This window comes from Corallococcus sp. AB030 (assembly GCF_003668965.1).
GTDB classification, from domain to species: domain Bacteria; phylum Myxococcota; class Myxococcia; order Myxococcales; family Myxococcaceae; genus Corallococcus; species Corallococcus exiguus.
Genome location: NZ_RAWQ01000004.1, coordinates 1 through 54,726 on the forward strand (window position 1 = coordinate 1; position 54,726 = coordinate 54,726).

General features: G+C 68.2%; 51 protein-coding genes and 1 pseudogene. 31 read left to right on the plus strand and 21 right to left on the minus strand.

What is annotated here, in order from left to right; genetic code table 11:
* The 6 genes and pseudogenes from D7Y15_RS45485 to D7Y15_RS01510 form a co-directional block, all read left to right on the plus strand.
* Nucleotides 1-359, plus strand: a pseudogene (locus tag D7Y15_RS45485) (hypothetical protein); the annotation flags it as partial.
* Nucleotides 360-495: 136 nt separating this feature from the next.
* The gene (locus tag D7Y15_RS01490) at nt 496-783 is read left to right on the plus strand and encodes a hypothetical protein (RefSeq protein WP_121751481.1); all 288 of its coding nucleotides are present in this window, start codon (nt 496-498) and stop codon (nt 781-783) included.
* Entirely contained in the window at nt 780-1,019 is a 240-nt protein-coding gene (locus D7Y15_RS01495; protein WP_120575324.1) for a hypothetical protein, read from the plus strand. The genes D7Y15_RS01490 and D7Y15_RS01495 overlap by 4 nt, the downstream gene beginning before the upstream one ends.
* A 9-nt stretch (nt 1,020-1,028) precedes the next feature.
* Nucleotides 1,029-1,622 (plus strand): HMA2 domain-containing protein, encoded by a 594-nt coding sequence (locus tag D7Y15_RS01500; protein ID WP_121751482.1) that lies wholly within the window; start codon nt 1,029-1,031, stop codon nt 1,620-1,622.
* Nucleotides 1,623-1,735: 113 nt separating this feature from the next.
* On the plus strand, nt 1,736-2,572 hold the full coding sequence (locus D7Y15_RS01505) for a DUF2092 domain-containing protein (protein ID WP_158624343.1): 837 nt from the start codon (nt 1,736-1,738) through the stop codon (nt 2,570-2,572).
* Nucleotides 2,569-2,907 carry a hypothetical protein gene (locus D7Y15_RS01510; RefSeq protein WP_120575327.1) on the plus strand — a complete coding sequence of 113 codons (339 nt, stop codon included), beginning with the start codon at nt 2,569-2,571 and terminating at the stop codon, nt 2,905-2,907. Before D7Y15_RS01505 ends, D7Y15_RS01510 begins: the two co-directional genes overlap by 4 nt.
* 11 nt (nt 2,908-2,918) lie before the next feature.
* Here D7Y15_RS01510 and rph read toward each other — a convergent pair whose 3' ends face one another.
* Nucleotides 2,919-5,513 (minus strand): rifamycin-inactivating phosphotransferase, encoded by a 2,595-nt coding sequence (gene rph / locus D7Y15_RS01515; RefSeq protein ID WP_121751483.1) that lies wholly within the window; start codon nt 5,511-5,513, stop codon nt 2,919-2,921.
* A 156-nt stretch (nt 5,514-5,669) separates the two neighbouring features.
* Between rph and D7Y15_RS01520 the strand changes: the two genes are divergently transcribed.
* The 5 genes from D7Y15_RS01520 to D7Y15_RS01540 all read left to right on the plus strand — a co-directional run bounded on the left by D7Y15_RS01520 (nt 5,670) and on the right by D7Y15_RS01540 (nt 9,587).
* Complete coding sequence (locus D7Y15_RS01520; RefSeq protein WP_126935410.1) at nt 5,670-6,524, plus strand: hypothetical protein; 855 nt, start codon at nt 5,670-5,672, stop codon at nt 6,522-6,524.
* 149 nt (nt 6,525-6,673) lie between these two features.
* Nucleotides 6,674-7,099: a peptidoglycan-binding protein gene (locus tag D7Y15_RS46700; RefSeq protein WP_121751485.1), complete on the plus strand. Its 426-nt coding sequence runs from the start codon at nt 6,674-6,676 to the stop codon at nt 7,097-7,099.
* Complete coding sequence (locus D7Y15_RS01530) at nt 7,017-8,522, plus strand: SH3 domain-containing protein (RefSeq protein ID WP_148712674.1); 1,506 nt, start codon at nt 7,017-7,019, stop codon at nt 8,520-8,522. The genes D7Y15_RS46700 and D7Y15_RS01530 overlap by 83 nt, the downstream gene beginning before the upstream one ends.
* Before the next feature lie 39 nt (nt 8,523-8,561).
* On the plus strand, nt 8,562-9,062 hold the full coding sequence (locus tag D7Y15_RS01535) for a hypothetical protein (RefSeq protein WP_139919297.1): 501 nt from the start codon (nt 8,562-8,564) through the stop codon (nt 9,060-9,062).
* A gap of 42 nt (nt 9,063-9,104) precedes the next feature.
* Nucleotides 9,105-9,587 carry a tyrosine-protein phosphatase gene (locus D7Y15_RS01540; RefSeq protein WP_121751488.1) on the plus strand — a complete coding sequence of 161 codons (483 nt, stop codon included), beginning with the start codon at nt 9,105-9,107 and terminating at the stop codon, nt 9,585-9,587.
* 47 nt (nt 9,588-9,634) lie between these two features.
* Here D7Y15_RS01540 and D7Y15_RS01545 read toward each other — a convergent pair whose 3' ends face one another.
* On the minus strand, nt 9,635-10,045 hold the full coding sequence (locus D7Y15_RS01545) for a hypothetical protein (protein WP_233596720.1): 411 nt from the start codon (nt 10,043-10,045) through the stop codon (nt 9,635-9,637).
* A 322-nt stretch (nt 10,046-10,367) separates the two neighbouring features.
* A complete protein-coding gene (locus D7Y15_RS01550) occupies nt 10,368-10,691 on the minus strand; it encodes a hypothetical protein (RefSeq protein ID WP_121751489.1) in 324 nt (107 codons plus the stop codon).
* Between the two features lie 472 nt (nt 10,692-11,163).
* Here D7Y15_RS01550 and D7Y15_RS44575 point away from each other — a divergent pair, with 472 nt between their 5' ends.
* The gene (locus D7Y15_RS44575; RefSeq protein ID WP_158624346.1) at nt 11,164-11,316 is read left to right on the plus strand and encodes a hypothetical protein; all 153 of its coding nucleotides are present in this window, start codon (nt 11,164-11,166) and stop codon (nt 11,314-11,316) included.
* Here D7Y15_RS44575 and D7Y15_RS01555 read toward each other — a convergent pair.
* Both D7Y15_RS01555 and D7Y15_RS01560 read right to left on the minus strand, forming a co-directional pair.
* On the minus strand, nt 11,313-13,964 hold the full coding sequence (locus tag D7Y15_RS01555; protein ID WP_121751490.1) for a pentapeptide repeat-containing protein: 2,652 nt from the start codon (nt 13,962-13,964) through the stop codon (nt 11,313-11,315). The genes D7Y15_RS44575 and D7Y15_RS01555 overlap by 4 nt on opposite strands.
* A gap of 72 nt (nt 13,965-14,036) precedes the next feature.
* The gene (locus D7Y15_RS01560) at nt 14,037-14,972 is read right to left on the minus strand and encodes a DMT family transporter (RefSeq protein WP_120575334.1); all 936 of its coding nucleotides are present in this window, start codon (nt 14,970-14,972) and stop codon (nt 14,037-14,039) included.
* Between the two features lie 70 nt (nt 14,973-15,042).
* Between D7Y15_RS01560 and D7Y15_RS01565 the strand changes: the two genes are divergently transcribed.
* Nucleotides 15,043-15,828, plus strand: coding sequence for a helix-turn-helix domain-containing protein (locus tag D7Y15_RS01565; RefSeq protein ID WP_121751491.1), 786 nt, complete (start codon nt 15,043-15,045; stop codon nt 15,826-15,828).
* Between the two features lie 16 nt (nt 15,829-15,844).
* Here the strand turns inward: D7Y15_RS01565 and D7Y15_RS01570 are convergent, their stop codons facing one another.
* The 3 genes from D7Y15_RS01570 to D7Y15_RS01580 all read right to left on the minus strand — a co-directional run bounded on the left by D7Y15_RS01570 (nt 15,845) and on the right by D7Y15_RS01580 (nt 20,094).
* Nucleotides 15,845-18,130: a kelch repeat-containing protein gene (locus tag D7Y15_RS01570; protein ID WP_121751553.1), complete on the minus strand. Its 2,286-nt coding sequence runs from the start codon at nt 18,128-18,130 to the stop codon at nt 15,845-15,847.
* A 150-nt stretch (nt 18,131-18,280) separates the two neighbouring features.
* Entirely contained in the window at nt 18,281-19,171 is an 891-nt protein-coding gene (locus D7Y15_RS01575) for a hypothetical protein (RefSeq protein WP_121751492.1), read from the minus strand.
* A 41-nt stretch (nt 19,172-19,212) separates the two neighbouring features.
* Nucleotides 19,213-20,094 (minus strand): hypothetical protein, encoded by an 882-nt coding sequence (locus tag D7Y15_RS01580; protein ID WP_121759408.1) that lies wholly within the window; start codon nt 20,092-20,094, stop codon nt 19,213-19,215.
* Between the two features lie 134 nt (nt 20,095-20,228).
* Between D7Y15_RS01580 and D7Y15_RS01585 the strand changes: the two genes are divergently transcribed.
* Together D7Y15_RS01585 and D7Y15_RS01590 are read left to right on the plus strand one after the other, a co-directional pair.
* Complete coding sequence (locus D7Y15_RS01585; protein ID WP_121751494.1) at nt 20,229-21,107, plus strand: hypothetical protein; 879 nt, start codon at nt 20,229-20,231, stop codon at nt 21,105-21,107.
* A gap of 9 nt (nt 21,108-21,116) precedes the next feature.
* Entirely contained in the window at nt 21,117-21,377 is a 261-nt protein-coding gene (locus D7Y15_RS01590; RefSeq protein ID WP_121751495.1) for a hypothetical protein, read from the plus strand.
* On the opposite strand, the gene D7Y15_RS01595 is transcribed toward D7Y15_RS01590, so the two are convergent.
* Nucleotides 21,374-24,088, minus strand: a complete 2,715-nt coding sequence (locus D7Y15_RS01595) for a LuxR C-terminal-related transcriptional regulator (protein ID WP_121751496.1) — start codon at nt 24,086-24,088, stop codon at nt 21,374-21,376. The genes D7Y15_RS01590 and D7Y15_RS01595 overlap by 4 nt on opposite strands.
* A 236-nt stretch (nt 24,089-24,324) precedes the next feature.
* Here D7Y15_RS01595 and D7Y15_RS01600 point away from each other — a divergent pair, with 236 nt between their 5' ends.
* Both D7Y15_RS01600 and D7Y15_RS01605 read left to right on the plus strand, forming a co-directional pair.
* Nucleotides 24,325-27,210: a YncE family protein gene (locus D7Y15_RS01600; protein ID WP_121751497.1), complete on the plus strand. Its 2,886-nt coding sequence runs from the start codon at nt 24,325-24,327 to the stop codon at nt 27,208-27,210.
* A 190-nt stretch (nt 27,211-27,400) separates the two neighbouring features.
* A complete protein-coding gene (locus D7Y15_RS01605; protein WP_147451995.1) occupies nt 27,401-27,814 on the plus strand; it encodes an immunoglobulin-like domain-containing protein in 414 nt (137 codons plus the stop codon).
* Nucleotides 27,815-27,832: 18 nt separating this feature from the next.
* Here the strand turns inward: D7Y15_RS01605 and D7Y15_RS01610 are convergent, their stop codons facing one another.
* Nucleotides 27,833-28,738: a LysR family transcriptional regulator gene (locus tag D7Y15_RS01610; RefSeq protein WP_121751498.1), complete on the minus strand. Its 906-nt coding sequence runs from the start codon at nt 28,736-28,738 to the stop codon at nt 27,833-27,835.
* 104 nt (nt 28,739-28,842) lie between these two features.
* Here D7Y15_RS01610 and D7Y15_RS01615 point away from each other — a divergent pair, with 104 nt between their 5' ends.
* Nucleotides 28,843-29,247 (plus strand): RidA family protein, encoded by a 405-nt coding sequence (locus D7Y15_RS01615; protein WP_121751499.1) that lies wholly within the window; start codon nt 28,843-28,845, stop codon nt 29,245-29,247.
* A gap of 20 nt (nt 29,248-29,267) precedes the next feature.
* Here D7Y15_RS01615 and D7Y15_RS01620 read toward each other — a convergent pair whose 3' ends face one another.
* Entirely contained in the window at nt 29,268-30,257 is a 990-nt protein-coding gene (locus D7Y15_RS01620; RefSeq protein WP_121751500.1) for a hypothetical protein, read from the minus strand.
* A 65-nt stretch (nt 30,258-30,322) separates the two neighbouring features.
* On the opposite strand from D7Y15_RS01620, the gene D7Y15_RS01625 reads away from it, so the two are divergent.
* Nucleotides 30,323-31,714, plus strand: coding sequence for an APC family permease (locus tag D7Y15_RS01625; protein ID WP_121751501.1), 1,392 nt, complete (start codon nt 30,323-30,325; stop codon nt 31,712-31,714).
* Nucleotides 31,715-31,769: 55 nt separating this feature from the next.
* On the opposite strand, the gene D7Y15_RS01630 is transcribed toward D7Y15_RS01625, so the two are convergent.
* Entirely contained in the window at nt 31,770-32,084 is a 315-nt protein-coding gene (locus D7Y15_RS01630) for a hypothetical protein (protein WP_121751502.1), read from the minus strand.
* Between the two features lie 388 nt (nt 32,085-32,472).
* Here D7Y15_RS01630 and D7Y15_RS01635 point away from each other — a divergent pair, with 388 nt between their 5' ends.
* Both D7Y15_RS01635 and D7Y15_RS01640 read left to right on the plus strand, forming a co-directional pair.
* The gene (locus tag D7Y15_RS01635; RefSeq protein ID WP_121751503.1) at nt 32,473-33,027 is read left to right on the plus strand and encodes a hypothetical protein; all 555 of its coding nucleotides are present in this window, start codon (nt 32,473-32,475) and stop codon (nt 33,025-33,027) included.
* A gap of 724 nt (nt 33,028-33,751) precedes the next feature.
* Complete coding sequence (locus D7Y15_RS01640) at nt 33,752-34,828, plus strand: LuxR C-terminal-related transcriptional regulator (protein ID WP_233596721.1); 1,077 nt, start codon at nt 33,752-33,754, stop codon at nt 34,826-34,828.
* Between the two features lie 81 nt (nt 34,829-34,909).
* On the opposite strand, the gene D7Y15_RS01645 is transcribed toward D7Y15_RS01640, so the two are convergent.
* Nucleotides 34,910-35,620: an iron-containing redox enzyme family protein gene (locus D7Y15_RS01645; protein ID WP_121751504.1), complete on the minus strand. Its 711-nt coding sequence runs from the start codon at nt 35,618-35,620 to the stop codon at nt 34,910-34,912.
* 79 nt (nt 35,621-35,699) lie between these two features.
* On the minus strand, nt 35,700-36,512 hold the full coding sequence (locus tag D7Y15_RS01650; RefSeq protein ID WP_121751505.1) for a GNAT family N-acyltransferase: 813 nt from the start codon (nt 36,510-36,512) through the stop codon (nt 35,700-35,702).
* 153 nt (nt 36,513-36,665) lie between these two features.
* Between D7Y15_RS01650 and D7Y15_RS01655 the strand changes: the two genes are divergently transcribed.
* Nucleotides 36,666-37,796 (plus strand): hypothetical protein, encoded by a 1,131-nt coding sequence (locus D7Y15_RS01655; protein WP_126933963.1) that lies wholly within the window; start codon nt 36,666-36,668, stop codon nt 37,794-37,796.
* 3 nt (nt 37,797-37,799) lie between these two features.
* Here the strand turns inward: D7Y15_RS01655 and D7Y15_RS01660 are convergent, their stop codons facing one another.
* Entirely contained in the window at nt 37,800-38,663 is an 864-nt protein-coding gene (locus D7Y15_RS01660) for an SDR family oxidoreductase (protein WP_121751507.1), read from the minus strand.
* Between the two features lie 124 nt (nt 38,664-38,787).
* Between D7Y15_RS01660 and D7Y15_RS01665 the strand changes: the two genes are divergently transcribed.
* Nucleotides 38,788-39,510 carry a TetR/AcrR family transcriptional regulator gene (locus D7Y15_RS01665; RefSeq protein WP_121751508.1) on the plus strand — a complete coding sequence of 241 codons (723 nt, stop codon included), beginning with the start codon at nt 38,788-38,790 and terminating at the stop codon, nt 39,508-39,510.
* Nucleotides 39,511-39,568: 58 nt separating this feature from the next.
* On the opposite strand, the gene D7Y15_RS01670 is transcribed toward D7Y15_RS01665, so the two are convergent.
* Complete coding sequence (locus D7Y15_RS01670; protein WP_121751509.1) at nt 39,569-41,002, minus strand: glycoside hydrolase family 43 protein; 1,434 nt, start codon at nt 41,000-41,002, stop codon at nt 39,569-39,571.
* A gap of 97 nt (nt 41,003-41,099) precedes the next feature.
* Nucleotides 41,100-42,671, minus strand: coding sequence for a PKD domain-containing protein (locus D7Y15_RS01675; RefSeq protein ID WP_120575355.1), 1,572 nt, complete (start codon nt 42,669-42,671; stop codon nt 41,100-41,102).
* 168 nt (nt 42,672-42,839) lie between these two features.
* Here D7Y15_RS01675 and D7Y15_RS01680 point away from each other — a divergent pair, with 168 nt between their 5' ends.
* Genes D7Y15_RS01680 through D7Y15_RS01690 form a run of 3 tightly spaced genes read left to right on the plus strand, consistent with a single transcriptional unit; the run spans nt 42,840 to nt 44,714 of the window.
* Complete coding sequence (locus D7Y15_RS01680) at nt 42,840-43,250, plus strand: CHAT domain-containing protein (protein ID WP_158628988.1); 411 nt, start codon at nt 42,840-42,842, stop codon at nt 43,248-43,250.
* Nucleotides 43,251-43,294: 44 nt separating this feature from the next.
* Nucleotides 43,295-44,152 (plus strand): SIR2 family protein, encoded by an 858-nt coding sequence (locus D7Y15_RS01685; RefSeq protein WP_121751511.1) that lies wholly within the window; start codon nt 43,295-43,297, stop codon nt 44,150-44,152.
* 7 nt (nt 44,153-44,159) lie between these two features.
* Nucleotides 44,160-44,714 (plus strand): non-canonical purine NTP pyrophosphatase, encoded by a 555-nt coding sequence (locus D7Y15_RS01690; RefSeq protein ID WP_121751512.1) that lies wholly within the window; start codon nt 44,160-44,162, stop codon nt 44,712-44,714.
* 37 nt (nt 44,715-44,751) lie between these two features.
* Here D7Y15_RS01690 and D7Y15_RS01695 read toward each other — a convergent pair whose 3' ends face one another.
* The gene (locus D7Y15_RS01695) at nt 44,752-45,324 is read right to left on the minus strand and encodes a hypothetical protein (protein ID WP_121751513.1); all 573 of its coding nucleotides are present in this window, start codon (nt 45,322-45,324) and stop codon (nt 44,752-44,754) included.
* Between the two features lie 92 nt (nt 45,325-45,416).
* Between D7Y15_RS01695 and D7Y15_RS01700 the strand changes: the two genes are divergently transcribed.
* On the plus strand, nt 45,417-46,682 hold the full coding sequence (locus D7Y15_RS01700; RefSeq protein WP_148712675.1) for an amidohydrolase family protein: 1,266 nt from the start codon (nt 45,417-45,419) through the stop codon (nt 46,680-46,682).
* 73 nt (nt 46,683-46,755) lie between these two features.
* On the plus strand, nt 46,756-47,046 hold the full coding sequence (locus D7Y15_RS01705) for a hypothetical protein (protein WP_121751515.1): 291 nt from the start codon (nt 46,756-46,758) through the stop codon (nt 47,044-47,046).
* 57 nt (nt 47,047-47,103) lie between these two features.
* On the opposite strand, the gene D7Y15_RS01710 is transcribed toward D7Y15_RS01705, so the two are convergent.
* A complete protein-coding gene (locus D7Y15_RS01710) occupies nt 47,104-49,059 on the minus strand; it encodes a DUF4185 domain-containing protein (protein ID WP_121751516.1) in 1,956 nt (651 codons plus the stop codon).
* A 104-nt stretch (nt 49,060-49,163) separates the two neighbouring features.
* Here D7Y15_RS01710 and D7Y15_RS01715 point away from each other — a divergent pair, with 104 nt between their 5' ends.
* Nucleotides 49,164-49,682: an endonuclease V gene (locus tag D7Y15_RS01715; protein WP_233604803.1), complete on the plus strand. Its 519-nt coding sequence runs from the start codon at nt 49,164-49,166 to the stop codon at nt 49,680-49,682.
* Nucleotides 49,683-49,700: 18 nt separating this feature from the next.
* Nucleotides 49,701-50,831, plus strand: a complete 1,131-nt coding sequence (locus D7Y15_RS01720) for a class I SAM-dependent methyltransferase (protein ID WP_121751517.1) — start codon at nt 49,701-49,703, stop codon at nt 50,829-50,831.
* Between the two features lie 8 nt (nt 50,832-50,839).
* Here D7Y15_RS01720 and D7Y15_RS01725 read toward each other — a convergent pair whose 3' ends face one another.
* Complete coding sequence (locus tag D7Y15_RS01725) at nt 50,840-51,820, minus strand: LysR family transcriptional regulator (protein ID WP_233604804.1); 981 nt, start codon at nt 51,818-51,820, stop codon at nt 50,840-50,842.
* Nucleotides 51,821-51,923: 103 nt separating this feature from the next.
* Between D7Y15_RS01725 and D7Y15_RS01730 the strand changes: the two genes are divergently transcribed.
* Complete coding sequence (locus D7Y15_RS01730; RefSeq protein ID WP_121751518.1) at nt 51,924-53,165, plus strand: MFS transporter; 1,242 nt, start codon at nt 51,924-51,926, stop codon at nt 53,163-53,165.
* 55 nt (nt 53,166-53,220) lie between these two features.
* Here the strand turns inward: D7Y15_RS01730 and D7Y15_RS01735 are convergent, their stop codons facing one another.
* Nucleotides 53,221-54,324: a hypothetical protein gene (locus tag D7Y15_RS01735; protein ID WP_233604805.1), complete on the minus strand. Its 1,104-nt coding sequence runs from the start codon at nt 54,322-54,324 to the stop codon at nt 53,221-53,223.
* Nucleotides 54,325-54,726: the final 402 nt, after the last annotated feature.

The following is a 54,726-nucleotide window of genomic DNA, read 5'->3' on the forward strand; positions in this document are numbered from 1 at the left end:
GGCCTCGAAGGCTTCCGCGATGCGCGCCCACTCCGGCTTCTCCACCTGCTTCGCCATGCCCGGAAGCGTCCGCCGCGAACCGCTCCCCCGGCAATCCCTCACGGCACATCGTTGGCCGGACGGTTACCGGTGCGAAGCTTCAGCGGCTGCGCATCACCGGGGAGCGACTCCAGCTGCGAATCCGGCTGGAGGAGTCCTGGCTTCCCTTTGTCCCGAAGGACGCGCCGGCTGAAGCAGCCCCTGCCCCGGACGCGTCCCGCGCGGTGACGATGATGCTGCTGAGCCTCTACCAGATGCTCCACTTCGCCCGGACGACGGAGACCCCCAAGGCCGTCAAGCGCCGCCGCTCCTCCGGTTGACCCTGCCCTCAACGCGGGCCACTCCGCCCTGAGGGTGGACCAGGTGTCACCCCCACGGCCTTCGCTGGCCCACCGGGCCGTGTTGTTCCGGAGGGCCGCCATCCCCACGTTCGGAACCCCGGGTGGGGGGTCGCGAATGATGGTGTTCCTCATGGATGGGCAGTGCGCGACCGCGAGGGTGGTGCGCCACTCGACCGCGGCGCGCAGGCTGCGCCTGGAGGTCCCCGACCTGCGGGGCCATCCTCGACCGGCCTCCGGCGCCACCGGGGATGCCGCTGCTCACGAGCAGACGGGCGGTACGGCGGGTGGCGCGGGGCTGTTCCTACAGGCCCTGGTGGGCGCGACGCCCGCGTGGGGCGCTCGGGTGGTGCGACGAGCGCGGCGGGTCACAAACACAACCTCTTCCCTGGAGACACCTTCATGAAGTTCGACCTTCCCTCCTTTCTCATGGGCTACGGCGCGGGCGCGAGCACCGTGCTGATGACCAAGCATCTGCGGCCGCTCCTCGTGGAGGTGGCCACCTCGGCCTACCACTTCGTCGACCTGGTGCTCGCGCGCGTCGCGATGAAGCACGAGGACGTCGAGGACCTGATGGCGGAGGCGAAAGCGAGGGCTCGCGGAGGCGGCCGCACGCGGCCCACGGACGAGGCCAGGGCCTAGGGAGCGCACATGACGAAGAGCATCCACGTCATCCACACGTCACCGGGACGCACCCGCCTGCGGCTGCCGTGGTTGCGGCGCGACGGGAAGGAGGCTGCGTCGCTGGCGGATGACCTGCTGCGGGTGGAGGGCATCAACGAAGTGCAGGTGCGGCCCTTCACCGGCAGCGTGCTGTGCATGCACGACCCCGAGGAAATGGGCGTCGAGCGCCTGATAGAGGAGGTGTGCCGGAGCACCGGAGTGGACACGGTGGTGCGCCCTGGAGAGGAACTGCCCGACGGGGACGCCCTGCTGCGGTCCCTCGAGAAGGGCAGCGGCGTGGCGCGAGCGGCCACCTTGTTCATCAAGGGACTCAACGTGGAGGTGCTACGCGCCACCGAGGGCCACGTGGACCTGGGCGCGCTGGCGGCGCTGGGCTTCGCGGCGGCGGGCGCGGTGAATATCGCCGTCAAAGGAAAGGTCGACTCCCCTCCGTGGTTCAGTCTGGGCTGGTGGGCCTTCCGCACCTTCGCCACCATGGAGGAGTTGGCCATCCGGAACACCTCGGCCCAAGTGCGCCACCACAACGGCGACGCGCCCCCGCCTGGCAAGGTCGCCCACTGATGTCGGTCCGCGGTGGCGGCCTTTTGCAAGGCACCAGACAGCGCGGCGGTTGAACCGGTGAGCCTTTGAGCCCCACGGCCATGTCCCCAACGTCCTGGGGACTGGAGGGGTTCATGACAGACACAGGTAGCAGCGCGAGGTTGAGGAAGAGGTGGTGCGGGCCCCTGCTCGCCCTGCTCCTGGGGACAACACCCCTGCTCGCGGGCGCACAGCAGGAGCAGGCAACCGCCGAGCGCACCGAGTCCGATGCCAGGATCGATCCCCAGGCCCAGCGCATCCTGCGCCAGATGAGCGACTTCCTGGCCGAGCAGCGCGAGTTCTCCGTCCGCACCGAGGGGACGCTCGATGAAGTGCTCGACTCGGGGCAGAAAGTCCAACTGCAGCGCGCGGGCGACGTGCGCCTGCAGCGGCCCAACCGGCTCCGCGTGGACCGCGCTGGAGACCTGGCCAGACTCCACCTCTTCTATGACGGCCAGCGGCTCACGGTTCAAGGCGAGCAGGCCAACGTCTATGCGACGACGCCCGCCCCTTCCACCCTGGATGCCACGTTGGACATGGCTTCGCAGAAGCTCGGGTTGGATGCGCCCGGGGGTGACCTGCTCGTCAGCAATCCCTACACCGCGCTCACCGAGGACGTGCGCTCGGGGAAATACCTCGGCTGCGCCAAGGTGAACGGCGTGCCCGTGCACCACCTGGCGTTCCGCAACCGCGACGGCGTGGACTGGGAACTGTGGGTCGAGGACGGCCCGCGGCCCCTGCCGCTCAAGTACGTCATCACCTCGCGGGACCTGCCGGGAGCACCGCAGTACTCGGTGACCCTGTCCGAGTGGAACCTGTCGCCCAAGCTCACCCCGGACCAGTTCCAGTTCACGCCCCCACGTGATGCCGCGCGCGTGTCGTTCCTCGCACCGGACTCGAAGGGCGGATCGCAGCAAGGAGGCTCGAAATGACGACGCACACGCGCAAGCCCCGCCAGCGGGCGGCGGCGATGTTGCTGGGGCTCTTCTTCCTGGGAGAGGTGCTCCCGGAGGTGGCCCTGGCCCAGAACTACGGCACGTCGCGCCGGGTGGCGCGGCGCACCTCGCGACGCACGGCCACCCGGCAGGACGCCTACTCCGGCAACAACACGGCCGTGGTGGCGGCGCCGGTGGGCGCGCAAACCGTCACGTCGCTCCCCGCGGGCTGCGCGGCCTCGACGGTGGGCGGCGTCGCCTACCAGCAGTGCGGCGGCGTCCGCTACCGTCCCTTCTACCAGGGGGACACCCTCGTGTACGTCGCCGAGTAGTCCCTGTCTGGCTATGACAGGAGCTCGACGTAGCCGTCCGTCCCATGCACACGGATCCGCTGCCCGTCCCGGATGAGCCGGGTGGCCTGCTGCACGCCCACGACGGCTGGCAAGCCGTACTCCCGTGCGATCACCGCGCCGTGGGTCATCAGGCCGCCGACCTCCGTCACCAGGCCCTTGATGGACACGAACAAGGGCGTCCAGCTCGGGTCCGTGAAGGAGGTGACCAGGATGTCGCCCGCTTCGAGCCTGGCCTCCGCCATGTCCAGGATGACGCGGGCCCGCCCCTCGATGGTCCCGGCGGAAACCGCAAGGCCAACCAGCGCGCCGGCCGGCAGGTCGTCGCGGCGGTATGCCCCGGCGATGACCTCGCCCTCCGACGTGAGCACCCGGGGCGGTGTGAGTGATTGATACGACCTGAACGCGTCCTTGCGCTGACGGATGAGCAGCTCATCCGCCTGGCTAGTGCGCACGACGTCGTGGAGTTCCTGGAGCGTGAGGTAGAAGATGTCTTCCTTCTCGCGAAGCACCTGGGCCTTCACGAGGCGCTCGGCTTCTTCCAGCAGGGCCTGCTTGTAGACGAGGTATCGGTTGACGATGCCGTACTTCGGATACTCCCGGTACCCCATGAAGGTCCGGACCCGGTCGATCATCCGCTTTGTCTCTTCGGCCTTCCCCTCTCCGTCCGGCAAGGCCCGCAGGCGCTCCAGCACCTCCTGCTCCTTCTTCCAGGCCTCCTGACGTCCCTGCTCGAAGCGCCGCGCGCCGGCACCCGGCTCGAAGTTCTGGATGTTGCCCAGGAGAATGGGCACGAGCGTGGAAGGCCGTTCGCTCCAGCGCGGCTTCGTGATGTCGATCTCGCCGGCGCAGCGCATGCCGTACTTGTCGAGCCAGGCGCGGATGGCGTCTCGCGCTTCCCGGCCGCCAGCGAGCGTGTCCATCGCGTCCAGGAATCCCTCGTCCTCGACCTGGCGCAGGAAGGCCACCACGTCCGGATGCGGGCGGATCACGTCCGCGACTTCCAGGAGCGCCAACCCCATCTCCGACGTAACGTTGTTGGGGACGGACTGAGTGAGCGTGTCGGCGGCGTTCTTCTCGCCCAGCCACTCATGGAGCCGCGCGTTGAGCCACTCGGAGGCATCGATCCCGGCCATGATGACCTGATGGCTTCTCGGCTCGAACAAGAGCCGCTTCAGCTCCTGGATGTCCGTCAGGATGAAGTCGATCAGCGCCGCCCCGGACTTCGTCTGGATGTCGCGCTTCAAGGCGGCGATGGATGCCTGATTGCGGCCAATCAGTTCGTCGACGATGGCCGGATCGGTTTCAATCGGGGCGGGTGCGCCGCCAGCAGGAGGCCTGACGGGACTCGCGTCCGGGAGCGGCCGGATGAAGTCGCTGCGTCCGAGGAGGGTCTGCAGCGCATCCCTGATCAACGGATCGGATTTCCCCAGGCCCTCCACGAGGACCGCGCGGCCCGCTGGCGAGGCCAGGAGCTGGGTGACGTCGACGAACAACCTCCCGCCGGCCTCGAACATCGGCCGCAAGGCCGTCAGCTGGAACAGGGAGAGCCCCAGGGGCTTCATGGCGTCGGTCATCATCTGCTGATGACCGACGGAGACGTAGACGTGGTTCTCCGGGTCGCTGGCCACGGGGATGGGGAACAGCGTGGTGATGGGCCGGCTCTGGACGAAGAAGAACGCGTCATCGACCCGGCACCATTCGATGTCCTGGGGGCGGCCGAAGTGCGCTTCGATCCGCCGGCCCAACTGGGCGAGCCGCACGACCTGCTCATCCGTCAGCGCGGGCTGCTGCTGCAGGTCCGGCGCGATCGCTTGTTCCTGAGTCCCGCCTGTCGGCAATGCGTGGATGGCCAGCTGCTTGGTGGCGACCGTCTTTGCGATGACCTCGCCGTCCCGCACCTTGTAGGAGTCCGCGTTCACCAGTCCGGAGACCAGGGCCTCGCCGAGGCCGAAGCTGGCCTCCACCGAGGCGACCTTCCGGTGGGAGGTGATGGGGTCGGCGGTGAACAGGATGCCAGCCGCCTGCGGGAAGACCATCTGTTGCACGACCACCGCCATGCGGACCTTGCGGTGGTCGAAGCCATTCCGCATGCGGTAGATGACAGCCCGCTCGGTGAAGAGCGAGGCCCAGCACCGGCTGACGTGCTGGAGGATCGCCGCCGTCCCCACGATGTTCAGGTACGTGTCCTGCTGGCCCGCGAAGGAAGCCGTGGGCAGGTCCTCCGCCGTCGCGCTCGAACGGACGGCGTAGGCGGCGTGCTCGCCGAGCCGGGCGAGCGCGTGGGTGATCGCCGCCGCCACATCGTCAGGGATGGCGGTCCCTTCGAGGGTCTGGCGGATCTCAGCGCTGAGTGCGCGGATCCGCTCGCGGTCGTCCGGCTTCAGGCGCGACAGCTGCTGGAGCTGCTCGTCGATGGACGGCGCTTCTGCCATGAGGCGCTGGAAGGCGTCCGTCGTCACGCAGAAGCCAGCCGGCACGCGGATGCCGTCGATCCGCGAAAGTTCTCCCAGATGCGCGCCCTTGCCGCCCACGACCGCGACCTGCGTCTGGTCAATCTCCTGGAGACCCAACACGTAGCAGCCCATGCGCTCCCCTCCCTCTCGCGAAAGGGCGGCACTGTACTCCTTGGGTGCCCCCTGGAGGCCCGACCGGCGGCGTGAAACTCTCTGGCGGAGGACACTGAGGTCGCAATCAGGGAGGCAGGAGAGATGGGTTTTGGAAGTCGGTCCGCGCTGGGTTCGGTGTTCATCATGCTCCTGGGCGCGAGCGTTCCGCGGGCGGTCAGCGCCGAGCCCGCGGCACAGGAGCTCAAGCGCTTCAAGGCGAGCGAGACGACCGGGGCGATGTTCGTCCTGCGCGCGACGGGCTGCCACAAGGCGGGCGACACCTGCCAGCTCGAGCTCGAGTTGAGTGACGCGGCTGGCGGGAGGCGAAAGGCGAAGCTGCCCTCCGGCATGGCGTACGGGATTCAAGCCGAGTCCTCCGAGAGCTGGACCTCCGGCGAGGAAGAACAGAACGTCACGACCTCCGTCCAACCGGTACGACTGGAGGCCGGGCAGTGGGGACTCCTCGTCACCCAGCAGGGCGGGTTCGAACACGTCCATCGTCACCACCGTCTCTACGTGGTCAAGGACGGCGGGGTGGCGGAAGCCTGGAACGGAGATGAGAACTTCGCGGGTCCGGAAAGCTCGCACGTCGGCCCGTATCCGCTGACGCCGGGCTCACCGGTCGAGGGCTTCTACAGGGAGTATGCGTTTCTCTCCGCCGAGCCCGACGAGTGGAAGCTCGATGCCTACCGCTGGGATGTCGCTGGCCGCAAAGTGGTGAAGGAGCTCCGGAACCGGCCCGCGCGCTACGCGGCCATCATCGGAAGCTTCAAGACGGTCCAGGAAGCCATCGCATCCCGCGACAGCGCACAGCTGGAGCAAGCCTGCGCGAGCGGCTTCCTGGTCCTCGAAAGCACGCCGCACAAGCGCCTGACGCCGGGGCTGTTCGTCGTGACGAGCATCCACTCGGAGAAGAAAGCAGCTGAAGCCGCGCTGAAAAAGGTCGGAGCCTGCAATCCGAAGGTCTCCGGTTACGTCAAAGCGCTCTGAAAAGACTCATCGGAGGCCCTGCCTCACCCAACGCTCCAGGGCACTGCGCGACAAGACCCAATCCCTCTCCCCGGGTTCTTCGTTCGCATTGATGCGTCTTCATACAGTCCAAGCCCACACGCACCGCGACTTCAGGTCAGGGGTGGGAGATGGGCCAACCCACAGGAAGTTTCGAGGTCTCCGAAGAATTGCTTCGCTTGGGCTCTTCGGGGTCTGCGGTAGCAAACCTCCAGAATCATCTCCGGTTGGCTGGGCTCTATAAAAGGCCCATCGATGGTTGCTTTGGGACAGACACAGCCTATGCCGTCAGACAGTTCCAGTTCGACAGGAAGCTGAGCCCGGACGGGATCGTGGGCCCCCTCGACCTGGGCGGCCCTGAGCACCCTCTCCACTCCTGCCTCAACAATTGGCAACGCCAACAGCCCCAAGGGCTTTCCGTTCGAGATGGGTATAGGGGTCTACAGTGTCGGCCTGGTGTCCAACAGCGCTGGCGTGAACCTTCGAGCCCAGCCCGATCCGACCGGCACGTTCAAGAAGAAACTCGCTTTCAACACACGCGTTTTCGTAAGCCGTGAGCTTGCGGGCGACTGGTACTTCGTGACGCTCGCGGATGGAAACTCTGGCTTCGTCTACAAGAAATACATCAGCATCAACCCACCCGACCCCGGCTCCGTCTTTTACAAGATCAAGAAGAGCGAAGGCGCGCTGGCAATCGTCAAGCAGCATTACAAGGGGTCCGCCATCCAATGGGGGCAGGACGAGCGCTACTATGCCAATGTCCTTGTCGAGGCGAATCGGGGCCAGGGGCTCCGCGGAATCTACAACCCGACCGAGGACGCGGCCTGGGACAAGACCCAGACGCGTGAAGGCTACCTCATCTGGATTCCGAGCATGGAGTTCGCCAAGAGCCTGCGAGGCAAGGTGGGCTCAGGCTCCATCTCGTATGAACTGTGGCAGGACGTCAAAGCTGTCGCCACGAACGTTGGGAACGCCTACCTGGGGAATCTGGCCTTTTCCGCGGGCCTGATTCACGGCGCGCTCGAATCCGTCTGGGATCTCCTCACAGGGCTCATTGATCTGCTGGAGTTGGTATGGAAGCTCGTCTACAGCTTGCTGAGCGGCGAGGTCCTATCGGACTTGAAGGGCCTGTGGGATCTGGCGGCATCGTTGAACCTGAAGACGCTGACCGAGGCAGGCATCCAGGCTCTCTCCAACCGCTGGAACGATCCAAATCTCCTTCGCCGTGAGCATTTCCGGGGCTGGCTGATCGGGTACGTCATCGTCGAGATCGTGTTGGCGGTTGCTACTGCGGGAGCCGCCATCGTGAAGTGGGCAGGCAAGGCGGGAAAGCTTGGCAAGCTCCTCTCGAAATTCCCCAAGTTCGTGAAGCTCGCGGAGAAGGCGAAAGACCTCACGAAGCCCCTGGACAAGGCGATCCAGGCGGCTAAGAAGTCAGGGGTCCGTTCCGCGGTGAAGGCACAGGGGAAGGTGAAATCCTTCTGGTCACGGCTTCATCCCTCGAAGCTGGCTCAGGCTCGGACACGCCGAGCATTACTGCGTACGAAACTAAAGAACACTCGCGTCCAATTAGGGAAGGCTCGCCTCCAGGAACATCAGGCGAATAAGAAGGCTCGTCTTTCGAGACTGACACAAGCCAACCCCGTCGACATACGTCGTGCGAACAGACTCCGGAGGTTTCCGGCAATGTCGCGAAAGCGCTTGCATCACATCATCCATGGCGACAAGTGGGGCGGCGGACATGGACCGAACTCGCCGAAACCTGGCAAAAGCAAATTCAAGGCATCTTTCGACATCTTCGAAGCCATCATCGACTCAGCCCGCACGGGAACAATAGGTCCCAACTACAAGTGGGGCACGAAAGTCCGTCTTACGGTTCGTTTTGCGTGCAGAAGACGTATCCCTACTCCGTGGGATTCACCCCCGATGGCCAACCCGTTCACTCCATTCTGGTCGCCATTAGCGATGACGGCGCTATAATCACCTCCTTCCCTGCTCCTCCGTGAGGACACCATGTGGATGAAGTGCGTACTGTCTGACGAGGAGCTCAAGCGAAGCACCTCGTCCGAAGCCGACGACTTGCTGGTGGGGTACCATCTTTTCCAGACAGCCATCTTCTTCGGTACGAATTCCCATCCCAATGCCTTTGGGGATGTGACGGCTGCGGAGTCGGGTGACTTCAGCAAGTCCTTGTTCGTCGTGCCAGGAGTCGACTTCGCGATGGCGTGGTCCAGTGTGTTTCCCTGGCTCGAATCCTCCGAGAAGAAGTGGGTCTATCAGCATCCTGACGATGCCGCGCGGCTCGTGCTGGAGAAGGCCGACGGCGAGCGGGTTCGAATCTACCTGGACTGGGCGCCTACGAAATTCGTTGAGGCGGGTGAAACCGAGCTGGGTGAGGTCAGCCTTGAGGTGGTGGACGAGCTGGTCATCAAGCTGGTGGACCACCTCCCCAAATGCCCTGCGAAGGATGTGGCCGAAAGCCTTGAGGGTCTAGACGAGGCATATTCGGAGCTGGAGTAGCGCCAAGGCCCTTCTCCGGCACCCGGTGACGAGGACTGCCCCATGAGTGATGTCCACCTTGTCTCCATTGGCGGCGGTGCGATCTCGCTGACACATCGCCCCAAGCTCAAGGACTTCTCCACGCTGCGTGCCGAAGGGGTGACTCACGTCGTCACCCTGCTTGCGGAGACCGAGGGCGCACGCCAGCTTGGCGAGGCCGCGACCCGAGCGGGCCTCGGTTGGATTTGGGTTCCGTTTCACGGCGGAGCGGTCCCGGCCCCCGAGCGGACCCAGGAGCTCAGGCAGGTGTTGCACCAACTGAGCGCCATCGTCGAGGGTGGCGGCAAGCTGGTCATCCACTGCTCGGCGGGGATTCACCGCACGGGCATGTTCGGCTACGCGCTCTTGCGACAGCTCGGACTGAGCGCCGACGCTGCGCGCGCCAGGCTCGCAGAGTTGCGTCAGGTCACCGCGGAGGGCGTAGGCCCAGACCGCCTGGCCTGGGGGGATGCGATGGTAGAGCCCTGGTCCTGCACTTCTGGGTGAGGCCAGACTCGAGGAGCTGGAGTAGCGCGGAGCCGGCCACATCAGGCTCACAGATGGGGGAAGGCAGCGACGCTGGTGCCGCCCAACAGCACGGGAAGCTTCAGGCTCAGGACGACGGCCCCTTCGAAGCCATACCGGGGCCGTTGGTCCTCCGTGGCGAAAAGCGGGATGCCCAGGCGCAGGCCCAACGAGCCGTAGATGAAGGAGAAGTAGGGCGCGATCTGGAGCCCCGTGGTGGCCACGTGCGTCCGGGACTCCGTTTCGTGCATCACGCCCAGCTCCAGCCCCAGCAACATGAAGTTGCCCTGGATGCCCGCGCTCAGCCGGGTATGTGAATCCTCGATCCGCTGCGCCTGACCGAACACGCCCAGGGCATGGATGTCGTCCGCGATGTTGAGGGACGCCTCCAGCCCCAGCCCCGACCCCCGCGCAGAGCTGCTGAACAGGGGGCCGATCATGAGCCACGTCTCGCCTTTGGGGAACGAGGGATCCGCCCGGGCCACGGACGCGGTGAGGACGCAGAGAAGAATGAGGAGGTGTTTGGACATACAGCACACGGTAGCAACCGCCATGCCCGAGGCCGCGTCCTCCGGGAACCATGCCGTTCCGTGTGCAGCGAGCTGCACGGTGTGCACCGCGATGCCGAGCCGTCAGCCACGCTTCGGTGTGTACCGCCGCGCGGCCTCGTCCTCGGTCCGGCGTATGGACGCAGGTAGGAAGCGGCTTCGTCTGGAGGCAGCCAACGTTGCAGGGGGAGCATCTGACCGGCACCCTGCCCCTTCAGCCACGCAATGGCAACCCGGCGGAGACCGTCTCCAATCGCAAGCACCCTTCCCGGAACTCCGCCACTGCGTGGCCATCCGGTGCATCCGGAAGGTTGACGTGGAAGGTGCCCCGGTACCAACGCGCCCTCCCCTCGCCCACCGCTGGAGCCGGAAGCCGCTGCCTCAGCTCCTCCGGAAACGCGGACGCGGCGGCGGCGAGGCGGGCCTCCGCTTCGGCGGGCTCGCGTATCGCGAAGTCATCCCATACACAGCCATAGGGCGACCCCATATGCCCTGACACCGTGAGGTCCACATCCAGGGCCTCCGCGAGCAATGACACCAGCGGCGCCTTTCCTGCTGAAGCATCCCCTCATTTTCGATTTCCCCTCTGAGCTTGCTCGCTCGGCTGCTCATGCATTCTCCGAGGGGAATCTTCAAATGAGGGGATAGCTCAGCCTTTCCTGGGCTCACGTGCGTCACGAGCACCCGGACCTCTCCAGGCACCCTCGGCCGCGCCGAGTCCAGCAGCGCAGAGAGGTCGCGAGCCGTCGCGTGAATCTTCCCGCGGCCTCCGTCGATGGGCGCGTCAGCTCCCAGCAGATTGGGAAGCAGGTTCCCCCCGAGTCCGAAGAAACGGAACGGGCCATGCGTCGCTGTTCCCAGCAGCGTCAGGTTGGGGACGTGCTCGCGCCCTGCCAGGAGCGAGGCCACGAATCTGCTGACGCGGCTCGATTCGGACGTGAAGCGCGGAGCGTGAGGAAGCCCTCCAGCTCGCGCAACGCGCCTGTGAGCATGCAGGAGATGGCGGCTATGTGCGTCTGCGGGTGATGGGCCTGCGGATGGTCGCACGCATCCAGGGCGCTCCGGGCCGGGAGCGCACGCTGGCCCGGGCCGCCGCCATCGCGAATCGGCTGGAGGACCCCGAGCTGCGCATCCGCATCGACCGCGCGCGGGAGCGGGGCTAGGGCTTGTAACCCTTGGGCCAGCGGGTCTTCTCGTCGTACTTCGACTCTTTCGCGTTGCCAGGCATCTTCGCGCCGGTCAGGTCCGCGCCCCGGAAGTCCACGAAGTTCATCTTGGCGCCCGAGAAGTCCACGTCTCGCAGGTCCGCGCCATCGAAGCGGTTCCACGTCACATCCGCGCCGTCGAAGCGGGCTCCACGGAGCTTCGCCCCGGAGAAGACAGCCCGGTAGCAGGAGGCCCAGGTGAAGTTCGCTTCGCGCAGGTCCGCGCCCCGGAAGACGGTGTCGGTGAGGTCCGCCTTCGTGAAGTCCACCCCCTGGAGGCGAGCCTCGGTGAAGTCCAACACCTGGAGCCGGTACGCGCCCAGCTTGAGCCCCGCCAGGTCCACGCCCTGCAACGGAACCGGGAACCGCTCCCCCTGGGCGTCCATGTAACGCTTGCGCCACGCATTCCAGCGCGCCTGACCGTCCTTCACCTCGTTCCGCAGCATCGCCAGTGCCTCTGCCGTGGTCGGCAGCAGCAGCTCCATGAAGTGTCTCTCGGAGAGCTCCGCGAACGTCGCGCCTTTGGCCTTCAGCCCCGAGGCGACGCTGGCGGCGGCACCGTTTCCCAGCACCAGGTGGGTGACTTGCGCATCGGGCCTGGCCGCGACCGAGGCGCCCAGTTCCTTCAGCAGACCTTCACGGAACGCGGGCGTCGCCTCCTTGAAGCGGCCCCCGAAGAGGAACCGGGCCCCTTCCAGGCGCTTCTCGAACAGGCCTTCGGGCTTCTGGGCCAGGGCGTTCCTGCCGCTCCTGGGCTTTAGCGCATCATCCAGGAGGAAGGGAGCCCCCGCGTCGAGCGGCCCGTCCTTCAGCGTCTCCACCACCACGCTGCCGTCCGGCCCCACATGGGCCACCGTGTCGCCGAGACGCGCGATGGGCCTCGCCTTCTTCACCAGCGAGGTGGCGCTGGCGTCCTCCGGGGCGGGCTCCAGCCAGCGCGCGTTCGCCGGGTCCGTTGCGTCCACGTGGAGCAGCCGCCCCAGTGAATCCGCCACCACGACGCGCGTGTCGCCCGCGAAGAACACCTGCCCCAGGACCGCGTCGGGCCGTTCGAGCCTGCACTGCGTCTCGCCGCTTCGCGGATCCACGAGCAGCAGCCAGCTGTCCGCGTCATCACGGTCGATTTCAATCACACTCACCGCGATCCACCCGCGGGGGGAGACCGCCAGCCCCTCGACCTGTCCGCCGCCAGCCAGCGCGATGTCCCGGATGAGCTCCGGCTTCTTTCCCAGCCGCCACAGGTGCAGGGCGTCGTCCGCGGTGGCCAGCCACGCATCCTCGGGCCCGAAGGCGCAGGCCTGGACCCGTTCCTTGTGCACCAGGTCCGCCTGGAGCAGGGACCGCTTCAGCACCCAGACCTGGGCCCGCTCCTGCGCGGGCGCGGCGATGCGCGTCTCATCCCGGGAGAGGGCGAGTGGCCCCGAGGCGTAGCTGACCATCTCGAAGGCCTCGGGGGAGCTCTCGCTGAGCGACTTCTCGACGTAGATGGACGAATGGTCGAGCCGCACCAGCGTCCCGGACGACAGGGCCTTCACGTCCGTGGGAGGGAAGTTGGCTTCAACCTCCTTGCGCGCGCCAGAGCCCAGTTCCCACGAGACAAAGGCTTTGTTCGACGCGGCGACGACGGTGTCTGGCGTCAGCGCCAGCCCCAGGATGGGCGACGGCGCGGCCGCACCGGCGATGGGCGCAAGGACCTCCATGGACCACACGCTGAGGGCGCCCTGGGTGGATCCGCTGGCGAGCCACCGCCCATCCGGAGACAGGACCGTCACCGGGCCCTGCAGGTGGCGAGAAGGCACCTTGAGGGTCGGCCCATCGTCGCCGTCCGGAACGCTCCAGGTCCGCACCTGGCCCTCGTTGCCCAGCGAGTACGCGCGCGTGCCGTCGGCGGAGAAGCCCACCCACCGGCAGCCCGCGGGGCCGCGCCCCTTGCCGAACTCGTGCCGTCCCACGAAGGGCTTCACCGGCTTCAGCGTCGGCAGGTCCCAGAGTTCCACCTTGCCGTTGCCGTGGCCCACGAGCAGGTGCCCACCCGAGGGCGAGAAGGCCAGGGCCAGGACCCTGGTGCTCTTGCGCTTCGCCTGCGCCTTGCCGGTCCGCGCGTCGAACAAGCGGACCACGCCTTTCGACGACCCGGTCGCGAACCACGCGCCGTCCGCGCTGGAGGCGACGGCATACAGGTCTCCCTCCATCTCCTTGAGCTTGTGGACGACGGCGTGGCCCTCCACGTCACGGACCTGGGCCACGTTGTCTTCAATGGTGACGAACCGGGACCGGTCCGCGCTCATGCCGGCCAGGCGGAGGTGCTGCCCATCCTCCAACGTCCAGACCACCGAGCCCTTCGCGGAGAGGCGGTGGATGATCCCCCACCCTCCCACGAGGACCTCATTCCCTGGCAGCGCGTGCACCACCTGAAGGTGACCGTCTGCCTTGTGCTGTTTGACCGCGTTCCCGCTCGCCACGTCGAAAGACACCACGTGAGAGTGACCGTCATCCCCCGTGGAGAGGGCGGCCCACAGGTGCTTCGAGTCCGGCGAGAAGTCGATGCCGATGAACTCGCCGGGGACGTTGAAGGGGGCAGCGCCGTAAACGCGTCGAGCGGTCATGAGACAACTGCATACACAACAGGGACCCTCGCGGAAAGTGAACCCATGCTCACACCCGCGGCGTCCCTCGTCTCAGGTCGCGCCCGGCTTCCACGCGGACGCGGAGCGCAGCAGGCCCGCACCGCTCACGATGAGGATTCCGGTGAGGACCAGCACCGCGCCCACCGCGAAGGAGATGTCCGCCTGTTCTTTCAGCACGAGGATGCCCGCGCTGATGCCGAACAGGGGCGTCATGAATGAGAACACCGACAGGTTGGAGGCGAGGTAGTGGCGCAGGAGCCAGAACCACACGAGGTAGGTGGCGAAGCAGACGATGACGCACTGGAAGAACAGGCTCGCCCAGGCCACGGGGACCATCGTGATGGGGCCGGCCTGGCCCGTGAGAAAGGCCACGGGCAGCAGCAGCGCGGCGCCGCCCACCAGCTGATACAGCAGGGTCTGCGTGGGCGGTGCGTCGGACAGCGACGAGACGCGAATCACCACCGTGGTGGCGCCCCAGGACAGGCCCGCGAGCAGTCCCATCGCATCTCCGCGGAGCACGCCCGGGCTGAGTCCGCCTCGCAGCCAGCCGCCGCCAAAGGCCAGCGCGATGCCCGCGAAGGCCACGCCAATTCCCAGCCACTGCGTCCGCTTCAGCCGCTCGGAGGGCACGAACCAGTGCAGGCCCAGCGCGGAGAAGACGGGCGCGGTGTAGAGGAAGACGCCCATGTGCGAGGCGTTCGTGTGTCGCAGCCCCTCCGCCACGAAGAGGAACTCCAGGGAGAAGAGCACGCCCACGAGCATGCCGGCGCGCCACGGCCCGCGGCGCAGCAGCCCCCGCTCGCCCCGCACCCAGCACAGCAGCGCCACGAGCAGCGCGGCCACGCCCGAGCGCAGCGCCATCTGCATGAGGTTGGGGACGTAGGGAGCGGCCATCTTGACGGCCACCTGCTGGAAGCCCCAGATGGCGCACAGCACGACCATGGTCGCGAGCGCGAAGCCATCCGCGGGTTTTCGTTGGGAGCTCATGACTTCATCCTGCGGCTGACGGGGCGGATGGATATAGCGAGATTCCGACAACCCATCCCGAGAAGCCGCCATGGCGAAGCAGCTGCAAGTTCCCTTCACCTCAAAGCTTCCACACCCCGTGTATTTCCGGGCGGCGATCCTGCCCGCGGAGGCGGCCTATCCGCGACACCGCCATCCCTGGGGTGAGTTCGTCTACGCGTACAGCGGGGTGATGGAGCTCAAGCTGGCGGGCAGCCACTACCTCGCGCCCCCGCAGTACGGCATCTGGCTGCCGCCCGACCTGGAGCACCGGGGCATGAACCGCTTCGAGGCGAGCCACTGTTCGCTCTACCTCGACCCCGCGTGGTGCCGGGGGTTGCCCAGGACAGCATGCGCGATGGCGGTCAGCCCGCTGATGAAGTCCTTGATGGAGCACCTGCGCACCCATGAGCTGGCGCAGCCACGCACCAGCGCCGAGCGCAGGTTGTTCCGGGTGCTCATCGACCAGTTGGCGCTGGCCCCCGCCCATGGGAGCTACCTGCCCATGTCCGATGATCCGCTCCTGCGCCCGGTCCTCACGGCGTTGGAGCAACACCCGGAGGATGAGCGCTCCCTGACGGAATGGGCCAAGACGCTGCACACCACCGAGCGCACACTGGAGCGGCGCTGTCAGCAGCACCTGGGCCTGTCGTTCAGCGAATGGCGTCAGCGTCTGCGCGTGGTGAAGGCGCTCGCGATGCTGGAGCAGGGACACGCGGTGGAGGCCATCGCGCTGGACCTGGGCTACAGCAGCGCCTCCGCCTTCATCGCGATGTTCCGGCGGATGACGGGCACCACGCCAGACAAGGTCCGCGGCCACGGCTTCGTGGCCGCGTGACGGGCCTCCTCATCGCTCAGGGCGTGTACAGCTCCGCCGTTGACAGATACCCGAGGGAGCCCCCCCATCCTCCCGCGATGAGGACCTGCCCGTCGGGCAGCAGCGTCGCGGACTGGTCCGAGCGCGGTACGACCATGGTTCCGGCAGGGATCCAGGTGCTCGTGGCCGGGTCGTACAATTGCGGAAACCGGCCCCCGACGACGAGCACCCTGCCACCGGGCATCAGCGTCGCGGTGTGGAGGGCGCGACGTTCGAGCATGGGGGCAATGGGGCTCCAGGTGCCCGTGGCCGGGTCGTACAGCTCCGCCGTCGCGAGACTGGAATCAAACTCGTCCACGCCTCCCGTGACGAGCACCCTGCCATCGGGCAGCAACGTCGCCGTTTGGAGGGCGCGGGCTTCAGTCATGGAGCCGGTGTTGCTCCAGGTGCCCGTGGCCGGGTCATACAGCTCCGCCGTCCTGGTGCTGCCAATTGAAGTAGTGAATCCCCCAGCGACGAGCACCCTGCCATCAGGGAGCAGCGTCGCCGTGTGGTTCCGACGCCACTCCGCCATGGAGCCGGTGTAGCTCCACGTGCCCGTGGCCGGGTCGTACAGCTCCGCCGTCGGGGGCGCGCCGGGAACGTCACTGCCTCCCGCGACGAGCACCCTGCCATCAGGGAGCAGCGTCGCCGTCTGGCTGGAGCGAGGTTCGGCCATGGTGCCGGTGGGGCTCCAGGTGCCCGTGGCCGGGTCGTACAGCTCCGCCGTCGCGAGGAAGCCGCTGGAGTTGAGCCCCCCGACGGCGAGCACCCTGCCATCGGGCAGCAATGTCGCCGTGAACTGCCAACGCCCTTCCGCCATGGAGCCTGTGTTGCTCCAGGTCCCCAGGGCCGGGTCGTACAGCTCCGCCGTCGCGAGGTAGTCGACATCCGAGGCGAGCCCTCCCACGACGAGCACCTTGCCGTTGGGCAGCAGCGCTGCCCTTTGGTCGGCGCGAGGCCCCGCCAGGGAGTCCGTCAGGGCCCAACTCCCCGAACAGGCCGGCAGCCCCGTCGCGGTGAAGGTTTGGGTGTCGGTCAGGTTGAACGCATTGGTGACAGTCACGGTGATGGAAGGAGGAGCGCTGGCACAGGAAGGAGCCGTCCAGGTGACGCGGCTGCGGAAGGGGTCACTGAGCGGCAGTTCCAGCCAGCCGGCGGTGGCCTCCCAGGAGAAGGTGAGCGCGGAACCCTCCGGATCGATGGCATTCACCTCGTAGGCGAACTCCTGGCCCGAGGTGGCCGTGTCCGCGGAGCGGTAGGAGCGGATGATGACGGGGGGAAAGTGATTGGCCGGAGGCGTGTCGCGGACGCACAGCGCGACGGTGCCGGTGTTCTGTCCGCCGCGCCCATCCGTGACGGTGACGGTCAGACTGCAGTTGTTGCAGGCACCCGCGGGCAGGGCCGAAGGCGTGAATTGAGCAGAACTGGAGGAGGCCTGCGCCCAGGTCCCGGCACAGGAGGCGCTCCAGGCGTAGGAGAGGCTGTCACCGTCCGGGTCGGAAGCCGAGGCGGAGACAGACGTCGTCTCCCCGACGGCCAGGGACGTGGGGCTGGCACTGAGAGCGGTCACCCCGGGCGAACTGTTGAAGGAGAGGGACAGCTCCGCCTCCCCCTCCCCGTCCGCGGTGACGTTGACCGCCAGCGTGACGCTGGAAGCCAGGCCGCGCGAGTCCGTCACGGTCAGGATCAGGGTTGCAATGCCCGTAAAGCCAGGCGCGGTCCACGAAGTGGCGGCAGCCGAGGTATCGGAGAAAGAACCCGCGGTCGCATTCCAGGCGTAGGAGAGCGTATCGCCCGGATTGGGATCATGCGCGGTGGCGGTCAGAGCGATGGTGCCGCCCACCGCCACGGAGGTGGAGGAAGCCACCAGGGAGTCAATGACGGGCGCCTCATTGTCGAAGGGAGGCGGAGGGTCGAGCTGCTGAAGGGTGATGGCGACCAGGGTGCTCTGGTTCGCGTTGATGGTGACTCCCGTAACGACCCCTTCGAAGCTCAGGTCGCCGGAGAAGTTGAAGGCCTGGGCCACGAAGGTGCGATCAGAGCCTGCGGGGATGTTGCCAATGACTCCTCCCCACACGCCGTGGGTCGAAATCAGCTCCACGGTCACCGGCGGGATGTCCGGGCCGCTCGAGGTGACCAGGACGTAAAGGATGTCTGGGGCGAGCGCCTGGTTGGCGGAGACAGCGAAGCGGACCGAGCCGGTATCCTTCGAGGAATCCGAGCAGCTCGCCAGCAGTGACACTGCGAGCGCGAGCACCAACGGAGTGAATGCCTTCTTCATGCGGCCGCCTCCCATTTTCCAATTCCTTGCAGTCAGCTGACTGGCTGACGTGGCGCGGAGTATTGGCAATGGGAGGCGGCGCTGGACATCACCCCGGTAGAGCACGCGCCATCGTTTGCCAGACGAATGCGGACGCTTGCTTGGGTGGCATCAGGGGACGGCGCTCACGTCCACGTCGACGACGCGGGGCTCCTCGGTGCTCGTCGTGCTGGTAACCGAGGGCATCTTGGCGGCCACCTTGAGCGTCAGCGCCCATCCGCCCGTGGCGAGCTGGGTGGGCACGTACTTCCAGGAGAGGTGCACGGGCCCCGTGGTCTCGCCCTCGGCCTGAAGCGCCGTGCGCGCCCGCTCCTCGATCTGCGCCGTCGTCAGCCGCGTCCGGAGCAGGTGGCCCGAGCGACCCAGGGCCGGCCAGGCGATGAGCGCGCGCTGGAAGCTGCCGTCCGGCCCGTGGGAGACCACCGCGCGGTGGCCCTCCACGCGAATGCCATTGATGGCGCGCATCACGAACGTCTTGTGGCGGTGGAGCGCGGGCACTTCGAGGCCCGCGGGGTCCTCGCTCTGGGTGAACGACTTCACCTGCCGCACCGCCCCAATCTCAGACGTGGGGATGCCCCAGCGCTGCAGGCGGGCCAGGGCGGTGCGCTGGAGGATCGCGGGCTCCTGCGGTGTCTCCGGGCCACTGGCGACCTTGTTCAGCACCAGCACCTGGCCTTCGGACGGGTCGCGCTCCAGCTTCCAGGACTGGGACTCCAGATCCGCGCGGGAGCCCAGCGTGTCCGTCTGGGTGAAGGGCTCGGTCGTCCCCACCAGGGAACCCTGCAACGCGGCGTCACCAAACGCGGTGCTGGGAAGCAGCGCGGTGGGAATTCCTCCGGTGGGCGGCGTGGCGATCGCCGTGGAGTCGAAGATGAAGCCCACGGTCGCACGGGCGGACTGGGTGGTGACGGCGGCGGGATCCATGAAGGCACCGTCGTCGCAGCCAGACACGGCGGCGAGCGGCAGGACGGTCAGGAATCGGATGAGGAGATGGCTTTTCATGGCGGTTCGTTCTTTCTGTTCGAAGTCGAGGGGGGCGGTGATCACTCGGGCAGAATCTGCCCGCCGGAGGGGTCGCAGCCCCCCACGTAGAAGATGGTGGAGGCGACCTTGCGCCCGGTGCTCTTGCGGTCCCGCCAGCCGCCGGCCTCGAACATCGCCACGCGCTGCGCCTTGGTTTCACCGAAGACGATGGACACCGGGCAGTCGTCGTTGTCCGCGACGTTGTCCGAGCCGTCGTCCCAGTCGTAGGCCTCGTCGATCCAGTTCTCGCCCGCGCCATCGCCCCGCGAGTTCGCCACGTAGCGCTTCACGTAGTCCGTCACGAAGTTGCCGCACGACGAGTTGCCGTGAAAGGCATTCCACATGCTGAAGCCGCTCGTGGGCGTCACGAGCGACGTCCGGTACCCACCCTGCTTCCAGACCTGGTAGTCGCCAGACTGGCAGGCCTTCACGACGGCGATGTTCAGCTTGCCGTTGCCCAAGCTCATGTGGGTGTCCGTGACGGCGGAGCACGCATCCGCGTTGGTCCCCATCACGAGCCAGCTGCGAAGGTTCGCCTCGCTGTGGCCGCCGTGGGTGTGCACGAAGAGGACGTCCGCGTCGTCCACTCCGGCATTGAGCTGGGTGTCCTTCGCGTCGGCCGCGGCCCCCTTCGAGGCATCGGTCCAGAGGTCGGTGCGCGCACTTGAGTTGTTGATCGTGCGGACGTCCGTCCAGAGTCCGGAGCTGATCAGCGTGTTGAAGTAGTTGGCGAACGCCGCCGCCGTCTTCGTATGCACGGAGTGCGTGTCGGCATTGCACTGCCCCGCACCGCCGAAGTTGGCGATGCCGTAGACATGGGTTTCGTTCGCCAGCGCCGCCGCGGGCAGGAGCAGCGCGAGCGCCGCGCCCGTCCACTGGTGGGTCTGCATCCGGAGTCTCATGGTCCGTCTTTCTCCCCGTCTGGGGTGTCGGTGATGGACCCTCAACGAAATCCGGGCGGAATTTCCCTCACCCCCTTCGCGAGAAAGTCGGGTGACTGAACGGAGGACCAGGGGGTGTTAGGGTGGAAGGTCCCGTGAACGAACTGCCCCTGCCCAAAGAGCCCCACCTCAAACCCTTTCCACTCGTCGCGCCGCACCGGGTCGTCGCATGGCTCGTCTGGGTCGGCATCTTCCTCGTCGCCTACAACTATTTCAGCCGCGGCGGTGATGCGGCTCGGCAGGCCTTGAGGGAGCCACGTTTCTTCATCCCGTTCATCGTCACGGTCTTCCTGACGCTGTTCGCCTTCTTCTACTGGCGGATCCGTCGCTGGTTGACGACCTACAATCAGGCAATCGCCTTCCACAGCGCGGGGGACGAGAAGGAAGCCTCCCGCAGGTTCGAGGAGGCTGCCCGCCGCGCCACCCAGGGGGCACAGCGGGCGCTGTCGGTCGCCATGATGGGTCAGTGCCAGTTGGCGCTGGGGGACACCGGGCGCGCACTGGAGCTCTTCGGCTCGGCGGAGCGCTCCGGAAAGCTCCGGAGCTCCATCCCGGCGATGTACCGGTGGATTCCCAACCTGATCGCCACCGTGCGCTTCGCCCAGGGGGACCTGGCCTCCGCGCGCGCCTGGGTGGAGGAGGGACGCAAGCGCAACGGCGACCTGCCCCCCATCTACGCGCTGCTGCCGGAGGTCGCGCTCCTCTGCCGCGATGGCAACCCGGCCGCCGCCGTGTCCACGCTGGATGCGCGGGCGGGCGAAGCGGATTCACTGGTGGGGCGGGATGCCCGCCGGCTCAAGCTCCTCCGGGCCTTCGCCCTGGACGCCCTGGATCCGGCGAGCCACGCGGCGGCCATCGACGCGAGCCTCGCGGCTCTCCAGCCCGTGCGCCCTGGCGACTTCGAGCTCCTCTCCGCCCGGTGGCCCGAGATGCAAGCCTTCATGGAGCGGCGGGGACTCTCCCGCGCGGCGTAAGGGGGGCGGATGCCACGCAAGAAGCAGGAGTACGGTCTCAGTCACGCGGACCGCGTCGCGGAAATCGAGCGGAAGTTCGGACGCGACCAGCTGGAACCCGTGCTCGAGCAGTTGAGCCGGGTTTCTCAGCCCACGGAGAAGTTGCTGGGCGCCATCGTCTTCCTCGCCAGGGTGGGCCACGTCCAGGACATCGCCCTCACGGTGGCGGCCGCCAACAAGAACCCTTCCGAAGTCTTGAACGCCGCGACGGTGAAGGAGGAGCGCGGTTAGAGGTTCCGCGCCAACCGCTCCCGCGCCTTCACGATCGCCGCGGTGCGCGTCGTCACCTCCAGCTTCGAGAACACGTTGCGCAGGTGCCACTTCGTGGTGGAGAGCGCCACGTTGGAGCGCTCGCTGATCTCCTGGTTGCTCAGCCCCTGCGCCAGGAGCTTGAGCATCTGGAGCTCCCGCTCGGTCAGCGGCTCCAGCGGCGCGCTGGGCAGGGGCGCGATTGTGGCCGGCCCGCTGGGGCCCAGGGACAGCAGGTCCTGGTACCGTTCGGTGTAGCGGGCTGGCAGCACGTGGCTCAGCTTGCGCTGCGTGGCCGCCGCGACGATGACTTCCTGCAACCCGGGCGTCTCGTCGAACACGCCCCGGCTGAAGCCGAACCGGGGCACCAGCGCGAACCCCCGGTTCACCGCGGCGAACGCCGCCGCGGGGTCTCCGGCTCGCCAGTGGCACACCGCCAGCGCGGCCAGCAGCGCCGTCTCCCGGGCCACGCAGCCCGCGTCATGCGCGCTGGCCCTCAGCGTCTCCAGCAGCCCGTGCGCCCGGTCGTGCCGCCCTTTCGCCATCAACACCCACGCCTGCGCCACGCCCAGCTGCTCCCAGGTCTCGTCGTAGAAGCGCCGCTCGCTCCATTCGCCCCGGCGCATGCGCTCGCCCAGGTCGAACTCCCGCGCCACCGCCTTCATCCTCGCGGGGGACTGCTCCACCAGCGACAGGCGGATCTTCTCGCCGCAGACATGGGCCAGGAAGCGCGTCTGGTGCCCGCATTCGAGCACGCTGTGCAGGTAGTCCAGGAGCTGCCAGGCCTCCGCGTACTTGCCTCGAATCGCCTTGATGCGGGCCAGCACCAGGTAGGCCACCGCGAAGGTCTCGAACACCGCGGCCTGGGACATGAGCGGGAGGACTTCGATGCAGAGCGCCTCGGCCTCGTCCAGCCGGTTCTGGTCGTAGCGGGTGTTCGCCAGCGCCGTCGCCGCGTTCACCCACACCGGGTTGCGCCGTCCCCGGCTCGCGCGCTCGAACGCCGCCTCGCACCGGTCCGACGCGTCCTTCATGTGCCCCTGCGCCCGGTCCGCCAGCACGATGAGGACGTCCGTGTAGCCCACCATGTAGGGGTTGTTCAGTCCCTGCAGCGTCTCTCGTGCGACGGACGCGAGCCGGCGCATCGCATCGAACCGGTTCTGCCGGAGCGCTTGGTAGGCCTTCGCCGCGAGCACCGCGCCCGCCATGAAGACGTCCGGGTCCTCGTCCCCCGGTGTTGCCTCCAGCTCGATGCCAGACGCCGGGGCCGAGTCCGACAGGACGGCGTGCAGCAGCGCGAGCCTGGAGAGTTGTCGCGACAGCCGCTCGCGCTCCGGGTCCGCCGCGGCCGTCTGGAGCCGGCGCTGCGCGTCCTGCAGGGCCAGGGAGGCGGGCGCGAAGCCTCGGGACAGGATGAGGCACGCGATGCGCGCCACGCAGATGGCCGGCGCGTGGAAGGTCTCCTCCGCCGTCAGCTTCGCCGTCCAATGGAGCACGGAGGCAATCTCTCCCTCGCGCATCCACTCCTCCGCGCACCGGGCCGTGAGCTCCAGGCACCAGCCCCGGTCCCCCGAGGCGAACGCGTGCGTCAGCGCTTCGTCCGGCAGCGCATGCTCAGCGAACCACGCGCTCGCCTCGCGGTGCAGCCGGGGGATGCGGTCGCCGTACGTGCACGCGAGCTGCGTGCGCAGGAAGTCGAGGAACAGCGGGTGGTAGCGGTACCACTGCTGCTGCGTGTCGAGCGACTGGATGAACAACTGCGCCCGCTCCAGCTCCGCCAGGAGCGCCGGCCCCTGGGTGATGCCCAGGAGCGCGTTGCACAGCTCCCCGTTGAGCCGGTCCACCACCGAGCTCAACACTAGGAACGCGTGCACCTCCTCCGTCTGCTCCCGCAGCACCACGTCCGCCAGGTACCTCGCCACGTCGTGATTGGAGCCGACGGCCTTGCGGAGCGCATCGCTCACGCTGGCGTGCTCGCCCGCCGTCAGAAGTGCCAGCTTCACGCCGGCCACCCAGCCCTCGGTGCGCGCGCGCAGGTACTCCACGTCCTCCGGATTGAGCGCGGCGCCGCACAGGCGCTGGCCCAGCTCGTGGATGGCCTCCCCGTCCAGGCCCAGGTCGCGGCCGTCGAGCGTCACCAACTGCTCGGTGAGCTTCAGCTTCGCCAGGTCCAGCTCCGGCGGGCTGCGCGACGAGACGATCCAGTGGACGTGCGGCGGAGCGTGGTCCAGCAGGTACGAGAAGGCCCGCACCAACGAGCGCTCCCGCAGCACGTGGAAGTCGTCAATCACCACGACGAGCTCGCGCCCCAGGTTCCACAGGCTCCGCAGCACCACCGTCGTCGCATGGTCGAGCGGGGGCGCCACCTGCGCGTCCAGCTGGCTCGCGATGTACGCGTCGAACTCCGGGGCCGCGCGGCGGATGGCTCCGACGAGATAGGAGAAGAAACGCTCGGGCGCGTTGTCCCGCTCGTCGAGCGACAGCCACGCGAGCAACCGCGATCCGCCCACCTCGCGGTACCACTGCGTCAGCAACGTCGTCTTGCCCGAGCCCAGCGGCGCGGTCACCAGCACGAGCGTGCCGCCGACACCCCGTTCAATCTTCCGGAGCGCCGCGCTCCGCGACACGAGCACCGACGCCGTCCGCGGCGGCGTGAGCTTCGTCGGCAGCAGGTGCGAGAGCGGATCGCCCATGGGCACGTTCCCCCTGTGACCGATTGATTGCCCAAGTAGACCACGCGCCACTCGGGCGGGGACCGGGGCCGGGACGCCTCCAACGTCAACCAGCGAACACCGAAGTGCGTCTCATCCCCACACTCCCCATGCGTGCATTGCCCTCCCCCATCCCCTCCCTTCGGAGGGGGCGATGTCGCGGGCCTCACTGGTAATCCCGAGTGCGCAGCTCTTACACGCTCACCCAGGAGATCCCCATGGTCCGTACCCCGCAAGTGGGCCCGAGCAAGAACCGGTGGCGCACCCGAGCCGGTCTGCTGTGCGCCGCCGCATCGCTGTTCGCCGCATCCCCCGCCGCAGCCCAGGCGCCCTCGTTCATCGAGTTCGAGAGCGCTCACGTGCGTCCGTTGGCCCTCTCTCCGGACGGGACGAAGCTGTTCGCCGTCAACACGCCGGACAACCGCCTGGAGGTCTTCAACGTCACCAGCGCGGGCCTGTCGCTCGCGGCGGAAGTGCCGGTGGGCCTGGAGCCCGTGTCCGTCGCCGTGCGCAACAACACCGAGGTCTGGGTGGTCAACCACCTGTCCGACAGCATCAGCGTGGTGAGCGTGAGCGGCACGCCGCACGTGGTGCGCACGCTGCTCGTGGGTGACGAGCCGCGCGACATCGTGTTCGCCGGCGCCAACGGCAATGCGTTCATCACCACCGCGCACCGGGGCCAGCAGCGCACGGATCCATCCATCGCCTCCGTGCCCGGCGCGGGGGACCCGCAGCTCACCACGCCGGGCGTGGGCCGCGCGGACATCTGGGTCTTCAACCCCGCGTCCCTGGGGGCGACGCTGGGAGGCACGCCCGTCCGCATCCTGACGCTCTTCGGCGACACGCCGCGAGGCCTCGCCGTCAGCCCGGACAAGAAGACGGTCTATGCGGCCATCGCGCAGTCCGGCAACCGGACGACGACCATCAACATGGACAGCGTGTGCAACGGCTTTGGCAGCGCGGGCGTGTGCCTGGTCCAGCCGGACTCGTTCCCGTGGGGCAACAACCTCTTCCTGGGCGGCCTGCCCGGCCCCTCCACGAACGCCCAGGGTGCGAAGGCGCCGGAGACGGGCCTCATCGTCAAATGGAACAGCGCCCTCAGCCGCTGGGAGGACACGCTCGGCCGCAACTGGAACAACGGCGTGCGCTTCAACCTGCCGGACAAGGACGTCTTCGCCATCGACGCGGACGGCCTGCAGCAGAAGGCGTTCTACACGGGCGTGGGCACCACCGTCTTCAACCTGGCCACCAACCCGCGGACGGGCGCGCTGTACGCGACCAACAGCGACGCCAACAACCACACCCGCTTCGAGGGCCCCGGCACCTTCGGCGGCAGCACGGTGCAGGGCAACATCGCGAAGATGCGCATCACCGTCATCAAGGGGACGACGGTGTCTCCGCGCCACCTGAACAAGCACATCGACTATTCGAAGCTGGCCGGCGCCCCCGGCTTTGACTCCACGGCGAAGAACCACAGCCTCTCCACGCCCACGGAGATGGCCATCTCCAGCGACGGCGCGAAGCTGTACGTGGCCGCGTTCAGCTCCAGCAAGGTCGGCGTGTTCGACACCGCGGCGCTGGAGGCGGACACCTTCAACCCCCGGACGGCGAGCGCCAACTACATCCCCGTGAGCGGCGGCGGCCCCAGCGGCCTGGTGCTGGACGAGACGCGCAACCGCCTCTACGTGATGACCCGCTTCGACAACGCGGTGAAGGTCATCGACCTGGCCACGAAGAGCCAGGTGGCCTCGGCGGCCCTCTTCAACCCCGAGCCCGCCTCCGTCGTGCAAGGCCGCCCGTTCCTCTACGACGCGAACTTCTCCTCGGCCAACGGAGAGGCCTCCTGCGCCAGCTGCCACATCTTTGGCGACAAGGACGAGCTCGCCTGGGACCTGGGCAACCCGGATGACGCGGTGACGACCAACGCCATCGACAAGCGGCTCGCGAGCAGCCTGGAGATTGGCGCGTTCCGACTGCTCACCGGCCACCCGAGCTCGGACGTCAACGGCACCGGCAACCAGAACTCCTTCCACCCGATGAAGGGGCCCATGACGACGCAGACCCTGCGCGGCATGTCCACCTCGGGCGCCATGCACTGGCGCGGGGACCGGTCGACGGGCTTCTTCGGCTCGGGTTCGTATGACGAAGCCCTGTCGTTCAAGAACTTCGTCGTCGCCTTCCCGGGGTTGCTCGGCCGCGTGGATCAGCCCACCGAGGCGGAGATGAACCAGTTCACGAACTACCAGCTCCAGGTGCAGCTGCCGCCCAACCCCATCCGCAAGCTGGACAACTCGCTCACGTCCACCCAGGCATCCGGCCGCGACTTCTACTTCGGCAGCCGCCGCGTGGACGGCCTGGCGATTGGCACCAACACCGGCTTCAACTGCAATGGCTGTCACACCATCGACGCCGCACAGGGCCACTTCGGCACCGACGGTCAGGCCAGCTTCGAGGGAATCAGCCAGATCATGAAGATTCCCCACGTGCGCAACATGTACACGAAGGTCGGCATGTTCGGCTTCCCGGACAGCAGCTTCTTCCAGCACTCGGAGACCGGCCCCACGGGCGACCAGATCCGCGGCTTCGGCTACACGCACGACGGCGCGGTGGACACGCTGTTCCGCTTCTTCAGCGCCATCGTCTTCTCCAACACCAGCATCGGCGGGCCGCTGGTGGGCTTCCGCAGCGACACCGACCGCCGCGAGGTGGAGGCCTACATGATGGCGGTGGACTCCGACCTGGCGCCCATCGTTGGACAGCAGGTGACGCTCACGTCGACGAACGCCTCCGCGGTGGGAGCGCGCATCGACCTGCTCATCGCCCGGGCGAAGGCGCCGTTCGTGTCGAAGATCCTCGGCGGCTCCACGTATGAGGCCGACCTGGTGGCGAAGGCCGCCATCGGCACGCGCGTGAAGGGCTTCCTCTTCGACCGCGGGGCCGGAACGTGGAAGCCGGACGACGGCACCGCCAACCTCACCACCACGGCCCTGCGCGCGCTGGCGAACACGCTGGGCCAGGAGGTGACCTTCACCGCGGTGCCTCCAGGCTCCGGCACGCGCATCGCGCTCGACCGGAACCTGGACGGCAGACTCGACGGTCAGTGATGGACTGAGGTGGATGGCCCCCTGCCCCGCCTCTCCGGTGCCACCCGGGGAGGTGGGGCTTTTTCGTGTCCGCTCTCAAATAACTGAGATGCCTGTCGGCACGGCTGCGAGTGCAGTTTAGGGAAAACGATGGGATGCCCATGGCCTGGCGGCTGCATCAGCGCCGGGACTCAATCCCAGGAGGATGCAGATGCGACTCACAGTTCCGTTGATGGTCCTCACCACGCTGCTGATGGCTTGTGGGGAGGTCCAGGTCTCTCTCGCCACGGACGCCACTGCGTATCGGCCCGGCGACACCGTCCAGCTCGAGCTGCGCAACGAGGGCACTCGCGAGGTGGGCTACAACCTCTGCACCGTGCGGCTCGAGCGCAGGGAGGACAGCGGGTGGGGCGCCACTCCGCACCTGAACGAGACCGAGGCATGTCAGCTCATGCTGCACACGCTGAAGGCCGGTGCCCGGGCCCATGGCACGCTGAGGCTCCCCGCGGAGTTGCCTGCCGGCGAGTACCGCATCGCGCACAACGTGGACACCCTCCGAACCGACTCCGACGGACGAACCGTCCAGGAGCAGGTGTTCAGCAATCCCTTCCGCATCGAGCCGTAATGATGCGGGCGGGTCGGCTCAGCGCGCCTGCGTGTTCAATTGCTCGACCATCAGGTCGATGAAGCGCCGCACCTTCGCCGGCAGGTGACGTCTGCTCGGGTAGAGCGCCATGATCGGGACGTGCTCTGTTTCACAGGACGGAAGCAGCGCCTTGAGCCGTCCGCTCGCCAGGTCTTCGTTGACCAGGAAGCCGGGAAGATAGGCGATGCCCAGCCCCGCGACGGCTGCGTCCCGGATCGCCTCGCCACTGTCGAGCCGCAGGCGGCTTCGTCCTTCCACCTTCACCGTGGCGCCGTCCTTCTGGCGCAGGTGCCAATGCTGCCGTCGCGTCCGGCTGCTGAAGACCAGACACTCATGCTCCGCCAGATCCTCCGGCGTGCCAGGTTCGCCGCGCGCCTCCAGGTAGGCGGGCGCCGCGCAGACGAACACCGGGGATCGGGCCACGGTCCGCGAAACCAGGCGCGTATCGGTGCTGGAGGCATTGATGCGCACTGCCAGGTCGTAGCCCTCCTCGATGATGTCCGAGACGCGGTCGGAGAAGCTCACCTCCGCCTGCACCTCGGGCCAGGTCCGCAGATAGTCCCGCAGCAAGGGAAGGACATGCAGTCTGCCGAACGCGGCGGGCAGCGTGAGCCGCAGCAACCCTCGGGAAGTCCCCGTGCGCTGCCCGACACTCGCTTCCGCGTCGTCCAGGGCCGCGAGGACCTGCAGGCAGTGCTCATGAAAGACACGGCCCTCGTCGGTGAGGCTCAGCTGGCGTGTGGTGCGATTGAGCAGGCGCACCCCCAGGCGGGACTCCAACCGGGCCAAGGCCTTGCCCGCCGCCGAGCGCGTCAGGCCGAGCGCCTCTCCGCCGCCCACGAAGCTGCCCGCGTCCACGACGGACATGAAGGCGAAGATCTCATCCAGGTGGGCGCGTTTCATCGAGGGCGCTCGATTGTAGCAACCGCGTCGCGGCAGAGGGGAACGCTGTTCGTCAATGGGCCCGGTATACGAGTCCGGCACTCACCTCTCCCTGGAGATCACCCATGCCCGTGACCCTGCTCAACCCCGACGGAATCATGAAGCCCGACGTGTACCGGCAGGTGGCCATCGCCACCGGCACCCGGCAGGTGCACATCGCGGGACAGGTCGCGTACGACGCGGAGGGCCAGTTGGTCGCTCGCGGCGACCTGGCCGGACAGGTGGCGCAAGCCTACCGCAACGTCGCCATCGCCCTCGCGGCCGCCGGGGCGACGTTCGACGACGTCGTCCGGCTGACGTTCTACGTGGTCGACTGGAAGCGCGAAGCGATGCCTGACTTCCTCGCCGGCATCGAGCAGGCCGCCAGGGAGCTGCGGATCTCGCCAGCGCCGGCCTCGCTGATCGGGGTCTCGGTGCTTTACGAGCCGGGCGTCCTTGTGGAGATCGAAGCCACGGCCATCGTGGGCTGAGCCGCTTCCCGCTTCAGGGGTCACCCGGACCGGCGGCGCCGCGACCTGGATCTCGGGTGTGGCGGCTTCTCGCGCGGCGGCTTGACGACCTTGGGGGCCACGGGCGTGCGGGCGAGGTGGAGCATCTGGTAGAGGCTCAGCAGCATCATCGTCACCGCGCGGGATGCATCCGGGGTGGAGGACTTCTCCTCCCCCGTGTCCTTCGGGACAAAGGGACGCCAGGTCTCCTCCAGCTGGATCCGGAGCCGCAGGTGCTCTCCGGTGATGCGCAGCCGCTGGAGCTTCGCGCCGGGAGGAAGGCGCACGGCCGCCCGGGCCCGGTCGAGTGACAGCGCCGCGAGCCGCGGGTGCCGCTTCTCCTTCACTCGCAGCCGGGCCTCCAGGAACAGCGCATCGTTTTCCTTGATCCGCGTGCGCCGCCGGGGCCCGTTGGGTCCACGGTCGCTGACCCGGACCCGGCGTCGCTCCACCGCGCTCAGCCGCAGGTGCGAGCCATCCGCCAGCCGCGTTTCCAACGTGAGCCACGGGTCCAACACATCCGGCGGAGCCGTCTTGATGCGCTTGAGGACATACAGGCTCGAACCAGGCCCCTGGGGACGGGGGTCGGGACGAAGCCGCAGGCGCACAGGCGTATCCGGCGCGAGGTCCGCCTTGAGGCGCTGAAGCACCCGGACCACCAGCTCCGGCCGGCGGCCCGGATAGTCGCCAGCATGCCCGGGCACGCGAAAGCGGGTGGAGAACATCCCGCGAATCCCCAATGCGGCCGCCAGCCCGAGCCCCAGGACTCCCGCCACGACGGACAGCGGGCCTTCGACAGTGCCAGCAATCCCGATGCACAGGACGACGCCCCCCAGCGGCGCCAGGGACCGCGCCCCGGACATCAGGCGGTGCTTGAAGCGACGGGCCTGCTGGGCCGCGGGGAGCGCGCGCAGGGCACTCTCCACGCCTGACAGGGGGCCTTCTACCGCCAGGGCATCCAGCGCCGGGTCAATGCCATCCGAAGCCGCCAAGGGGCCCCTCCTTCCAACATGGACATGTTCGGGAGCAGCCATGCTAGCCGATATGCTGGGGGCCCATGAGCCCCTCTCCCCCACAGGATGAAGCTGGAGCCCACCGCGACGGCTACGCCCGGCGCGTCGGATTGTTCTCGGGGGTGATGCTCGTCATTGGCGGCATCATCGGGTCGGGCATCTTCCTCAACCCGGCCATCGTCGCGCAGCGCGTTTACACACCCGCGCTCACCCTGGCCGTGTGGCTGCTCGGCGGAGTCGTGGCGCTCATTGGCGCCTTCATCTACGGGGAGCTGGGTCAGCGCATCCCCAGGGCGGGCGGCAGCTATGTCTACCTGCGGGATGCCTTTGGTCCCCTGCCCGCGTTCCTCAATGCGTGGGGATTGATGCTGATGATCGCCACCGGGGCCATCGCCGCGGTGGCCGTCACCTTCGCCAACTACACGCTCGCGCTCACCGGCCTGGGGCCCGGCTTCCGCTTCCCCCTCGCCGTCGGCGCCATCCTCCTGCTCTCCGGGGTGAACTACTTCGGCGTGCGGTCCGGGACGCTCACGCAGAACGTCTTCACCGTGCTCAAGCTGCTGGCGCTCGCGGTGCTCGTGGGCGCAGGGCTCCTGCTCGAAAGCGCCCATCCTGCCGCGGTGGAGGTCGTGGCCGCTCCGGTGGCGCCCGACTCCCTCGTGCTCGCGCTGGGGGCGGCGCTCGTCCCGGTGCTGTTCAGCTACGGCGGCTGGCAGCAGACGAACTTCGTGGCCGAGGAGATGGTCGACCCCGAGCGCAACCTGCCGCGCGCCCTGCTGCTCGGCGTCATCGGCGTGGTGACGGTGTACCTGCTCGCGAACCTCACCTACCTGCGCACGCTCGGCGCGGTGGGGCTCGCGGCGAGCAGCGCTCCGGCGGCGGACGCGCTCGGCCAGCTCATCGGGCCCGCGGGCCGCACGTTCATCACCCTGGGCGTGGCGCTCTCCACCTTCGGGTTCCTCAACCTCGTCATCCTGGTATCTCCGCGCGTCTACCAGGCCATGGCGGCGGATGGACTGTTCTTCCCGTGGATGGCCCGGCTGCACCCGCGCTACCGCACGCCCTCCAACGCCATCCTCTTCCAGGCGGCCTGGGCCATCCTCCTCACGGGCACGGGCACGTACGGCGAGCTGCTCGATTACGTCGTCTTCGCCGACTGGCTCATCTTCGGCGCCACGGCCGCGACGCTGTTCGTCTACCGCGCACGCGAACGGCAGGGGCTGGTGCCTCGCGCCGCGTACCGGGTGCCCGGATATCCCATCACCCCGCTCCTCTTCATCGCGGCGGCGCTGTACGTCCTGCTGGGCTCCACGGCCTCCAACCCGCTCAACGCGCTCAAGGGCACGTTGCTGTTTGGCGCGGGCGTGCCCGTGTTCTTGTTCTGGCGCCGGCGCACCCGGCGGCCAGAGACTCCGCCGGCCCTGGGCGCGCCTTGATGGGAGGCCCGGCGATCCATCGCGATCGCCAGGCGCCCCGGTTCACGCTCGCGACTCAGCTCTCGACGGCGGCGGACTGCTCAGCGGCCGGGTTCTGCTCGCTGCACACCAGCGAGGAGGCATTGGCCTGCTGGACCGCTTCCGGAGTCGCCGGGGCGGAGGAGTCGCTGGAGCCGCCAATGCCATCCACGCAGCCCCAGAACATCGCGTTCTCGGCGCACGTGGTCGTGCGTCCCCAGACATCACAGACCATGCTGCAGGGCCTTTCATAACAGATGTCTTCGCACTGGGGCTTCGCGGCCAGGGCCGCCGCGGGCGAAAGGGAAACAACAGCCAGGACCGCCAGGAGGGACTTCTGCAGCGTGCGCATGCGTGCTCCGTCTGAGAAGAACTGCCCCACCAGTGTATGATGTTGTTTGACTACAAATACAACACGTATTCGTTTTGCTCTCAGCCGCTCAACGACATCGGGGAGCTGACGGAAGCCTGCGGCTGATTGTGCCCATTGCGTCTTCCCCCCCCGCTCGCCTGCCTACCCGGCGAGCGGGGGCACGCCGAACCCAGGTGGCGTGTAGGGGCAGACCCGTGGAAAACCCCTAGCCGGGCCTCCAACGCAATGTGCAACACCGTCCGGACGCAATCGTCCGCGCCCACAGGAATAGCCTGATTTGCTCGTTCTGATTTGCAGTTAAATCAAGACCAGTGGTAGGAAGTCCTCGGCTTCGGCCAACCCCACACAATCAATTCAGGAGTAGTCCATGACGAGGAACGTGAAGCGTTTCCTGGCCGCCTCCCTGTTGTCCCTCGCGCCGTCGGTTGCCTTTGCCGCTCCGGCCGACCTCGGGTTCCCCGACTACCTGTCCCAGCGCGACGAGTACGTCAGCGTTCGCGAGGGCGCGGTTGAAATTGCCCAGGTGAAGGGCGGCGCCTCCATTGGCCCGGCCCTGGAGAACTTCTTCGTCTCCAACCAGAGCGGCGCCACCATCTCCCTGGGCCTCCAGACCGTGAACGGCACGTTCAACGGCGTGTTCTCGCCCTATCCCGTGCCCACCGCCACCCTGGGCGGGTTCCAGATCAACGCCCCCGCGCCGGCCCCGTCGTTCTCCCAGCAGTACTACTGGACGGTCAACCCGTCGGCCCCGTCCACCTCGAAGACCTGTGTCTGGCGCGTGGACATCGCCGACAACGCCGGGACCTGCACCGCGACGGTCTATTACGGCACCTATGGCGGCGCCATCTGCGCCGTCGACACCATCAACTCCATCATCGACGTGAACACCTGCCAGGCGCAGATCGTCACCATCATGCAGTGACGTGAGCGTCACGCCGCCCGGGGCCGCTTCATGAGGCCTCGGGCGGTGCGGGGTCAATCGCGACATCCTGGAGCGCAATGACAGCTCTGGAGATGATCCAGCCGGCCGTGGCAAGATTCGCTGGGTCCTCGCCCCAGAGAAGACATGCGCCGAGCTGACATAGCCCTGCTGCCGTTGCTGTGTGCCGTCCCGTCGTTCCAGCAGGCCCAAGCGAAAGAAATACCGGCCCGCGTCCGCGACCTGACTCCCGGAACGCTGTCGGGTTCTCCCTCGACGTTCACGTCCATGGGGAACGCCCGGTTCTTCTTCGCGAACACCCACGGCCGCATCGACGTCTGGAGGTCGGATGGCACGACCCTGGGCACGGTGAGCGTGTCCAATCCACAGTCAGCCAACACGGGCCAGGAGCCCGGATGTCTCCCACTGGGCCCCGCCGTGGGTGGACGCGCCCGACCACTTCACCGGTCTGGGCAACACCGCCTGCTTCGGCGCCAGCAGCGTGCGAAGCGACGCGGGGGACCATCCTGTCCGGTGTGCCCAACGGCCCCCTGCTCTTCGCGGAGGAGGCTCCCGGAGGCCACGGTGGGGCGGCGCCTGCCCGAACCGAAGGGGCCGGGCAATACCTCTTGAGGGTGAGGGACAGGTTTTCAGCACATCGCTATGGATGAGCGGTCGCGACGTACAAACCCGCAGGGTTGCCCCAGGAGGGTGGATGTTCAGTCCCATGAATCGCACTGCCGACGGGATCAAGGACCGGGCCCTCTTGGCCCTCAACAGCACGCTGCTCCTCCCCCAGGCCCTCGATGCCGTACGCGCCCCCTTCCTCGAGCTCGTCCAGGCCGACGCCATGGCGCTGTGCCTCATGCACGTCGCGCCCAACGCGGACTTCCGGTGGTTCGTTCCGGGCCACCCGCTCCGCATCCTCGATGAGTATGCCAGCCTGATTGACCATGACTTCCTCCGGGCCCCCATCTTCGCCCGGCCCAACGTGCCCGTCCGCGACACGCAACTCCTCACCCGCGGAGAGTATGAGCGAACGCTCATCTACCAACGCAGCCGGGAGCTGGATCCATGCCTGGAACACATCATGGCCATGCTCCTCCCCGTCCGCCCCGGTCTGGTCGCCGCCCTCGCGCTCTACCGGAACCGGCAACGCGCCTTCACCACCCACAACTCCGCCGTCCTCTCCAACTTCGCCCCGCACCTCGTGAACGCCGTGCGCAACTGCGGTGACTTCCAGACCCTCATGACCGGTGCCAGCCTCCTCGATGAGCTCTACCGCCGCACCGACTCCGCCTTCCTGATCGTGGAGTCTTCCTTCGAGGAGGCGCTCCGCTCCGACTCCGCCGTCGCCCTCCTGGATCGGTGGTTCGCCCGCTCGGACCTCCACTCCTCCGGGCTCCCGCTCGTCCTCAAGGAGCGGTTGGACGCCTTGATTCGCATGGACGCGGACGCGCGGCTCGGCAAGAGCCAATGGGTCCTCAACCATGACGATGGCAACCGCACGTGCCGGTTCGTTGAGCTGCCCACCGCTGACGGCCCCCGGCGATGGGCCCTCCTGCTGAACGAGACGCCCCACTCCATCCCGCTCCCCGCGGAGATGAAGAGCAAGCTCACGCCCCAGCAGGTCACCATCGCGACGTTCCTGCTCCGCAACTGGACCAACGAGCAGATCGCCAGTGAGATTGGCCGAACCCATCTGACCGTGAAGACCCACGTGCGGAACATCTTCGACAGGCTGGGCATCGACAGCCGCGCGGACCTCATCTACCAGGCCGCGCGCCTCAACAAGCCTGTCTGAGAAATTCGAACGCAAGGGTAGACGCCTCCCGTAGGGCCAGGGCTCGAACGGGAGGCTCTCCCAGCTTGCGTGTGTTTGTCTCTACCTCGTGTGGGGGTGGCCGGCGGTGGCGGCCTCGCGGAAGATGCGCGGGTAGACGCTCCGGGCGACCCGGGCGGAGAAGAGGATGGCCTCCTGGTCCTCCGGGTCCGTCAGCGGCGTCAGGATCTTCTGCATCTCCGCCACGTGGCCCCCGTCCAGCGCGCCGTGGCTGCGCAGGAACGTGACGGACTTGCGGATGTTGGGGATGGTGGACACCGCCTGCAGCCGCTCCGCCCACACGCCCGCCCGCGTCTGCGACAGGTACTCCAGCGCGTACGCGGTCCCCAGCACCGCCGTCGGCACGCCCGAGAGCGACGTGAAGAAGTTCCACCCCGTGTAGGCATCCACCGCGGGGTTGTGCGCCGCCGCCTCCACCTGCGCCTCCGGGACGCCCAGGTTCTTCAGGTCCGTCAGCAACCAGATGTCGTGTCCCCGCTCCTCCTCCCCCTTCTGGATCAACAGCTTCGCCAGCTCCGGGTGCCGGCCCAGCCGGTTCAGCCGGTGGCCCGCCTCGGCGAGGATGGGGGTGCTCCAGCGGGCGTAGTGATACGTCTGGACGAGGTAGTGGATGTAGCCCTCCACGTCGAGGGTGCCGTCGAGGAGGCCGCGGGCGTCCGGGTGCGCATCCACCGCCGCCACCAGCCCCCGCGCCTCTTCGTCCAGCGCCGCCAGCCAATTCGTTGCCGTCTGCTGCTCCGTCTGGGTTTGCACGTACGTCTCCTGTCCGGGGCCTTTCGGGCTCCCGGTTGTTGCGTGTGGAAGGTGAAGGGAAGGAAGGAACGGCCCCGGCCTAGGCGGCGGGGCTCACACCGAACTCCAGCGCGTGGAAGCGCGCCAGGCTGTCCGCGGGGATTTCATCCAGCGCCATGACGAGCGGCAGCGTGAACCACTGGAAGTACGCGTCGTAGAGCGGCTCCGAGATGAAGCGAGCCCCCATCGTGCTGGCGAAGAGCGAGGGCGACCGGGGCAGCCGCAGTCCGTCCAGCTGCCCCTGCTCCGCCCTGGCCCGCTCCTCGGGCGTATAGAAGCGGTTGCGGGGATGCACCGGCGCCTGCCACGGGTCGGGCACGTCCACCCGCCAGCGAGGGCTGAGCCATCCGCGGCTGGCCGCCACCTGCCACGACAGCAGCGCGTCCTCGGGCGAGTCCGTCTCCAGGTTCGCGGACGCAATCCAGTGCGTCACCCCGCGCCGCCGGCTCTCCGTGTACATGGCCGTCTGCAGCCACGTGACGGCCTCCGTGCGGCGCCACTTCGGCAGCACGCAGAAGCGCGAGGGCTCCGCGAACGACATGCCCGGCTGGATGACCCTGGAGAGGTCCACCCGCTGCGCCATCTCCAGCCCCACCGTCCCGCCCAGGTTCGCCGCCACCTCCGCGTTGGGCAGCGCCACCCGCATGGTCGCCACGGCCTCCGAGCCGGCATGGACGAGCAGGTGCACCGTGGTGTCGAGCGTGTCGATGCAGGTCATCTCCCGCCGCGACACCGACCACTGCGCGTGCAGCAATCCCATCTCTCCGCCAAAGACGGCCCAGCGGATGCGAGCCACGTCATCGAGATCCCGCTGTGTGGTGGCAACACGCCAGCGCCAGTGAATGCAGCTCATGGGTCCTCTCCCGGTAGGGAAACGGGCCGGTGTCTCACCGCCCTCACACGTTATTTCGTCGCGGGTGACCCGAGTTCGAGCGCGGATTCGACTACGCTGAAACATGCGGCCGGGAGCATGGGGCCCTGACCGCGACGGATGGGGGCATCGAGGATGAGCGCGGTCGCAGCGGGAGTGTGTCTGCTGGTGGAGCTGGGGCTGGGCGTGGCGCTGCTGGTCGGCACCTTCTTCACCCTCGCCTTCAGCAGCGAGTCGTACCGGCACTCCGCCACGCCGCTGCATCAGGCGTTGAACGGGCTGGCCTTCGTGCTCGCGGTGCTCCCCCTGCTCCTCACCCTCTGGGTCGGCTGGCGGCGCTTCCTGTCGGACCGCCCGTTCGACTCGCTCCCGCTGGGGATGGGCCTGCCCATGGTGGCGCTGGTCGCGTGCGCCGTCACCGCCGCCCTGGCCATCATGGGGGGCGAGTGGTCGACGTCGCGTCACCGCGCACGGCAGGAGCTGGAGGCGCGGCTCGCGCTGCGCGCGGCGGTCGAAGGAGGCGCGTCGGACAAGGCGTGCGACCTGGTGGCCGCGGATCCGCGCGCTTCGGCCGAGGACATGCGCCGGTGCCGCGAGTTCATCGAGTCCCGCCCCGACGCCGAGGCCCGCTGGACGGAGCTCGCGAAGTTCGCCGACTCGCGGGGCGGCTTCAACACCTGGCACCTGGGGCAGACGGGGCTCGCGCCGGACTGGGAATGGGGCAGGACGGTGCCGGTCATCCGGTATGACCAGGAGTGGTTCCTCCGCACGTTCTATGAAACGTGGCTGGCCCGGAGACAGGACCTGCCGACCCTGGAGGACCTGGGCGGGTTGCAGCTGGCGCTCCAGAGCAGCACCCGCTACCTGGGCTGGGATGCCCGGGCCGTGGAGACCCTCCGCACCCAGGTGCTCCCCACGCTGAGCGCGCGGCTGGAGGCCCAGGAGCCCCGCCTGCGCGCCCTGCCGGGCATGGACCCCTGGGTGCTGGACGCGATTCGAGACCGCATCCAGAGCCTCCAGACGAAGCCTGACGACGGCGTGGAGCCGCTGCCCCCGTTGCCGGGAACGCCGTCGCCGGGAGACGTCGGCGTGGCGCGGATGGACGACACGGGCGCGCTGGACCTGTGGCTGCGCGCCACGCCCACCTCGGGGAACTTCGGAGACGTCTACGTGCGCCGGGCGTCGTACGACAGCGAGTACGAGAAGTGGCTGAAGTACCTGGGGCCGCTGCGTCCCGGAGAGCTCCGGTTCATCCCCGCGCCCTGAGCCTCAGCGCAGCTTGCCGGCGAGCAGCTCGCGCATGCTCACCGGCTCACGCCCGAGCAGCTGCCGCAGCGTGGGGTCGACCGCCGCGAACTCGCCGTCGCGGCTCGCGCGGTAGAGGCCGAGCGAGATGCCGACCACGGGCGCGGGCATGCCGCTCGCCACGAGCTTCGCGCGCATCTCGTCCTCCGACACGGTGCTTCGACGGATGGAACGTCCGAGGATGCCGGACGCGATGTCACACAGCTCCCCGAAGTCGAGCGCCTGCGACGCCGTGAGCGGCGGCGTCGGCCCGTCAAACCGCCCCTCGTTCGTGAGGATGACCGCCGCCGCCTCCGCGAGGTCTCCGTGCGTGGTCCAGGAGACCTTCCCGTCCGCTGGGGCCTCGAACACGCCCGATGACAGGGCCCGCTCCAGCAGGAACGCCGCGCTCGAGGCGTAGAAGCCATTGCGAAGCGAGGTCCACGCCACACCGGACTCCGCAAGCATCTGCTCCGTCGCCGCGTGGTCGAGCATCGGTGGAAACGCCGACGTACGGCTCGCGCCCATGTGGCTCGTGTAGACGATGCGCCGCGCGCCGGCGGACCGCGCGGCGTCGATGGCGGAGCGATGCTGGGCCAGGGGATCGCCCCCATGCGCGGCCGCGTTCGACGAGACCATCAGCACCTGGGTCGCGCCCTCGAAGGCATGCGCGAGGCTCTTCGGCTCCGCGAAGTCCCCGCTCCGCACCCGGACGCCGCGTGCCTCCAGGTCCTGGGCCTTCTGGACGTCCCGAACGCTGACGGCGACCCGGTCCACCGGGACGCGGGCGATGAGCTTCTCCACGATGAGGCGGCCAAGCTGCCCCGTTGCTCCGGTCACGACGATCATCGAGCGTCCCTCTTCCTTATCGACGGAAACAAAATCGAGATACCGACGATAACGTAGCGGCCGCTATCGCCGTTATCAAGCGTTCGTTACCGACGTTCCGGAAGCCGCGTGTTAAGTCAGGCGCATGAAGGACCGGGAGAAGGTCACCGCCGAAGACGCCGAGGGCCCCGATACGCGTGCGCGCATCCTGGCGGCCGCCGCGGACCTCATCGCCTCTGGAGGACCCGACGCAGCGACCACGCGTGCCGTCGCCGCCGCGGCAGGCGTGCAGGCACCCACGCTCTACCGGCTCTTCGGCGACAAGCACGGGCTCCTATCGGCCGTCGTCGAGCACGAGCTGACGAGCTACGTGGCGAAGAAGGCCGCGCGCAAGCCGCACCCGGATCCGCTTCAGGACCTGCGGATGGGCTGGGACATGCACGTCGCGTTTGGACTCAGCCATCCAGGGCTGTTCGCGCTCATGTGCAGCGACCTGGAGCCAGCACCGCAATCCTCCGTGGTCGGCACGGGGAATGAGGTCCTGCGGCGCCGCATCCGGAACATCGCGCTCGCGGGCCGCCTGCGGGTCAGTGAAGAGCGGGCGCTCGGCCTCGTGTCGTCCATGTGCAACGGCGCCGTGCTCACGCTCCTGCGCCAGCCCGAAGGGCAACGCGACCTCGGACTGTCCGAGGCCGCGCGAGAGACGGTCATGGCCGCCATCTCCAGCGAGACGGCGCCTCCGGCGAATACGGAGGTCCGTTCAGCGGCCACCACGCTGCGAGCCTCCCTGGACCGGCTCACCGTCCTGACCCCAGGCGAAAGCGCGCTGTTGAGCGAACTGCTGGCGCGCATCACTGACGCTGGGTGATAGGTCGCGCCGTCAGGTAGGGGCCGGAAGCCGCCGGTCCCCCACCTGGAAGGATTCGCTACGGCATGGGCCGCGAACCGGAGGACGGAGCTTCCGGAACCGCGGGCCAGCCGTTGGGCCACGTGATGGCATCCACGAGCATCACCCGGGCCGTGTGGGCGCTGTTCCACGCGTGGTAGACCATGACCGTGTCCCCACCGGGTCCGGTGACCACCGAGTTGTGGCCGGGCCCCACCCAACCGCCGCCCGTCTTGAGAATGGGATTGCCCAGCTTCGTGTAGGGCCCCAGCGGACTCGTGGCCCGGGCCACGCCCACGGCGTAGGTGCTGTTGGCGTACGAGTTGCCGCTGTAGAAGAGGTAGTAGTAACCGCCCCGCGCGACGACCCACGGCGCCTCGACGACGCCGCCCTCCCAGCCAAGCGTGTTGCTCATCAGCGTGCGGCGCGTGCCGGTGAGCGACAGCCCATCCGCCGACAGCGTCTGGCCATAGATGGGCGTGGGCTGCCCCACCGCGTTCCCATCCGCCTTCCACACCAGGTACGGCACGCCCGCGGTGTCGTAGAAGAACGTGGCGTCAATCATCCCCATGCCCGCGTCATGCACCAGGGGATGGCCCAGGTCCGTGAAGGGCCCCAGCGCGCTGGTGGCCGTCGCGGCGCCGATGGACAGCTTCCCGTCCTGGTGGCGCGCGGTGAAGTACGCGATGTACCGCGTGCCCACCTTGTGGAGCTCCGGCGCCCAGTAGTCTCCCGTGGCCCACGTCGGCCGGCGCGCGGAGGGGAAGATGTTGCCCGCGGCCGTCCAGGTGACCAGGTCCTTGGACGTACGCAGCGGGAACGCATTGGCCGCGCCCCCGGACGTGCAGGCCGCGACGTACTGCGTGCCGTCATGGATGACGCCCGGGTCCGCGCAGTCCACGGGCACCACGGGGTTCTGGTAGAGCCCTCCACAGCCCGTGTAGCGCAGCGAGATGCCGCACGCGTTGGTACCGCTGAAGTACGGCGACCAGTCGTTCGACAGCATCGTGTACGAGTTGGGAGAGGCATTGGTGCAGCCCCGGTCCCACGTCACGCGGCCGCCCACGTCGTCGTACTGGGCCGGGTGTCCCGCGGGGTGCAACCACGCCGGACCGTAGGTGACGCGCGTCGCGCAGGTCGTGGCGCCGGAACAGTCCGTGTCGAGCGCCAGCACACAGGCGTTGGGCCCGGTGAAGTACGGCTTCCAGCCGTTCGACAACACGGCGTAGGAGTTGCTGCCCTCGTTGACGCAGCTGCCGTCCCAGGTCACCAGACCGCTCGCGGTGTCGTGCTGCTCCGGGTGCCCGGGGTGGATCCACCGGTCCCCGTAGGTGATGCGCGTGGTGCACGCGAGCGCCCCGCTGGACGTGCCCACCGGGGCCTCGTCCACGAGGGGGGCGTCGGAACGCTCTTCACCACAACCCGCCGCGAGCGCGGCGAGGACGAGGGCGGAAAACAACGAGGGGTTCTTCATCGATGGACCTCCGAGTTTGCGAAGACTCGGAAGTCCTATTTATCAGCTTTTACAAGTTGTCGAGATTCCGTCCCGTCCCGGGCATGGGAAGGGTCGGTCAGCGAACCTCGAGTTCGTAGATGCGCGTCGCCGGATCGCCGTTCTGGCTGGGGGTGGTGATGTTGAGCCGGACGTAGCGCGCGGACGTGGCGCTGATGGCGTGGGTGGAGGTGTTGGCGGTGTTGTTGGTCACCGTCACCGGAGTGCTCCAGCTGGTGCCGTTGGTGGAGGTCTGGAGGGTGAAGGCCCGGGTGTTCCAGGTGCTCGCTTCGCCGCCCGCGCCGGCATGCTGGACCGTGAAGCTGCTGACCGTCTGCGCCGAGCCGAGATCCACCTGCATCCAGGCGCCCGACACCAACGAGCAGAACTTGTCGGTGGTGCCACCGGAGACGCTCCCGTTGACCGCCTTGGCGGGCGTTTCGCTGCTGTTACAGGCGGTGGAGCCGGTCGCCGGTTTGTTGAGCGCCAGGTTGGCGTAGCCCGAGCCGACCGAGACGGCCTGGGTCTTGGTATTGCTGGCGCCGCCGTTGTCCGTCACGGTCAGGCTGACGTTGTAATTGCCAGCGCTGGCATAGACACGGCTGGGATTCGTCGCGGTCGAGCCGCTGCCGTCGCCAAAGCTCCAGTTGCGTGAGGTGATGGTGCCGTCGCTGTCGCTGGAGGCGTCACTGAAGGTCGCGGTGAGTCCGCTCACGGTGACGCCGAAGTTGGCCACGGGAGGGGTGTTGCCGCTGACCGCCGAGTTGATGGCCGCCGCGTACTGCGCGCTCGTGCCCTGCGCCACGCACTTCTGGATGTCGTCATACAGCCACATGAAGCCGCCGTTGATGCCGGCGCTGCTCTTCCAGGTGCTCATCCGGCTCTGCACCGAGGCCGGACTGTCGCCGCTGGCGCAGTTGGTGCCGTGGCGAGACCACAGGCCCGGGTCGACGGTCATGCCCATCGCGGTGTTCCAGCTCGCGGGGTTGTTGCCAGCGCCGCCGTCGTAGACCTGCAGGTAGATGCCGTCGACCGCGGCGCCGAGGTTGTCCTTGAGGTTCCGCCAGAAGGTCTGCTGGGTGTAGGGCGCGAAGGTGATCTTGAAGCCCTGGCCAATGAGCATCTGCCCGAACTGCGTGGTGGGAGCGAGGTCGTAGGCGCTCTCGTCGTCGAAGTTGACCGCGTTGGCGCCGGTGGCGGCCTTCAGCGCCTGGAAGTTGCGGTACAGGATGCTGTTGGTGCCGGTGCCGCAGACGAGCGTGCTGCCGCAGCCGGCGGCGGTGCCGTTGACCAGCCGGGCCATGCGCTCGAAGTCGGGGACGCTCCAGGCGCCAATGGACACCTCGATGCGATTGACCGAGGTCGGCGCCGTCTTGAGCGTGGCCAGCCGCGTGGGCCAGGCCGGGTCGCCGATATAGGCGCCGTTCCGGACGACCGGGATGTCGTTGTAGACGAGGTCGCCGTTGTCCTCGATGTGGAAGCTCCAGAGGATCACGGTGGTGAAGCCCGAGCCGCGCAGGTCGTTCATCACCGCGGTGCCGCCGGAATAGAACGGGCCGCCGCCGTAGATCGCGGAGTCGGCAAGGGCCACTGGCGAGACCGTGGCCAGCGCGAGGGCAAGGCAGGACGCGAGTTGCTTCGACTTCGGCATGGTGTGCTCCCCAGTCATGGACGCGAGGCCATGGACATTGCGAGCACACAAACACGAATGTCAATACTAGTCAGACAAACTGCATTAACCAGGAATCCTTAAGAGGCTACCGGGGAAGATCCGCCAGGTATGCCAGAGCGTGCCGCCCTGGGGGTTCCAGGCGGGCGAGTGCACATCGCCCGCGCCGACCTGGAGCTCGAACCCTCCGAGGCCCACGATGGCCGGCTGAGACCCGCGGAGATCGCCACCCTGCCCCTCCAGAGGGCCACGCTCGTCACGCTGGCGGCATGTGACACGGCCCGGGGTGAAGCGGCGCTGAGCGACGAGCGCCTGGACTTCACGCGGGCCTTCCTCATCGCGGGCGCCAGCGCGGTCCTCGCCACCCGCTGGAAGGTCGCGGAGGACGAGGCCACGACCCGGTTCCTCGTGGACTTCTATCGCGCATATCGCGAGCCTTTGGAGACGCCGCCCGCCTTGCGGAAGGCGCGGGCACTCACGGTCGCGCGGCGCCTGGCCCGCGAGCGGCAGGAACCCGCCAGCGTGTGGGCCGCGTGGGTGCTCGTGGGAGACGCGCGTTGAGGCGGTGATGGTGCCGGGTCCAGGGATGGAGTTGGATGCGGGCCATGACCGTGCTGACGCTCACGAAGGCGCTGCCCCGGCTCCAGAAGGCCTATCAGGAGCACCGGCTGATTCCCTTCCTCGGGGCGGGCTTCTCCGCGCCGCTCCGGCTGCCCACCTGGAGCGGACTCATGCGGTGGATGGGAGGCAACCTGGGGTTCGACCCTCCGGAGCTCTTCGAGGTCCACGGCAACGCGCAGCAACTCGCCGGCTACTTCGAGCTCGAGCATCCGGAGCGGCTGATGGGCTTCATCCAAGAGATGCGGGAGCGCTTCCACCACCGCGACGTCGACAAGCAACGGCGCACGTCCATCCAGCACCAGGCGCTCGCGGGCTGTGACTTCCGGACCCTCTACACGACGAACTTCGAGCACCATATCGAGAGAGCCCTGCGCGACCGGAACAAGAAGCGGAAGGTCCTCACGCTGACCCGGCTCGAGGACTTCATGAAGCCCGTGGACCCGACCGCCTGCAGCGTCATCAAGTTCCACGGCGACCTCGCGCACCCCGAGACGATCGTCCTGACGGAAAGCCAGTTCTTCGACCGCCACCGGTTGGAGGCCGCGCCGGATCAACGGTTGCGCAGCGACCTGCTGGGCAACGTGTTCCTCTTCGTGGGCTACAGCTTCAGCGACCCCAACATCCGGTACATCTGGCACCGGATGGATCGGCTCCGGAAGGAGAGCCGGAAAGGAACCGGCGCGAGCCCGACCTCCGCCCCGCTGAAGTCCTATTGGGTCACCTTTGGCGCGGGCCGCGTCCAGCCACGGCTGCTCGAGGAATGGAACATCGACGTCATCGAGCTGGATGCAAGCGACAAGTCCGCGAGCGTCGCCGAGCTGCTCAACCAATTGCATGCGTGAGGGAAGGATGCCCCCCGTCTACTTCAGCACGTCGAACGCGGAGAAGTTCGAGGCCGTGAAGCGCTTCTTCCACCGCAGCAGGACGCCTCCGCGGCTCCTGAAACAGGAAGTCCCGGAGGTGCTTTCCCACGACCTGGACTTCGTCGTCCGCGAGAAGGCCTTCGAGGCGTACAGGAGGACACCGGTCCACCTCTTCGTGGAACACGGCGGGCTCTACATCGACCATTTCAAGCAGCTGCCGGGCCCCCTGGTGAAGCCGTTCTGGAATGCCCTCCAGGGAGACCTCTGCACCTTGATCCCCCCAGGGGCCTCGCGCGCCGCCCATGTGATCCAGCGCGTCTGCTATTGCGACGGCCAGAAGCTCCAGGTCTTCGAGGGACGCATCGAGGGCAGCATCGCCCCCATGCAGAAGGGCACGGGCCTGCACTGGGAGCCCGTCTTCATCCCCGCGGGGCAGACACGGACGATGGGCGAGATGCCCCTGGATGAGAAGCTGGCATGCAGCGGGAGCGCCCAGGCCTATGGGAAGCTGCGGAAGGCCTTGGGACGGCTGCTCGGGTAGACAGGCCCGAGGTGGCGCCCATCTTTTCCTGCCTTCGTCAGTCGCGGAAGTGCGACTCCGCGATGGAGGCACCCCAGCAGCAGGCGGCCTCTCCCTCCTCGCCGGTGGGCAGCGTCGTGTGGAGCGGAGCGCCCGCCTTCACGTCCTCGAAGTAGAAGAGGTTCTTCGGGAGGAGGACGAGCGCGCGGTCCGCCTTGCGCGTGCGCAGGGTGAGTTGCGCCAACGCCGGGTCGGCCACGTCCGCGGGCCCCTTCGGGAAGAAGGCCTCCCGCTTCGGCGGAGCACGGTCGCCCTCCGGGATGCAGCCGCCATCCTCCGTGGAGACCTCCACTTCGCGCACGCGGCAGCCCTTGCCTTCCGCGAAGTGGAACACCGCCCGCACCTTCGTGAAGTAGCAGTCGGGGGTGCCGCAGTCCGCGCTGTGGACGTCCGCCACCGCAGTCAGGCGCACCTTGTTTCCAGGCAGGGACTCCACCATGCCGTTGCGCGCGTAGCGCTGGAACAAGGGCGCCTGGGCGCAGCTGGAGGCCACCGGAGCCGCCGCCCGGGGCGCGTCGCCAGGCACGGACAGCAGGAGCGCGACGAGGGGCGCGACGTGCTTCAAGGACATGGCTGAAGTCATATCAGGCGCCGGTCCAATCCATCGACCGTTTGACGGGCTCCGCGCTTGGGAGCACGGTTCGGATCAGCGAGGTGAACAACATGAAACGGGTCACTCTGATTCTCTCCCTGGCCACCGCGGGCTGCGCGTCCAGCCAGCGTCCGGCTCCCACGGATCGCTATCTCCTGACGGGAACGCGGCTCTATGTGGCTCCGGACGCGCCCCCGTTGGACAACGCCTGGGTGGTCGTGAGCGGCGGGAAAATCGAAGCCATGGGTTCCGCGCCGGTTGCTCCGCCTCCCGGAGTGCGGCTCGAGGATGCATGCAGCGGTGGGGTGATCACCGCGGGGTTCCAGAACAGCCACGTCCACTTCACGGATGCCGCGTTCGCCGGAGCCGTCAGCCGTCCGCGCGACGAGCTTCAGCCACCGCTCAGCGGGATGACCACGCGCTTTGGCTTCACGACGGTCGTCGACACCGGCTCCGACCCCACGAACACCGAGGCCCTTCGCCAGCGCATCGAGCGAGGCGAGCTGCAGGGGCCGGCGATCCTCACCGTTGGGTCCCCGATGTATCCGCGGAACGGCATTCCCTTCTACCTGCGGGACCTGCCGCCCGAGCTGCTGGCGCAGCTTCCGCAACCCGCGTCGGCGGAGGAGGCCCGCGCCGTCGTCCGCACGAATGCCGAGGGCGGCGCGAAGGGGACCAAGCTGTTCGTCGCCACGCCCCAGGGAGGGGGGGAGATCCGGCGCATGGCGGAGGACGTCGCTCGCGCCGCGGCGGATGAAACCCACCAGCGAGGGGGTCTGGTCATGGTGCATCCCACCGACCCCGAAGGCGTGAGCGCGGCCGTGCAGGCTGGCGTCGACGTCGTCGTGCATACGACCATCGATTCACCGAAGACCGGGTGGAGCGAGGAACTCGTCGGCCAGATGGTCGCGCGCCACGTCTCCCTGGTGCCGACATTGCAGCTCTGGGGGTACGAGCTCGCCAAGGCGGACGTGCCCACGGACGTGCGCGACCGCCTCGTGGGGGGTGCCGAACGGCAGCTCGCGGCGTTCTCCAGCGCGGGTGGCCAGGTCCTGTTCGGCACCGACGTCGGTTACATGACGGACCTGGATCCGACGCAGGAGTACGTCCTCATGGCCCACGCGGGGCTGACCCCGATGCAGATCCTCGCATCGTTGACCTCCGCCCCCGCTGCGCGCTGGAGCGCCACCGAGCGCAGGGGCCGCGTCAAGCCGGGCTTCGACGCCGACCTCGTGGTGCTCAACGGAGATCCCTCCACGGATGTCCGGCGGTTCGCGGACGTGAAGTGCACGATTCGAACGGGCAAGGCGCTCTTCGTCCGCGCTTCCGCCGAGTAGCGGATTGCCACGATTCCCCACGCGGCATGTCCGGGGCGAGCATCCACACTCCCCCTCTCCCCCGGAGCTCCGCATGCGCATCCCCGCCCCGTTCGCCGCTGCCCTCCTCCTGCTCACCTCCGCGCCGGCCCTCGCCGCGGAGACCCCGTGCAGCATCGTCTGCGCGCAGAGGTTCCCGCTCTGCGAGACCGCCTGCAGCGTCAACGGCGAGGACACGAACTGCGGTGCGGCGAACTACCGCTGCGTCGAAACGGTCGGCGTGAACTCCGAGCCCACGACCTCGGTGATGTCCACCGAAGAAGCCCCCCAGGTGTGTCGCGACGAGCGCCTGGACGGCGAGCAGCCCCAGACCGCCGAGGGTTGAGCGTCCGGAAGCGCGCCAGCTGATGCAGGGCACGGAGGTGCCCTGCATCCAGAGGCTTCAGTCGCGGACCACGGCCACGTCGTCCACCTGCAGCCAGGTATCGCCCGTGTTCGCCCAGGTTCCGGCGTAGACCTCCACGCTGTGGTTGGCGCCGGAGTTGAAGGTGACGGACTGGAGCGTGTAGCCGCCCAGCGGCTGCGTCAGGTGCACCTCGTTGAGGACGGGGCCACCGTTGAGCATGCGCGCGCCGAAGTAGCCGTCATTCTGGTTGGAGGACGTCTTCACCCAACCGGTCAGCGTGTAGATGGTGTTGGGCGTCACCGCGACCTCCTGCTTGAGGGCGTTCCAGCCGGTGTTGTTGCGCACGAAGCCGTTGTTGGCGCCGGTGCGCGCGAAGCCCAATCCCCGGTCGACGCCGCCATTGCCCTGCACGTACCAGGGCGAGGTCGCGGTGGTGGACAACTGCTGTTCGAAGCCACCCTGAGCCACCAGGTTCGCGCCCCGCGTAAGGCTCACGTCGTCCAGCTGAGCCCAGGTGTCGCCCGCGTCCGCCCACACGCCGCTGTACACCTCCACGACGGTGTTCGCGCCGGAGTTGAACGTGACGGTGCGCTCCGCCCACGACGGCAGCGAGCCGTACTGCGTCTCCCCCAGGATGGGGCCATTGCCCGCGGCGCGAGCACCGAAGTAGCCCCGGGTGGTGTTGGACGAGGAGCGCAGCCAGCCCTTGAGGGTGTAGTCCGTGTACGGCTGCACCACGACGCTCTGCTTGAGCGCGTTCCAGCCGCTGGACGCGCGCACGTAGCCGTTGTCCTGGCCGGAGCGCGCGTTGCCCATCGCCCGGTCGATGCCACCCGCGCCAGCCAGGTACCAGGGCGCCATCGTCGGCGTCGCGGCCTGCGTCTCGAAGCCCGGCTCGGACAGCAGGTTGTTGCCTTCCGCGTCGGCCGTGAGCGTCGCGCGCAGCAGGAACGTGTTGTAGGGCGTCCACTGCGAGGTGATGAAGTACAGCTCGCTGGCGCTGTTGCCCCACGGGTGGATGAAGCCGTTGTAGACACCGGGGAAGGCGGCGCCGGTGGCCAGCAGCTTCTCCCCGCTCCACGGCCCGGTGGGAGTGCCAGCGTCACGCATCACCACGGCCTGCCGGTGCTCGTTGAGATACGTCATCAGGAAGCGGCCCAGCGCGGCGTTGTAGGCGACGGACAACTCCCCCGCGATGCCGATGACCACCGGGCGCGCTGCCGCCTGGGACGCGGACCAGCCGTTCCCGTCCCAATACCGATACGCGTTGATGTCCAGCAGCGAGCCCTCCGGCACGCGAGCCAGGTGCACGTTGCCAAAGCGTCCGTTGGGCGTGGCGTACAGGTAGACGAAGCCGCCGTTCTTCACGAAGGCGCCCATCTGGAATGGGTTCGTGAAGGACGCGTTGTTCACCCAGCGCGCCGACGGGTGCTTCACCCAGTTCTGTCCGTTGTCATCCGAGTACGCGATGCCCGAGTAACTGGTGGTCCACTGCCCCGGGTCACCCCAGTGCTTCACGGACATGTAGTGGATGAAGTGGCGCGTCCCCACGCTGACGCCCGCGGTGGGGATGACGGTCATCTCGTCGTTGTCCACCTTCCGGGACGCCAGCACCTCCTTCGCGTGGCGGGTGCGGTCCTGGATCATCGTGGTGAATGACAGGCCGTTGGACAGCGTGGTGTCCGCCGAGCGCGCCAGCACGTTGCTGCGCCAGCCGCCGCCACACCCGCCGTTGCCGCACCAGCCCGCACCGAAGGTGTCTCCGAACAGGACGAACACCTCACCGCCGCCCTTGTCCCAGACGATGCCCAGGTCCGTGCCATACACCTCGTAGTTCGTGTGCGTCTGGTTCGGGTTGGGCAACGTCTCACCCGCTGGCGTGGCGCCCGTCACCCGCGCCACCTTCGTCACGTTCGTGGGCGTCACCGCCCCGGCCGTCCCCGCGCCTCCCAACAGACACACCGCCTGAAACACCACCGCACGCCTCATCATCTGGACCCCTCCGGCAAGGAATTTGCACTAACAGCAAAAGCTCCAAATCAAGAAATACCCAACCTTGATTTGAGGACTCCAGTGTCCGGTGGATCAGCTGTAGCTTGGGGTCGCCCAAGGAGAACCGGATGCTCGCCTGCGTGGACGTGGACTACCGCCCCGACGTCACCGTGGCCGCGTGCGTCCTCTTCCGCGGGTGGACGGACGCGAAGGAGGCCGGGCACCTGGTGGACCGGGGCCCCATCGCGGCCCCCTACGAGCCCGGTCAGTTCTACCGCCGCGAGCTGCCGCACCTGCTGCGGGTGCTCGCCGACGTGCAGGAGCCGCTGGAGGCCATCGTCGTGGACGGCTACGTGTGGCTGGGGGAGAACGTACCCGGACTGGGAGCGCGCCTGTACGAGGCGCTCTGTCGCACGGTGCCCGTCATCGGCGTGGCCAAGACGCCCTATGTCACCACCGGGCCCGCGCTGCCCATCGTGCGGGGAGGGAGCCTGCGGCCCCTGCTCGTCACGGCCATTGGAATGGAGACCGCGACCGCCGCGGAGCACATCCGGCGGATGCACGGGAGTTCGCGCCTGCCGACGATGCTGAAGTTCGTGGACCGGCTGTGCCGTGAGTCCTGACCGTGCTACCCCAGGGGCATGGATCGCCCCCGCCGCCCCACCGCCTCGCCTTTCGAGTTTCCGCCCGAAGCCGCGTTCACCTGGCATTCGGAGAGTGACGAACCCGCGCCCACTCGCCTGTCGCCCGTGGACGACGGCCTCAGCGCCGACACAGCGCTCAAGCGCGTCCGCCGGGGCGAGTTCCTGCGCTACTCCGGCGACTTCCACAACGCGAAGCAGCTGCTGGGCGCGTTGGGCCGGCGGCTCGAACGGCCCTGGCAGGCCCGCTCACCGCTGGAGGCATTCCGGGCCGAACGCCGCGCGCGGCAGCTGGAGCATGCGACGCTGTCGCGCATCGTCGTCGCGCTGGACCGAGGCTACCGCCTGGACCTCGCGCGCGCGCCGGACGTCGCGGAGGCGTGCCGGCAGGTCTGGGGCGAGCCCACGGAGGACTTCACCGTCGTCCCGCTCAAGCAGCTGCTCGGCATGCTCGGGGCCGCGGAGTGGCGGCGCAAGGGCCTGGAGGTCCCGGGGCTGAAGGGGTTGCTCCATCCGCATTACGGCGTCTACCTGCCCACACGCACGGACTACGTGGAGCTGCTGGCGGCCGTGTCGGACGTGAAGGGCAAGCGCGTGTTCGACGTGGGCACCGGCACCGGCGTGCTGTCCTTCCTGCTGCTGCAGCGCGGAGCGGCGTTCGCGCAGGCCACGGACTGCGACTCCCGCGCGGTGGCGTGCGCACGGGAGAACGCGGAGCGGCTTGGCCTCTCGCAGCGCTTCCAGGTGACGGAGGCGGACCTGTTCCCGGAAGGAAAGGCGGACCTCGTCGTCTGCAACCCGCCGTGGATTCCCGAGCCGCCCAAGAACCGGGTGGACCGCGCGGTGTTCGACGAGGACAGCCAGTTCCTGCGCCGCTTCCTGGAAGGGCTCCCCGCCGCGCTGAACCCGGGGGGAGAGGGATTGCTGATCCTCTCGGACCTGGCGGTGCTGCTGGGCCTGCGTCCGGCCGGGTGGATCGATGAGCAGTTCGAGCGCTGCGGCCTGACGGTGGCATGGCGGAAGTCCACCCCGGCACGGCACTCCAAGGCGAAGGACAAGGCGGACCCCCTGCACGCCGCGCGCTCCCAGGAGGTCACCACCCTCTACGGCCTCGTGCCCACCGCCAGATAGACGCCGCATCATCCCGCGCGAGTGGCCACCGCCAGGGCCGCCGGAATCCTCTCCCGCATCCACTCCACGAACCTGCGAAGCCTCGCCGGATGGAAGCGCGCGGCGGGATAGAGCAGGTACATGGGCAGGGGCGCCGCCTGCCATCGCGGCACCAGGTGCACGAGCCGGCCGCGCTGGAGGTCCTCCCGGAGCACCCAGGACGAGCCCACGCAGACGCCCAGGCCGTTCACCGCGGCGCTGCGCATGGCGTAGAGGCTGTCCGTGCTCACGCGTGGCTGGAAGACGATGGGCTGGACCTCACCGGTGGCCACATGGGTCAGCGCGATTTCGTTGCGATAGAACGTGCGCAGGGACAGCCAGGGCAGCCTCGCGAGCTCGTCGGGATGCACCGGTACGCGTCCCCCTGTCAGCACCGAGGGCGCGGCCACGACGATGCGAGGCACCTCCGCCACGCGGATCGCCACCACGCTGGGGTCCTTCACCTCGCCGACGTGGAGCGCGCAATCGATGCCGTCCGCGATGAATTCCACGGCCCGGTCATGCAGCAGCCATTCGACGGAGACCCGCGGGTAGCGGCCCAGGTATTCCGTCAGCGGGTCCACCAGCAGTTCCTGACCGAAGGCGTGAGGCACCACGACGCGCAGGGTGCCCTCGGGTTCGTCGCTCGCGCCGCGCAGGTCGGACTCGAACATGTCCCAGCTGGCCAGCAGCTCCTTCGCCCGTTCGTAGCAGCGCGTCCCATCCTCGGTGAGCTTCATCGCGTGGGTGGAGCGCTGGAGCAGCCGCAGCCCCAGTGAACGCTCCAGCGCCTGGAGCCGGCGGCTCACCGTCGGCTGCGTGGTGCCCAGCTGCGCGGCGGCGGAGGACAGGCTCCCGGCGTCCACGATGCGGATGAACGTCTGCATCAGCTCCAGCCGGTCGGCGCTGGCGGACGTGGGAATCTTCGGCGGCGACCCGCGCCGACGGGCAGGCTTCGAGAGGTTGGGCATGGTGATACGCAACGCGTATAACCGCTGTACGGAGCAGGCGTCTACCGTCCCCTCCCCCTCTGGTGCACTGTCACCTCATCGCGCATCACCCGAGGTGACCCTCATGTCCTTCATTCGCGCCGTACATGGAACCGCCGCCCACCCCTCACCGGTCTCCGCCGCCAGCAACTCCCTGTCGCACGGTCTGCGCCTGCTGCTGGCCGCGAGCGCCGGCCTGTCGGTGGCGGCGATCTATTACAGCCAGCCGATGCTGGGGGTGATGGGGGCCACGCTCGGCGCCTCCGACACCGCGGTGGGTCTGGTGCCCATGCTCACGCAGCTGGGCTACGCGCTGGGCATCCTGCTGCTGACGCCGCTGGGTGACCGCTTCGACCGGCGCCGCATCATCCTCATCAAGGCCGCGCTGCTGAGCGTGGCCCTGCTGCTGGGCGGACTGGCTCCGGACATCCAGCTGCTGCTGGTGGTCAGCTTCACCGTGGGCCTGACGGCGACCGTGGCGCAGGACATCGTGCCGGCCGCCGCGACCCTCGCCTCCGAGCATGAGCGCGGCAAGGTGGTGGGCACGGTGATGACGGGCCTGCTGCTCGGCATCCTCCTGTCCCGCGTCATCAGCGGCGTGGTGGCCGAGCGCTTCGGCTGGCGCGCCATGTTCATGGTCGCCGCCGCCAGCGTGGCCTTCGTCGGCGTGGCGGCCTGGCGCGGCCTGCCCCGCTTCCATCCGACCAACACGCTCTCCTACGGCGCCCTGCTCGGCTCCCTGGCGGGCCTGTGGCGCAAGCATGGCGCCCTGCGCCGGGCGGCGCTGGCCCAGGGACTCATCTCCATTGGCTTCAGCGCGTTCTGGTCCACCCTCGCCGTGATGCTGCATGGCGCCCCGTTCCACCTGGGGAGCGCGGCCGCGGGTGCCTTCGGTCTGGCGGGCGCGGCGGGGGCGTTGGGCGCTCCGGTGGCGGGCCGCATCGCGGATCGCTACGGGCCGGAGGTCGTCACCCGCCTGGGCGCCGGACTGACCGTCCTCTCCTTCGCCACGATGTTCGCGGCGCCGTGGCTCGAGCCCCATCACCGGCTGTGGCTGATTGGCGCCAGCGCGATTGGCTTCGACCTGGGCGCGCAGGTGACGCTCGTGGCGCACCAGACGCTCGTCTTCGGCATCGAGCCCGCCGCACGCAGCCGCCTCAACGCCCTGCTGTTCGCCGGCGTGTTCATCGGCATGTCCGTGGGCGCGGCGAGCGGCAGCCTGGTCCTGGCCCACTGGGGCTGGGTGGGCGTGACGCTGCTGGCGACGGCTTCCGCGCTGGCGGCCCTGCTGGTCCGCATGTTCCCGGCGGCCCCCACGGTCCGCTGACAGTGCCGAAACCGCGCCCCGTCCTCTGTCCGAGGACGGGGCCCCCCTCCCCCACCTACTGCAAAGCCTGTTCGGACAGCATCCGCACGTTGAGCGCGCCGTTGGCGAAGAACTGACTGTTCTGGCCCACGCGGTGCTGCTCCAGCCGGCGCTGGAGGTTGACGTCGTAACGGCCCAGCTTCATCAGCCCGTCGTTGAACCAGCCATCCCCCGGCCCGGTGCCGTCCACGAACTCCGCATACACCTTGGGCGAGGGCCAGATGACGGTGTTGAGCGTCGTGACGAACCTGCGGATGTCCGCGTCCGTCCACTCCATGCCCGCGTCGTGGGCCTCGACGATGAAGGCCAGCACGTTGTTCGCGTGCGCCACGTCCTGGCCGGGCTGGGCGTTGGTGTCCCACTTGTCGTTCCAGAACCAGGCCGCCGGGTGGTCGGGGTTGGGCGCGATCTTGTCGCGCAGCGAGGACGGGAAGTTCGGCATGCCGTGGTTGATGTTGCTGAAGACCTCCAGGTAGCGGGCCTTCCGCTCCGGGTCGGTGGTCATCCGCGACAGGTCCATGGCGATGAAGGCCCAGTGCGCGGCCATGTGCGTGCGGTTGCGGTAGACGAAGTCGTTCGCCCCGCGCAGGAACCACTTGTCGAAGATGTTCCGCTCCGTGAACGCCAGCAGCCGGTCGTACTGCCTGCGGTAGTTGCTGGAGCCGTAGAGGTCCGGAGTCTCGCGGATGATGCGCAGCATGCGCGTCACGTAGCGCCAGCAATAGCTCTCATAGAGCGGCACCTCCTGCCCGGCGGGGGACGTCAGGGTCGAGGACCAGCCCAGGTATCCGTCCTTGAACTGGCTTTGGGGAAGCGCCGAGGAGACGCGGGCGGAGGCCACCAGGTTGTTGACGTAGAGCAGGGCCCGGTCCAGGTACGCCCGCTTCCCGGTGGCCCGGTACATCGCGGTGTTGGCGTCCAGGCCGTAGGCGAGGTTGTAGAAGTCCCAGCTGTCGCGTGAGTTGCTCCAGGGCAGGAAGGTCTGCATGTGCTCGCGGCCCCACTCCTCCACGAACATCCCCTCCCAGACCGCGACGGGCCGAAGCCCCGCGGGAGTCGGAGGCAGCGTGGGGGGCGTCGCGGGGAGCGCATCTTCTTCGGGGGCAGAAGCAGGCTCCATGGGAAGCGCCTGCACTTCAGGGGACTCGATCCGGCCCACGGCCTCACATGCACTGCACAGCAGCAGCGAAAGCACCAAGACCGGGAGACGGATCCAACGAGAGCGGCACGAGCAGCGGGGGTTTGACATCGGGGGTCCTCGCTTCAGGTCGATGTGGCCTGAAAGGGTATGGGCGCAAGCGGACCCTCCCAATGCCCCCACGGGAATGGCCGCCCATCCAGGACCGGACTTCCACGTGCCCTGGCTGCTTGCCTCCTCACATCGTGATGTCTGGGGTTGGACAGACTCCATGTCCAGGACCGGCCGCTCTCGACGGACGCGGTTCGAAAGTCCAGACATGCCCCTTGCTGGCGGTGGGTGCGGGCTGCCTCATTTTCAGCCAACAGCACGAACAAGAAGACC

What these genes read in the sequence shown, in the direction of transcription:
- D7Y15_RS01575 (WP_121751492.1), bottom strand. Translation starts at nt 19,171, where the DNA reads ATGAAAAGCCATCTCCTCATCCGATTCCTGACCGTCCTGCCGCTCGCC.
- D7Y15_RS01605 (WP_147451995.1), top strand. Translation starts at nt 27,401, where the DNA reads ATGCGACTCACAGTTCCGTTGATGGTCCTCACCACGCTGCTGATGGCT.
- D7Y15_RS01600 (WP_121751497.1), top strand. Translation starts at nt 24,325, where the DNA reads ATGGTCCGTACCCCGCAAGTGGGCCCGAGCAAGAACCGGTGGCGCACC.
- D7Y15_RS01580 (WP_121759408.1), bottom strand. Translation starts at nt 20,094, where the DNA reads ATGAGACTCCGGATGCAGACCCACCAGTGGACGGGCGCGGCGCTCGCG.
- D7Y15_RS01640 (WP_233596721.1), top strand. Translation starts at nt 33,752, where the DNA reads ATGAATCGCACTGCCGACGGGATCAAGGACCGGGCCCTCTTGGCCCTC.
- D7Y15_RS01495 (WP_120575324.1), top strand. Translation starts at nt 780, where the DNA reads ATGAAGTTCGACCTTCCCTCCTTTCTCATGGGCTACGGCGCGGGCGCG.
- D7Y15_RS01685 (WP_121751511.1), top strand. Translation starts at nt 43,295, where the DNA reads ATGACCGTGCTGACGCTCACGAAGGCGCTGCCCCGGCTCCAGAAGGCC.
- D7Y15_RS01545 (WP_233596720.1), bottom strand. Translation starts at nt 10,045, where the DNA reads ATGATCGGCCCCCTGTTCAGCAGCTCTGCGCGGGGGTCGGGGCTGGGG.
- D7Y15_RS01665 (WP_121751508.1), top strand. Translation starts at nt 38,788, where the DNA reads ATGAAGGACCGGGAGAAGGTCACCGCCGAAGACGCCGAGGGCCCCGAT.
- D7Y15_RS01695 (WP_121751513.1), bottom strand. Translation starts at nt 45,324, where the DNA reads ATGTCCTTGAAGCACGTCGCGCCCCTCGTCGCGCTCCTGCTGTCCGTG.
- D7Y15_RS01595 (WP_121751496.1), bottom strand. Translation starts at nt 24,088, where the DNA reads ATGGGCGATCCGCTCTCGCACCTGCTGCCGACGAAGCTCACGCCGCCG.
- D7Y15_RS01700 (WP_148712675.1), top strand. Translation starts at nt 45,417, where the DNA reads ATGAAACGGGTCACTCTGATTCTCTCCCTGGCCACCGCGGGCTGCGCG.
- D7Y15_RS01500 (WP_121751482.1), top strand. Translation starts at nt 1,029, where the DNA reads ATGACGAAGAGCATCCACGTCATCCACACGTCACCGGGACGCACCCGC.
- D7Y15_RS01490 (WP_121751481.1), top strand. Translation starts at nt 496, where the DNA reads ATGATGGTGTTCCTCATGGATGGGCAGTGCGCGACCGCGAGGGTGGTG.
- D7Y15_RS01670 (WP_121751509.1), bottom strand. Translation starts at nt 41,002, where the DNA reads ATGAAGAACCCCTCGTTGTTTTCCGCCCTCGTCCTCGCCGCGCTCGCG.
- D7Y15_RS01720 (WP_121751517.1), top strand. Translation starts at nt 49,701, where the DNA reads ATGGATCGCCCCCGCCGCCCCACCGCCTCGCCTTTCGAGTTTCCGCCC.
- D7Y15_RS01570 (WP_121751553.1), bottom strand. Translation starts at nt 18,130, where the DNA reads ATGAAGAAGGCATTCACTCCGTTGGTGCTCGCGCTCGCAGTGTCACTG.
- D7Y15_RS01565 (WP_121751491.1), top strand. Translation starts at nt 15,043, where the DNA reads ATGGCGAAGCAGCTGCAAGTTCCCTTCACCTCAAAGCTTCCACACCCC.
- D7Y15_RS01635 (WP_121751503.1), top strand. Translation starts at nt 32,473, where the DNA reads ATGACGAGGAACGTGAAGCGTTTCCTGGCCGCCTCCCTGTTGTCCCTC.
- D7Y15_RS01610 (WP_121751498.1), bottom strand. Translation starts at nt 28,738, where the DNA reads ATGAAACGCGCCCACCTGGATGAGATCTTCGCCTTCATGTCCGTCGTG.
- D7Y15_RS01655 (WP_126933963.1), top strand. Translation starts at nt 36,666, where the DNA reads ATGAGCGCGGTCGCAGCGGGAGTGTGTCTGCTGGTGGAGCTGGGGCTG.
- rph (WP_121751483.1), bottom strand. Translation starts at nt 5,513, where the DNA reads ATGGGCTGCTACGTGTTGGGTCTCCAGGAGATTGACCAGACGCAGGTC.
- D7Y15_RS01510 (WP_120575327.1), top strand. Translation starts at nt 2,569, where the DNA reads ATGACGACGCACACGCGCAAGCCCCGCCAGCGGGCGGCGGCGATGTTG.
- D7Y15_RS01650 (WP_121751505.1), bottom strand. Translation starts at nt 36,512, where the DNA reads ATGAGCTGCATTCACTGGCGCTGGCGTGTTGCCACCACACAGCGGGAT.
- D7Y15_RS01505 (WP_158624343.1), top strand. Translation starts at nt 1,736, where the DNA reads ATGACAGACACAGGTAGCAGCGCGAGGTTGAGGAAGAGGTGGTGCGGG.
- D7Y15_RS01630 (WP_121751502.1), bottom strand. Translation starts at nt 32,084, where the DNA reads ATGCGCACGCTGCAGAAGTCCCTCCTGGCGGTCCTGGCTGTTGTTTCC.
- D7Y15_RS01555 (WP_121751490.1), bottom strand. Translation starts at nt 13,964, where the DNA reads ATGACCGCTCGACGCGTTTACGGCGCTGCCCCCTTCAACGTCCCCGGC.
- D7Y15_RS01615 (WP_121751499.1), top strand. Translation starts at nt 28,843, where the DNA reads ATGCCCGTGACCCTGCTCAACCCCGACGGAATCATGAAGCCCGACGTG.
- D7Y15_RS01675 (WP_120575355.1), bottom strand. Translation starts at nt 42,671, where the DNA reads ATGCCGAAGTCGAAGCAACTCGCGTCCTGCCTTGCCCTCGCGCTGGCC.
- D7Y15_RS01540 (WP_121751488.1), top strand. Translation starts at nt 9,105, where the DNA reads ATGAGTGATGTCCACCTTGTCTCCATTGGCGGCGGTGCGATCTCGCTG.
- D7Y15_RS01660 (WP_121751507.1), bottom strand. Translation starts at nt 38,663, where the DNA reads ATGATCGTCGTGACCGGAGCAACGGGGCAGCTTGGCCGCCTCATCGTG.
- D7Y15_RS01725 (WP_233604804.1), bottom strand. Translation starts at nt 51,820, where the DNA reads ATGCCCAACCTCTCGAAGCCTGCCCGTCGGCGCGGGTCGCCGCCGAAG.
- D7Y15_RS46700 (WP_121751485.1), top strand. Translation starts at nt 6,674, where the DNA reads ATGGGCCAACCCACAGGAAGTTTCGAGGTCTCCGAAGAATTGCTTCGC.
- D7Y15_RS01625 (WP_121751501.1), top strand. Translation starts at nt 30,323, where the DNA reads ATGAGCCCCTCTCCCCCACAGGATGAAGCTGGAGCCCACCGCGACGGC.
- D7Y15_RS01590 (WP_121751495.1), top strand. Translation starts at nt 21,117, where the DNA reads ATGCCACGCAAGAAGCAGGAGTACGGTCTCAGTCACGCGGACCGCGTC.
- D7Y15_RS01705 (WP_121751515.1), top strand. Translation starts at nt 46,756, where the DNA reads ATGCGCATCCCCGCCCCGTTCGCCGCTGCCCTCCTCCTGCTCACCTCC.
- D7Y15_RS01730 (WP_121751518.1), top strand. Translation starts at nt 51,924, where the DNA reads ATGTCCTTCATTCGCGCCGTACATGGAACCGCCGCCCACCCCTCACCG.
- D7Y15_RS01560 (WP_120575334.1), bottom strand. Translation starts at nt 14,972, where the DNA reads ATGAGCTCCCAACGAAAACCCGCGGATGGCTTCGCGCTCGCGACCATG.
- D7Y15_RS01535 (WP_139919297.1), top strand. Translation starts at nt 8,562, where the DNA reads ATGAAGTGCGTACTGTCTGACGAGGAGCTCAAGCGAAGCACCTCGTCC.
- D7Y15_RS01710 (WP_121751516.1), bottom strand. Translation starts at nt 49,059, where the DNA reads ATGATGAGGCGTGCGGTGGTGTTTCAGGCGGTGTGTCTGTTGGGAGGC.
- D7Y15_RS01690 (WP_121751512.1), top strand. Translation starts at nt 44,160, where the DNA reads ATGCCCCCCGTCTACTTCAGCACGTCGAACGCGGAGAAGTTCGAGGCC.
- D7Y15_RS01735 (WP_233604805.1), bottom strand. Translation starts at nt 54,324, where the DNA reads ATGGAGCCTGCTTCTGCCCCCGAAGAAGATGCGCTCCCCGCGACGCCC.